We start from the raw sequence: 56,284 nt of genomic DNA on the forward strand, positions 1-56,284 counted from the left end.
CATCCCCCCGGCGGACACACCGTGGGGCCCCTCCCGGGTGCTGTACCTCCTCCACCCTTCCGACCCCATCATCTGGTGGAGCCCCGGCCTCATGGTGAAGCGGCCGGACTGGCTGCGCGAGCCCCGGGGCCCGGACGTGCTGGGCGCGATGGTGTGGATTCCCTTCGTCACGTTCTGGCAGGTGACGGCCGACCTGCCCCTGGGCATGAAGGTGCCTCCGGGCTACGGCCACGTCTACACCGGCGAGCACGTGGATGGCTGGGTCGCGCTGCTGCAACCCGAGGGCTGGAGCGCCGACAAGTCCGCGCGACTGCGCGAGCTGTTGAAGCCAGAGCCGTGAAGTGACGGAACTGGAAACACCTCGGCCCCGAAGGCGCGTGGGATTCGCGCTTCCGGGGCCGGGGTTCACGCATTCAGACGGTCCGCGACGGGCGGCTCAGTATCAATCCCAGTAGTCGATGAAGATGATGATCGTGGTGCCGTTGGGGCAGTGGTAGATGATGATCAGCGTGTGGTGGTAGCGGGAGAGCTGATCAGGCCGCCCGCCAATGAAGTTCGTCTGCCGGAACTGCGCGTCCACCGTGGTGCGCGCGAAGGGCAGCGGCTTCGGCACCTCCACGGAGGAGGTCTGCATCGTCGCGGGCAGGCGGGCCACGGCCTTGCCGGACGCGTCGATGACGTCCACCTCGCCGCGGTACTCGCCCACCTGGATGTCCTCGGCGGCCGCACGCGCGCGCAGCTTGTAGTAGCCGGCTGGGATGCCCGCCTGCGGCGCGTCCAGGAAGGTGAAGCCGAAGTCCGCGCCTTCGGGCAGCGCGGAGGCGGGGACCTGCTCGAAGCCGGCGATGCTGCTGCCTGCGAACGTCAGGCCGTCCTTCGATACGGTGACGGTCTCTTCCGGGTTGATGTCCACGCCGGCCTTCTTGGCCGCCTCATGCAACTGGGCCCGGGGGTCCGTGCACTCCAGCGTGGGAGCCTTCGGGGCGTCGATGCGCGGCAGGTACGCCGCCAGCCGCTCACCGGCGACCGCCGTGGTGGAGGTCAGGACCAGCGCCGCGACAAGGGAGAAAGCCTGGACGAACTTTCGAGTCATGGGGGCACCTTCTGGGAAATGACGAGGAGGGAAAGGCGTTCCCGTGAAGTCCACGGGAACACCACTCGTCGTCCCGCGACCGGTGCATCCCAGGTGCCAATCGCAGCTCAGGAGCCCGCCCCAGGCGACACCGCTTCCGGGGCCGGCAGGCTGTGACAGGAATGGCCACACACAGCGCCGGATTCGTAGCGCATCCCGCCACACCCGGAAGGCCATGAATCCGGTCCCGTGTCGGACATCACCTCGGGCTGGAGGGTGACGAGGTCCACCGCGGCCGAGAAGGTGCGGTCGGGGAAGCGGACGGGGCGGGGGACGGAAAGTCCAGGCCCGGCGTGCAGGTCCCCCCGTTGGGGCCCTCCATGGACAGTGACCGCATCCGGCATGCCGTTCGACGCCTGGGATTGCGCTGGGGTGAAGGCAAACCCGCTGTGTCCGCTGGGACTGTCGTGCTTTGCTGTCGGTGTTTTCCTTTCACAGGAGGCAGCGGTGGGAGCATTGGATGGGAAGATCGCGGTCATCACGGGCGGTGGCACGGGAATCGGTCTGGCGATCGCGGAGCGCTTCGCGAACGAAGGCGCGGAGGTGGTCATCGCCGGACGTCGCCAGCAACGTCTGGAGGACGCGGCGGCGCAGTTGGGGCATGGCGTCCGGGGCGTGGTCACGGACGTGGGTGACGACGCGCAGGTGAAGCGGCTCATTGATTCCGTGCCGCGCGTGGACCTGTTGGTGACGTGCGCCGGGGGCGCCGTGTTCGGAGCGGTGGAGACCGTGCCTTCGAAGGCGTGGAGGGAGCTCTTCAACGACCGGTTCTTCGGCCAGCTCTCCGCCTGCCATTACGCGGTGCCGAAGATGGACGCGGGCAGCGCCATCATCCTCTGCTCCGGCATCGCCGGACACGCCGCCCTGGTGAACTACTCCGGAGGCGCGGGCCTGTGCGGCGCGGTCAACGCCATGGGCCGCTCGCTCTCGGTCGAACTCGCGCCCAGGGGCATCCGCGTCAACGTCCTGTCGCCAGGGCTGACCCGGGATACGGCCATCGACTGGGGCGTTCCGCCCGAGCAGCTGGGCGCGTTCATGGACTCGCTCGTGAGCAACATCCCACTCAAGCGTCCGGGCACCGTCCGGGACATGGCGGATGCGGCCTACTTCCTCGCGACATGCTCCTACGCCACGGGGCAGGTCATCGACATCGACGGCGGTTGGACCGCGGTCTGAAGGCACGCCAGGGACCTTGGGCCGTCATGGATTCGTGACGCCATGACGCCCATGTCCGGAATCGGGGGAGCGCGGCGGAGCGAACGCCCTGCTGACTCCTGAGAGCGTCCTCCCTGGCATGGGGGTTGCCTATGAGGCGCGCCACCACGAGGGGGAAGTGACGATGCGGCGTTTCAGTTGGCTGATGCTGTTGTGGCTGGCCCTCCCTGGCGCTTCCGCCAGCGCCGGGGAACCGGCTCCCGAGCCTCCTCCGGCATCGGCCCAGGGCTGGTTCGAGAACCCCACCCGCACGCGCGGCCTGCTGGGTTCGACCGCGCTGCCGTTGCATGCGGGAGAGGGCTTCGTCGGACAGCAGGCGTTCTTCGCCACCGTCGCGGAGGTGGGCCTGAGCGAGCGCGTGTCCTTGAACATGGCCACGGCCATCCCCATCCAGTTGGCATTCAGCGACACCTCCTTCAGCCTCCTCGCTGGCATCAAGGTGAGCACGCCGCTGACCGAGAAGCTGCATCTGGCGTTCGGCGTGCAGGGCGGCTCCTACGACAGCGACTGGGCGGGCTCGTTGGGGCTCCACAGCGCCGTCGCTGCCTATGGCACCCTCACCTATGGGACGGCCGACGCGAACCTCTCCCTCACGGTCCAGCCCATCTACGTCTGGGTCCAGGGCGAGAATGGGAGCGTGATGGTGCTGCCCATGGTGGGGGGCTTCCTGCGCGTAGGGGAGCACTGGGGCTTCGCGGGGGAAGTCGCCATCTCACCGGCGCGCGCCATCGCCAGCGCGTTCGCCTTCGCGACGGTGGGTGCGCGGTTCATGGGGCCGCGGTGGTCCGTGGACCTGGGAGTCCTCGCCGGGCGCCAACTGGAGGGCCGGGGGGGTCCTGCCTTCGCCCCTGGCGCCTCCTTCATGTATCACTGGCGCTGAGCCGTGAAGACAGACACGCGGTCATTCCGACTCTTCGCCGTCGCGAAGCATGCGGGTGATCCGGTCGACCCACTTCGCGTCACGACGTGCCACCCCTCGCCGCAGCCTGTCCAGCCAGTCCGGCGAACCGATGGGATCCATCCAACCGCCGACATACGGCGAGATCAGCGCCTGGCTTTCAAAGCCAGCCGCACGCAGGCGCGTCACCTCCTGCCATGCGGCCGCGCAGTCCCGGGCCATCCCGGCGACGTCGACGTCGCCACCATTGCCCGGCACGGCCTGTTCCCACAGCGCCTGGTTCTGGAGACCGTGCTCGCCCAGCTCGCTTAGCATCGCGGCGAGCGAGTCCACGATGGCTTCCTGCAGCGCGAGCAATTCATTGCCCCGCGCCCCCTCCAGCGAGGCCTGCGCGAGCGCACAGGCCCGCATCGACGTGGCGATTTCACGCTCGGCGATCAGCGCATAGACCCGCTTGACGGCTTCAATGGCATCCATGCCGGGTGCTCAAGGCTTGGGCGTGGACGTCGTCGTCTTCGGCGCGGGCGTCGCCGGGGTGGTGCTCCGCACCGCCTTCGCCTTGGTGTACGTGGCCACGCGGTTGGTGACTTCGCCCATCAGGTCATTGGGGATGGGGACGGAGAGGTTGTACTGGGCGATGCGCCACCCGACGGGCTCCTTCACCAGAACGCCGCTGCCGCGCGCCGGGCCCAGGTTGGGCGTGTCCAGCGCTTCGTCGAACCACGCCGTCTGCCCGTCCTTCGACAGGAAGACATTGCGAGACACCGACTTGAAGCTCCAGGCCTTGCCCTTGGAGAAGAACGGCTTCGACCACACGCGGAACTGGTCCACCGTCCAGCGCTCCGTCCCGTCCGTGCCCATGAAGACCGCGTCCGGCGTGAAGAGCGCGAAGTAGCGCGCTTCGTTCGCCGCCGCCGCCGCGCGGTGCCAGTCGTCCAGCACCGTGGCCACCGCCACCTTCGGGTCGGCGGGGGCCTGCGTGACGGGCACGGCGGGGTTGGCGGCGAGCGTCAGCAACAACAAGGAGACGGAAGGCACCGGGTTCACCTCGACGGAAGGGGGGTTCGCGGTATGAAGCGGCACGACGTGCCCCGGGTCAAGGCACGCGGACAAGGTGGTGTGGCGTGGTGCTCGAAAGTTTTCAGGTCGGCACGGGCGATGTGCCCACGGTGTTCCTGCATGGCTTCCTCGGCAGCGGTCGCAACCTGCGCTCGCTCGCGGTCGCGTGGACGCAGGCCGACCCGCGCCGCCGCATCCTCCTGCCCGACCTCACCGGCCACGGCGCCTCACCGGCCCTGTCTCCGGACGCGGACCTGTCCACGCTCGCCCGCGACGTCGTGGACACGCTGGACGCCCAGGGCTTCACCGGCGCCATCGACTGGGTGGGCCACTCGCTGGGCGGCCGCGTGTCCCTGGCCGCGAGCCTCCACGCCTCCGGCCGCGTGGGCAGCGTCACCCTGCTGGACATCGCCCCCGGGCCCGTCCCCCTGGACCTGTCGGAGAGCGGCTACGTCCTGGACATCCTCCTGCAAGCGCCGCCCCGCGCGGACAACCGCCGGGCCCTGCGCGCGGACCTCATCGGACGCGGCCTGTCCGAAGGCCTGTCCGACTGGCTCCTCATGAACCTGGTGCCCGACGGCGACGGCGTGCGCTGGCGCTTCGACCGCGACGCCCTCTTGCGCCTGCACAAGCGCGTCATCGGCGAGGACCTCTGGCCCGCCGTGGAGCGCCCCGTCCACCCGCCCCTGCGCTGCATCCGGGGCGGTCGCAGCAAGTACGTGCCGGACGCCGCCGCCGAGCGCCTGGAGGCCGCCGGCTGCCCCGTGGCCCTGCTCCCGGACGCGGGGCACTTCGTCCACGTGGACAGTCCCCAGGCCCTGCTGGCCTGGCTGCTGGCCTGATGGATTCCCAGACCGTCCTGCTCGTCTTCATCGCCGTCGGGCTGGACGGTGTCGCGGGACTCGCGGGCGGGGTGCTGTCCGAGCGTTGGTTGCAGCGCCGGCTGCCCGCGCTGGTGGCCTTCGCCGCCGGCACCCTGCTGTGCGCCGTCTTCCTGGAGGTGCTGCCGGAGGCCGTGGCCACGCTCGGGGATTCCGCCTTCACGTGGGCCTTTGGCAGCTTCGTCGCACTGGCCCTCCTGGAGTGGGCGCTGGGCCATCACCACCACCAGGCCGAAGCCGCGGCGGGACACGTGCATGGCCATGCCCATGGGCACACGCATGCGCACGGCGCGCCCACCCTGCCGTCGGCGTTGCTGGCGTCGGATGCGCTGCACAACATCGGCGATGGCGCGGCCGTGGCGGCCGCCTTCCTCGTGTCCCCCAACGCGGGCTTCGCCACCGCGTTCGCCGTCATCATCCACGAGCTGCCGCAGGAGGTGGGCGACTACGCGCTCCTGCGCGCCGCGGGCTGGTCCCGGGCGAAGTCGCTCGTCGCGCTGGGCGCGGTGCAGCTCACCGCCGCGGTGGGCGCCGGAGCCGTGCTGGTGGGCACCCAGCACCTGCCCTCGCTCCAGGGCACCGTGCTGGCCATCGCCGGGGGCTCGTTCCTCTACATCGGCGCGGTGGACCTCCTGCCGGACCTGCGCCGGGGTCCGGACTCGCGCCAGCGCGTGGTGGGCTTCCTGTGCGGCCTGCTGCTCATCGGCGGCCTGCATTTCGTGGAGCGGTTCCTCGGCGCCCACCACTGAGCGAGGATGCGGTCCATGCAAGCAAAGTCCGTGATTGTCACCGGTGCCTCGTCGGGCATCGGCGAGGCGCTGGCGGTGGCCCTGGCGGCCCGGGGTGCGAACGTGACGCTGGCCGCGCGCGATGGCGCCGCGCTGGAGCGGGTGAAGGCCCGGTGCGAGGCCGCCGGCGGCAAGGCGCTCGCGGTGCCCACCGACGTGGGGGAGCCAGAGGCGTGTCAGCGGCTCGTGGAGCGGGCTGTGTCTGAGTTCGGCGGCGTGGACGTGCTCGTCAACAACGCGGGCATCACCATGCACGCTCGGTTCGAGGACGTGAAGGACCTGGGTCTCTTCGAGCGGCTGATGCGCATCAACTACCTGGGCGCGGTGCACTGCACGTTCCACGCGCTGCCGCACATCAAGGCGCGCAAGGGATTGCTCGTCGCCATCTCGTCGCTCACGGGCAAGACGGGCGTGCCCACGCGCACCGGCTACGCCGCCAGCAAGCACGCCATGCAGGGCTTCTTCGATTCGCTGCGCATCGAGCTGCTGGGCACCGGCACCGACGTGCTCGTGGTGTCGCCGGGCTTCGTGGCCACGGGCATCCGCGCGAACGCGCTGGGCGCCGAAGGCCGGCCCCTGGGAGAGAGCCCCCGCGACGAGGAGGGCGCCACCATGGACGTGGACACCTGCGTGGGCCTCATCCTGCGCGCCATGGAGCGGCGCGACCGCGAGGTGGTGATGACGCTCACCGCCCGCGTGGGCCTGGTGCTCAAGCTCGTCGCCCCGGGGCTGCTCGACACGCTGGCCGCGCGCGCCATCCGGGGCAAGAAGGCCTGAGCAGGACGGGCTACTTCTCCAGCTTCGACACCATGCCCCACAGGCCGTCGAAGGTGGCGTTGCCCACCTGGTGCAGGCCGAAGCCCCAGAGGAAGGCGGACATCCACGCACCGGAGCCGCCCCACGTGGGGGAGAAGACATCCAGCAACTGGAGCCCCAGCAGCACCGCGATGATGGACATCATCCCCAGCACCGCGAGCTCCACCTTCCACAGGTCGCTGGAGCGCGGCAGGGGGATCCAGTCCAGGTTCACCAGCGCGTCGGTGCCCGTCTTCGTGGTTCCCGGTGGAGGCAGGGGCGTGATGCTGCCACCCGCGGGCGCGCCGGGCAGCGGCGGCGGGGCCTCCGCGGGCTTCTGGGAGAAGGGGTCCAGCGTCACGTCCGGGAACGCCTCCAGCACCGACTGCCGGCTGCCGATGGACGCCGCCTTCTGCCGCAGTGTCGCGTGGCGCTCGAAGGACTCGCGGGCGGCGCGGTAGTCGGGCGTGGCCAGGTTCGCCTCGCCCTGATCCAGGTGCGCGCGCGCCGACTTGAGCCGCGCATCCACCTCCGACTCCCACTCCGACAGGGCGCCCATGTCGCCTCCCACCTCCGCATGGGCGGCCGTCAGCGCCTCCTCCAGGTTGTCCACCAGCGCGCGCAGGTACAGCGCCTGCGCGGACTGGTAGTACAGGAAGGCCTCGTCCACGCTGGCCGACTTGCGCGCCCGCGCCCGGGCAAGCTGCTCCGCCACGCGCGTGCGCAGCTCCGACCACTCCTCCGGCGTGAAGCCCCCGGGCAGCTCCCGGCCGGAGAGCGAGCCCTCCAGGTCCGACAGGAGGATTTCGAGGAACGCCTCGCGCGCGGTGTCCACCAGCCGGCGCGACGCGTCCAGGTCGGTGCCAGGAAGCTGCTGTCGCGCTCGCAACAGGTACAGGGGCAGCTCCCCCTGGAGCCGGCGGCTCACCGCGTCGTCTCCGCGCTGGGAGACCAATGTCTGGGATTGCTGCTCCAGCTCCTCCAGCCTTGATGCCAGCACCGCGCGGGCCACGCCCTCCAGGTCCAGCGTGCGCAAATACTGCGCCTGCTCCGTGAAGTCCGCGGACGTGGCCTGGTCGTTCTGGAGCAGAGTCTCCACCGCCTTGAGCTTCTTCTCCGCGTCCAGCAGGGCCATGCCCTTGAGCGCTTCCAACTGGCGCAGGAGGACGGACCAGAGCGAGAACAACTGGAGGCGCGCTTCGAAGAGCGACAGCACCGAGTCCTGCACCACCAGCCCGCTCAGGGGCCGCTGGATGTTCTCCAACAGCGCGTCCACCTGCCGCCGCAGCGACGCGGCCACCGCCGCCTCGCGCTCCAGCGGACGGGCGGGCACCAGTTCCTGCAACTTCTGGCGCGCCGCCTCCGCCCGACCGCGCAGCGTCACGCGCGGGCGCACGCGCTGCACGTAGAAGCGCACCGCCGCGGACGTCACCACGCCCAGGAAGATGAGGAACGCGCCCCACAGGGCCGGCGTCTTCACCCAGACGGTGAAGGTCTGCTCCACCGGCGCGCCCTGGGGCACGAGCAGCCGCACCGTGCCGGTGTACTCGCCGGACTCCGGCAGGCCGTCCACATCCAGGCTCAGCAGGCCCGTGCCGTTCGCGGGCACCTGGAACACGCCCCCCGGGTCCATGCCTCCCTCCGCGCTGGCGTCGTCGCCCGAGGCGGCCTGTCCCCGGAAGGACCAGTGCGCGTCCTGCGCCTGCACGGGCGCCGCGCCGTTGCCCGCCCCGCCCTCCTTGCGGTCCAATTGCACCACCGCCGCGGGCCCCACCGCGCCGCCCACGCCCGCCGTCTCCTTGAAGGTCAGCCGCACCGTGGCCTTCCCGGAGAAGGGGCCCAGCGTCCAGCCGCGCGCGGGAGAGACGGGGTAGAACTGCACCGTCGGGGCCACCGCCACGCGCTGGATGACCAGCGTGGCCACCTCCCGCACGCCGTCCCCCAACAACACCACGCGGCCCTTGTACTCACCGGGCGAGGGCAGCTCCGCGGTCAGCACCACCGTCACCGGCTGCCGCACGGAGATGGGGGCCTCCATCGCGCCGTCCGCCGCCGTCCCCACGCGCACCGTCACCGGCACCTGCGTGCCGTCCGTGGACAGCAGTGGATCCACCAGCACCGTCAACCGCGTGTCCGCCGGTGCTTCGCCTCCTGCTTCCGCGGACGCGGTCAGCAGGTCCACCCGCAGCACCGTCTCCACGTGGCCGGTGGACGTGCGCAGCCGCACCTCGTTGTTGGCGTTCACCCCCGCGACGCTGAAACGCGGCGCCGCGAGCGCGAGCGTCGGAAGCAGGCAGAGCACCGCCCACGTCAGGCCCGCTGCTGCGCGCGGGGAGACGGTCACGGTCGTGCGACTTCGAGCGGGAAGGCCCATGCGTGGACGATAGCAGTCCCCTCCCCCGGCCCCGCATCCCAACAGCGCGTGTCGTCAGTCCCAGCCCAGGCGGCGCAATACGCCGGGCGGCAGGCTGGCGCGGATGGCCTCCAGGGGGATGCCCTCGTCGTCCTCGGCGGCTTCGTGGCCGGGGCGCGGGTCTCCGCTGTGGTGCAGCGCGACCAGCTCCAGGTCCTGCGTGAAGCACGGCGAACCGGACGAGCCCGGGTGCGTGTTGGTGCAGTACGTGATGCGCGTCCGCGAATGGTTGAGCGCCTGGAACGTGTCCAGCGCCACCTGCATCGGCCGGCCCTTGGGGTGCTGCACGACGAGCGCCAGCGAGCCGGTGGTGAAGGGCGTGGGCGACGGGGGCAGCGGGACGAAGCCGCGCGGATGGTCACCCAGCCGGTCCTCGCCGGGGGCGTCCTGGATCTGCAGGAAGGCGTAGTCCAGCTCGTCGCGCGTGGCTTCCCGCGGGCGGGGGTGCATCAGGTCCGCCGGACTGTGCGGACTCTGCGCCAGGCACGCCGTCACCGCGTACACCCGGCCGGGGTGCACCGCGATGCGGTCCGGCAGCACCTTCAGGTCGAAGCGCACGCGCAGCGCCTCCAACAACCGGTGCTCGATGACGTGCGAATTGGTGAGCACCACGTCCGGCGCCACCAGGAAGCCCGTGCCCAGCGCGCGGCCTCCGTCCAGTTCCACCCGGCACACCCGCCGCGACAGGAGGGCCAGCCGGTCCCTCCAGGCCTCCGGCGTCATGGGCTGCTTCGCCGCCTGGACGATGCGCGCCAACGCACTGCCAGACACGCTGCGCTGCACGGAGGAGTGATACGACTGGAGGAAGCGGCGGATGCGCGGATGGCCCGGCGCCGCCGCCTGCGCGCCGCGCACGAGCACGTCCGTCCACCCTTCCGCTTCCGCGGTGTGCACGAGCGTCCGGGCCCGGGCAGCGCTCTCGCCCTCCACGGGGGGCGCGAACTCCCGACCGCACTTCACCGTGACCATCCGGTGGAGCTCCTCCACCGAGGCGAATGCGCCCAGGAGGGCGTGGGTGAGTTCCTCCCGCTCGGAGCCTTCAAGCTCCATCCGTGTCCTCTCGCGGCCGCTCAGCTCACGCCTGCCGTGTGACTTGCAGTGTACGCATGCGGGCCGCGATTGCACTGCGACCGGAGCGCTCGCCGGGCCGGGCCCCCGCGCCACTTCCGCCCGCCACCCTGCGTCGCCCGCGACCGGATGGACGGTGCGGCTCCCAGGTCGGGAGTGGGGAATGACCCTGAGCTGGACCCAGGTCCCATGCCCAGGGACTTCAGGGAGGGGTGCGGGCACCCCTGCTCCGGTTCAGCGCACCGCCCAGGTGGTGGGCGGCAACAACGAGGTGACGCCCGGCTGCCCCGGCACATCCAGCCGCGAGGCGCCCGCCTGCAACGTCCCGGCGAGCGTGGGCAACACACGGAAGGCAACCTGCACTGGCGCCGCGCCCTGCGTCCGCGGGGCGATGCGCAGCGACAGCAGCCCGTCCTGCACCTCCCAGGAGGCGATCCGTCCCAACGACACCAGCGCGTCCAGGCTGGCGGTGTCCACCTGCACGCCGGCCGGCAGCTCCTGCTGGAACACCAGCGGCATGAACGAGGGCGCGCCCACCACCACGCGCATCTCCGCGAGCTGGCCCACCCGGGCGTCCTTCGGCCCGTCCACCGTCAGCTCCAGGCCGCCCTTCGCCTCGTTCTTCCAGGGCACCGTCGCGGCCAGCGCCAGCGAGAAGCCCAGCCCCGGCACCGCGGGCTCCGCGCGCACCGTCCACGCGTGCGTCCCCGCCGAACCCGGGGCCGCGGCCTCCAGCGCCAGCACCTCGCGCAGCGCCTTCGCGTCGTAGGTGCCTTCGGTGACAACCTTCCCGTCGCGCTCCAGCGTCACGCGCACCTGGGCCGGCAGCGGCTCCCGGAAGAGCACCAGCGCCGCGCGCAGGCCCACGCGGTTCGCCTGCCCATCCCCCCAGCCCTGGCCGGGCGAGTAGCGCGCCAGCAGGAAGGCGCCCAGGTCCGCGAGCGGCGCCTTCGCATCGCCCTGCAGGGCGAGCACCGCCATCGCCGTGGCCTCCACGACGGAGGGCTCCTCGCCATCCGCGCGCACCGTGCCCGGCTCCACCGACAGGGACGCGGTGCCATCCGCGCCCTGCTTCACCGCTTCACGCACGCGGGTGCGCAGCGCGTCCGCCACGCTGCCCGTCACCGCGCCCTCCGCCAGCAGCACCGCCGCCGTGTAGCCATCCTTCACCTGCGGCAGGTAGCGCTCGAAGACGCCCGCGGAGCGCGCCGTGAAGGCCGAGGCGCGCTGCTTGCCCGCGTCCGTCCCCACCGCCGCGCGCACCGTGCGCGCGCAGTCCGCCGTCGCCACCAGCAGGCGCTGGAGCGGCCAGCCCTCACCGCCCTGACAGGTGCCATCCGGACGCTGCGCCTTCGCCACCTGGTCCACGAGCCGTTCACCCAACCGCGCGAGTACCGGGTTGTCCGGGTGGGCCAGCGCCCCTTCCGCGAGCCGCGTCGCCACGTCCACCGACGGCGCCCTCGCGGCCCGCAGCACCCGCTGCCCCGCCACCTGGGCCAGGGCCTTCAGCGCGGCCGCGTCCGGCGTCTCGCCCAGCGCCTGGAGCAGCGTGGGCGCCTGCCCCGCGAGCAGCAGCGCGTACGCATCCGCGGCCACATCCCCGGGCCTGCGCTCCACCGCCGCCAGCTCCGCGCGCACCACGCCCAGCGCGCCCGGGTACACCTGGAGCCGCACCCGTTCGCTGCCGGCCTGCGCGTCCGTCGGCACGCTCAGGGACAGCGTGCGCGGCGCCGCCAGCGAGCCGCCCCGCGTCTGGACCACGGGCTGCCCGGTGGCCCACACGTCGAAGTCGCGCACCACCGCGTCGGCGTCACCCAGCGAGGCCCGCACCGTCACCGGCCCCGCGCCCTGGGCGCGCACCGTCACCAGCTCCACCGCGCTGCCCCGCGCGGGCACCTTCACCGTGCGCGAGCCGGCCTCCACCTGCGCGCCCCGCACGTCCACCTTCAGCGCGGCCACCACCTCCTTGTCGGTGGTGTTCACCACCTGCACCGGCAGGCGCACCGTGTCGCCCGCGCGCAGGAAGGGCGGCAGCACCGGATCCACGTAGGTGGGCAGCGTGCCCGCGAAGGACGTCACCGCCCCGGCCTGGGCACCGGAGCGCGAGTGCGCGAGCGCCAGCACCCGCCACTGCGTCAGCCGGTCCGGCACGCGCACGGGCACCGTCGCCTGGCCGCTTGCATCCGTCACCACCAGGGGCTCGAAGAGGAACGTCTCCGGGAACCACGCGCGGGTGGGCGCGGCCGCCCCGTCCGCGCCCGGCTCCGGGGGTTCGGCCTTCTCCTCCTCGGCGAACGAGTCGTCGCCGTCCATCTCCGCCGTGACGGGGGCCATGGCCGACGGGGCCTGCGCCATTCCGCCCCCGCCCGGTCCCGCTCCGCGCGAGCCCAGGCCGCCCTCGTCGAAGGACGCCCCGCCGAAGGACTTCATGCTCTTCTTGCCGAGGTAAAGCGCCGACACCTCCATCGGTGGCGCCGCTTCTCCCGAGAGCGCGCTGGCGGACGCCCCGAAGAGTCCCCTCACGCTGTCGCCCACGATCCCCAGCACCACCACGGCCCCCACGCCCAACACGAAGCCCACGGCCCCGCCCTTCAGTCCGCGCGAAATCATGGCGACTCCTGGGCGACCCACGCGCCCCAGTTCACGACGTCTTCCGGCAACCGGGTTCCACTCACCACCACCGCGCGTGGATCCGTCAGCGACAGCAGGTCCTCGGGCAGGCGCGACAGCCGCAGCCTGCGCCCGAACGCGTCCGTCACCTTCTCGCCGCGCTGCTCACACGCTTCGAGCGATTCCTTCCACAACCGGGCAGCGCCCGCGGGATCCAACGTCTCCCCCTTGGGCGCCGTCTCCTCCCACTTGCGCGTGCGTGCGTGCAGCTCCGTCAGCACCGCGTAGAAGGGCTCTGTCAGCTCCGCGTCCGGTGAGAAGGGGCTGGTCGCGTTCGCCGTCACGCGCGCCTCCAGCTCCTCCGGCTTCGGCACCTCCGTCACGCGCAGCAGCGCCGCCGCCGCCGCGTTCGCGCCCCGGATGCGGCCCATCGCCAGCGCCTGTCCGTCCAGCACCCCGAAGGCCGGCGTCGCCACCGTGGGCGCGGGCCTCAGGCCCTCCAGCGCATCCGCGCCCGGCAGCGGCGCGAGCTGCGAGAGCGTCTCATCCACGCCGAAGAGGCCCACCGCCGCGGGCCCCTCCTTGCCATCCACCACCGTGTGCACCTGCAGGTGGGCCAGCTCCCCGGGCGCGTACGCGGGCTTGTCCGGCGACACCTCCACCGCCAGCTGCGCGCGCGGCGCCACGTACACGCGCGCCTGCGCTTCCACACCCTCCACGTGGGCCCAGCCCTCGAAGTCCGCGGGCAGCGTGAAGCGCGCCGAGCGTGAGGGCGCGTCCACCTCCGCCTTCAACCGCGCGCTCCCCGCCACCAGCTCCAGCGTCCGGGGCAGTTCGCCCACGAAGCCCGGGCCGCGCAGCAGCTCCACCTTCACGGCCTCGCCCGCCTTCGCCAGCACCGGCGTCGCGCGCAGGCGCAAGGGCGGCAGCCTCGCGGGACGCAGCACCAGCTTCGTGTCGCCCACGTCCTGGCCGTCCCACTTCGCCTTCACCTTCAGCTCGTAGCCCAGGAACGTGGTGGCCTGGGCCTGGAGGGTGCGCCCCCCATTCCACGGGGGCTGCACGCTGAAGCGCACCACGCCCATGGCGCCTCCGACGGGCGAGCCGTCCGCCACCGCCTCTCCGGACTGCGACGACGGCAGGCGGAGCCGGGAGAAGCGCTCCTTCAGGCAGGGCAGCACCGCCGCGGAGAACGCGGTGTCGCGGGCGGGCAGCGGCAGCCACGACAGCACCACGTCGCGCTTGCCAGGCACCTGTCGCCACGTCAGCACGGCGGGCAGCGTGGAGGACCCGGACAGGTCCAAAGGCAGACACGCCCGGGCATCCAGCGCGGGGCGGCTCAAGGCCGCCTCTATTTCGTGCGTGTTCCCGGTGGCCGTCTGGACATGGGGTTGCAGCGAGGGCAGGCCCGGGTCCATGACGCGGAACTGGAGCGCGAGCATCCGCTCCGCGCCGGGGGGCAGCCCCCGCGCCTTCAGAACGGACGCCATGCACGCCCCCGTCCCCTCGTCCGCGCCGGCCACGTCCAGCACCTGTCCCGACGGGCCCACCCGCGCCGCGAGCGCCACCATGGCGGCCCCATTGGAGGCGACGAAGCGGGCGCAGGGGTGGAAGGCGGGCAGGAGGCGCTCCAGCGCGAGCTGATCCGCGAGCGCCGGCTGCTGACCTCCCCGGTCATTCAGCAGGTCCTGGGATGACGCCAGCGACACCGGCGGCGGACGCGGGATGGGCCGGACCGGCAGGGGCGGCACCACCACGTTCACCGCGGGGCCGGGGTCCATCTGGAAGGCGGCCACGCCGTCCTCGTCCGCCACCGCGCTCACGCCGGGGTCCTTGGGGTCCCACGCGCGCGTCACCGTCACCTCCGCGCCCGGCAGCACCCGGCCGGAGGCGGTGGTGGCGCGCAGGTAGACGCGGTTGCTGAAGCCCGCGACCAGCCCGTCCTCCAGCTCCGTCACCGCCGACACGGCCAGCGCGTCCTCGGACAACAGGAGCGACACCGCGCCCCTCACCGGCTCGCCCGTGGCGTCCCGCGCCTCCACGCGCGCGCTCAGCGTGGACTGTCCGCGCAGGTCCGCGGGCACGCGCGGCAGCGTCACCCGGAAGCGACCCGCGGCATCCGTGCGCGCCTTCTTCGGCAGCTCCCCCCTGAGCCACTCCGTCGGCGGCGGCCACGCACCGGCATGGCTCCACTCCAGCGCCACGTCCGTGTCCGCCACCGGCGCCCCGGATGCGTATGCCACCTCGCCCGTCACCTCCGGCGTTTCGTTGGCCCGCCAGAAAGGCTTCGGGCTCCGGGCCTCCAGCCGCATGCGAGGCAGCGTGAAGGGCTCCACCGTGAAGTGGGCTTCGCCGGAAGCGCCGCCGCTCGTCCACGCCACCGTCCAGTCGCCCGTGGGAGCGCCCCGGTCCAGCGGCAGGTCCCCGGCCACCACGCCCCAGGGGCCCGCGGGCGCGCGCTCCTCCAGCACCACCTCCCCGGTGGGGTCCTTCACGCTCCACGTCCCCGGCCGGCCGTCGAGCGGCGACAAGTCCTTCGCCCTGAGCGCCACCGCGCGGAAGCGCACCCGGTGCCCGGGCTCATAGAGGGGCCGGTCGGTCAGCACCCGCACCCGCGCCGGCGCGTACAGCGGCAGGGGCGCGTCCACCGTGTCGGTGCCCAGCGGCGTGGTGATGCGCGCGCGCAGCTGGTAGTCCCCGTCCGGCACCTGCGGCAGCGTCACCGGCGCGTTCAGCGGACCGTTGCCCTCGCGCTTCCAGCTGGACTTCGCATCCACCGGCAGGGGCGTCTCCTTGCCGGCCGCGTCCACCAGGAACAGCTCGGTGGAGCCCCGGCCCACGCGCGCCTTGAGCGCGTTGCCGCGTTCGTCCACCGCGTGCGCGTCCGCCCAGACCGACACGCGGCTGGAAGCGCCTCGCGCCAGCCCGTGCGCGGACACCCCCGCCGTCTGGCGGAACTTCCCATCCGGACACCGGGGGACCTCCACCCCCTGGAAGACCCAGGCGGACAGACACCGCCCGGAAGCCACGTAGGCCAGGCTTCCCCCCAGGACCAACAACCCCAGGCCCCCGGCCACCCACCGCTGGCGATGGTTTCGCACTGTCATGCATTCTCCCCGTCCAGCCACTGTACGCTGGAAAGCCCACGGAGGGTCCCGCCCCCCCAGCTTCTGCCGCGCACGGGGGTGGGTGGGTTAGGGTGCCGCGCCATGGTCGCGCCGAAGAACCGCCCTCCGCAGGATGCCCTGCCTCCCCGTCTGGAAACGCTGCTCGAGTCCCTGATGGATCGGGACTTCGCGGAGCGGCTGCGCAAGGTCTACCAGGCGGCCGCGATCGCCATCGACCGGCTGGGCCACCTGAACGTCGTGAAGTACGAGCCCACCACCGCCGAACCCGACGACGGCGCGGACCTGTCCCTCTGGGAGACGATGGCCCCCGCCATCGGCGACACGCTGGTGGACGTCAACCGGCTGGTCGTCGCCATCCGCGACGCCTTCCCCCCGCCGGCCCGCCCCGCGTCCAACGACGGCGGCTGGGCCCCTCCCCCCTCCAGCTCCGACGAGCGCCGCGCGCAGGAAGCGGAGGCCGTGCTGCACGCCAGCGCTGAACGGCTGGCGAAGCGCGTGCAGGAGCTGGGCGTGCAGATGCGGCGGCCAGAGGTGGTGAGCGACCGCTGGACGTTGATGTCGGAGCTGGCCGCGTCACGCGCCGACTTCCGCAACCGCGTGGGCGACCTCGTCTACCTCACCGCCGCGGCCTTCGCCGACGTGCGCCGCGAGGACGTGGTGCCCGGCTACGCCCATCAGGTGGGCGCGCGCGTGGCCCTGCGGGGCGCGGCGGCGGACCTGCGCCGTTCGCTGCAAGGGAGGCTGGAGCGCGCGGCGAAGGCGACGGATGCCCAGCGGCCCGCGCTGACGCGGCAGGCGGAGGAGAGCCTCGCGGCCTTCGTGTCGCTGTCGCCGTCGCTCGCGCTGCGCACGCCCACCAAGCGCGAAATCGTCGCGGCGCGCGGCCGGCTGCGCGAAGCGGGCGCGAAGCCGGAGCTGGGGCCGGACGTGCTGCCGGGGCTGGTGGAGCCCTTCCTCGCGCTCCTGGAGGAGGCGATGGAGGAGATGACGCGCACCTGGCTCACCGTGCATGACCGCGCGGTGTGGGCGGCGAGCGGCGTCCGGCTGGAGCAGGTGGACATGCACCTGGAGCTGGGCTCACCGGGCGCGGCGCGCGTCCTGGAGGAGGCGGTGACGGCCGCGGGCGCGCTCTCCGGCCGCTCGGTGCCCTTCGACGTCTTCCTGCGCAAGGGACGTCAGGAAGCCGCCGGAGGACTCAACGAGGCCGGCGCCAGGGACCTGCTCGCCCGCTTCCGCGAGCGGCTGGCCAGCCTGCCGTTCAGCTGATCAAGGCTTCGTCGCGGAAGGCAGCGCCGGAGGCGCCGCGGACGCGGGCAGCGCCGGGGCGTCCTTCTTCGGCGGCAGGATGCGCAGCTCCTCGAAGCGCTCCGCCAGCGTCTGCGGCGTGAGCTCCTCCTGCCACTGCTTGGGGTTCGTGTTCCACCCGAAGTCGGCCGGCACCTTGCCGCCGCCCTGGCTGGAGTAGCCAATCATCTCCGGGAACTGCGGGGACCAGCGACCCGCGGGATCCGGCTCCTTGGTGACGTGCTGCCGGTTGGGAAGCAGGAAGGGCTTGGGCTTGGAAGCATCACTCATGCATCGAAGCCTCTCCGAAAGCCGGCCGCATGGGTAGAGGCAAGCGAGCCCCCTGACGCCTTCGCGCATGGTCCTTGGGAGGCAGCACGCTCGGGCCCAGCGCGAACACCGCCGCGAAGTAGCGCGCCTGCGCCTCACTCTCGTAGCGGTAGCGCCGCAGCTCCCCCTCGGGCGGGGTGACGTCTACCCGCCAGCCCTTCCGGTCGCACATGACCTTCACTGTCGTCCCTGCACCCATCCCACGCCTCCCCCGGCCCGTTGCCATCCGAGGGAGTGCGCTATGGAAGTCCCGTGCCAGCCCTCGCCAGCACGGACAGCAGCTTGCAATGTCGACAGGTGGGCAGTCGGTTGGCCCCCGGTAACGTTTGCAGTCGGGCGCTGTCATCCGGCTGCTGTCCCCGAGAGGAGGGGCGGGGCAGCGAACCGGGTCCTCGCGGGAAGGTTTCAGTCTCCTTGTGTCTCGCGGATCCTGCGTTAACTCAATGGCATGACCCACTTCGAGACCCAGAGCGGAGAGCGATTCGCGGACTTCGATCTTCCCGAGGGCTGCATGGTGTGCGGCGGCGCGGTCTCCATCCGTGCCACGCCCGCAGGCGCCCACGGCTACTGCCCCCACTGCCACGTGCTGTCACGACCGCAGATGCGCGTGAAGCCCAACGGCGTCGAGCTCTCCTTCGAGACCACGGCGCTCGCGTAATCCCGAGCGTCCTTCCTCACGGTGACAGCCCGCCCGGAGGGCGTTCGCCCCGGGCGGCAACGGACGGAATCAGCGCGGAGGCACGGAGGGAATCGCGGTAAGCCGCGATTCCCTTCTTTTTTGTCCTCCGAGGTTCCCGATGAAGCGTTTCCTGCTGTCCGCCGCCACGGCCCTGGGCCTGGGTCTGACGTTGGCGGGCTCCCCTGCCCAGGCCCAGTCCCCCGGTCCCTTCTCCCCGTTCACTTCGTTGGAGCTGCGGGTGAACTTCCAGCCCGCGTCCAACCCGCCGCTGGAGAACTACGGCTACCTGCCGGACAACGGGCTCATCTACGGCGCGCGCCAGTTCGGCTTCACCTACGGGTGGAACGTGGACAACACGGCCAACATGGTGGACGCGGGCCATGACGTGGACATCGTCGCGCAGCGCCACGCGCGCCTGCAGCAGGGCGGCGAGCGCGTCTGGGAGATTTCGGTCCCCAACGGCGTCTACGAGGTGAGCATGCTGGCCGGCGAGCCGTTCAACTACGTGGGCGCCTACCGCATCCAGGCGGAGGACACCGTGGTGCTCAGCGGCCTGCCCACCGGCTACGGCTACACCACGGGCCTCGCGCGCGTCGCGGTGTCGGACGGGCGCCTGACGGTGAAGAGCGCGGCGGGCGCGGCGAACAACAAACTCAACGCCGTGTTCATCCGCCAGCTCTAGTCCAGGGCGCGGGGCATGGCCCGGGTGCGGCCTTCAGTGCACCTGGGCCATGAGCAGCGGCGCGGTGAAGAACGACAGCGGGATGCCCACGCCCACCATCAGCACCGCCAGCTCCGGATCCAATTCGTATTCGGCGGCGAGCAGGGCCGCGGTCACCATGGGGGCCATGGCGATCTGCAGCACCGTGGCCTGCCTCACCACCAGCGCCAGGCCCGGCATGAACGCCAGCATGACCAGCACCGCCACCGGTGCGAGCACCAACTTGTAGGACAGCCCCAGCGCGAGCGCCGGCAAACGCTTGCGCAGGCCGTCCAGCCGCAACTGGAAGCCCACGAGGAACAGCGCCAGCGGCGTGAGCAGGTCGCCCAGCCGTTGCAGCACGGAGTCCATCCAGTCCGGGAAGGCGAAGGGCCGCAGGAGCAGCGCCACCACCAGGGCCTGGAACGGGGGGAACACCAGCACCTTGCGCACGAGCGTGCGCACGGACAGCGAAGCCTGGGCGTGGGCCTTCGCGGCCGTCAGCGTGGCGAGCGTCGCCACCACCAGGAACGAGCCCAGTTGATCCACCACCACCGCCACCGCCACGCCGTCGGGCCCCAGCAGCGCCGCGGCCATGGGCAGGCCCACGAAGGCGGTGTTGCCCAGGCCCGCGGTGAGCACGAGCGCCGCCACCGATTCGCGCGACAGTCCCAACCGGGGTCCCAGCAGGCGCATGACGAAGCTGGCGCCCAGGAAGAGCAGCCAGGGGGCCACCGCCGCCACCGCCAGTCCGGGGACGAACTCCAGCCGGTGCATGGCGCGCAGCACCAGCGCGGGCAACGACACGTTGAGGAGGAAGACGTTGAAGACCGACGCCGTGGCTTCGGGGAACCGGCCGCTGCGACGGGCGAGCACCCCCAGCACCAGGCACACCCCCAGGAGTCCGATGACCTGACCCATGCCCTGCTTCGTCCCGCCTTCCCGTGTCGGTGGCGGCGCAACCTGGAGGAGCCCACCGGAGAAGTCCAGCCCGGAGCACACACCCCGGGAATGCGCGTTTCCACGCGAATGGAATGCATGAAGCCCCAACCGCCGCGCAGGAGGTGGAAGGTCGTGGAAAGGCGCCGAGTGGGGGCGCATTCTCCCGCGCGCGGTCCGTCAGCCCTGGCGCCGCGTCCCCGTCCGGGCCCCCTGCATGAATCCCATTGCCACGGTGTTGAGAGCGCTCGGTGGCGGTGGCCTGCCCCGGACCTATTGGGTGCTGTGGGTGGGCACCTTCGTGAACCGGCTGGGCTCCTTCGTCGCGCCCTTCCTGGCGCTGTACCTGACGCGCGAGCGCGGCTTCAGCGTGGAGCAGGCGGGCCTCATCGTGTCGCTGAACGGGGCGGGCGCGGTGCTGGCCGGGCCGCTGGGGGGAATGCTCGCGGACCGGGTGGGCCGGCGCATCACGCTCGCGGGAGGCCTGTGGCTGGGTTCGGGGGCGATGCTGCTCATCGGCTTCTCGGAGACGCCGGGGCGCATCGCGGTCGCGGCCTTCCTGCTGGGCCTGTTGGGGGAGCTGTACCGCCCGGCGGTGTCGGCGGCCATCGCGGACCTGGTGCCGGCGCGCGACCGGGCGCGGGCGTACGGGATGCTCTACTGGGTCATCAACCTGGGCTACGCCATCGCGCTGCCCCTGGCGGGCCTGCTGGCGGGGATGGGCTACCGGCTGCTGTTCATCGCGGACGCGGTGACCACGTTCGTCTACGGCTGTTGCGTCTGGGTGCTGGTGCCGGAGACGCGGCCAGCAGCGGCGAAGGGCGCCATGGCGCGCTCCACGCTGGGCGACCTGCTGACGCCCTTCCGCGACGGCGTGTACCTGGCGTTCTGCCTGCCCATCTTCGCGCTGGCCCTCATCTTCTTCCAGAGCCACATGAGCCTGCCGGTGACGCTGGCCGCGCGGGGCCTGACACCCGCGGACTACGGGCTGGTGATGTCGGTGAACGGCGTGCTCATCGTCGCGCTGCAACCGTTCGTCAACCGCCTCGTCGGCCGGGTGCGGCGCTCCACGGCGCTGGCGCTCGCGGGCCTGCTGACGGGGGTGGGCTTCGGGCTGCACGCGCTGCCCACCGGCGTGCCGTGGGCGATGCTCGCCGTGGCGGTGTGGACGCTGGGGGAGATGGCGCAGTCACCCGTGGCGCCTTCGGTGGTGGCGGACCTGGCGCCGACCGAGCTGCGCGGCAGCTACCAGGGCGCGTACCACATGATGTGGGGGCTGGCCTCCAGCATCGCGCCCGCGCTGGGCGGCGCGGTGCTGGGCCACATCAACGCCTCCGCGCTGTGGGCGGGCTGCTGCGTCCTGGGCCTCGCGGCGGGCGCGTGGCACCTGGCCATCGCGGGTGCGCGGCGCAGGCGCGTGGAGGCGCTGCGGTTGGAGCGCCCGGAGATGAGCGCCAGCCTGGACTGAGCGCCGGGCCGTCGCGGAGCGCGACGGCTCGGGTGGCCCGTGAAGCCGTGCACGGACCACCGCGTACGACCGAGCGGCTGGGCGAGCAGCGCCTCCAGCCGCGTGAGGCCGCGAGACTACTGCCCGAGCAGCGCCTCCGGCCGCGTGAGGCCGCGAGCGCGGGCGACGGGCTGGAGGACATCCTGGGGGGGCGCGTCGGCGGTGAGCAGCAGCGCGCGCACGGCGGTCTCCACCACGTCCTCGGCACCGGGGCGCACCATGCCGCGCCGGGCGTCCTCCACGCGCTTGCCGCGGTACACGTCGAAGCGCTCCTTCACGCGCCTGGCCAGGTCGGCGACGGCCTTGTCGCCCGCGTCCACGCGCAGCTCCAGCTCGTTGCGCAGCTGCACGGGGTCGGCGAGCACGCCGTACCGGTCATAGCCCTTGTGGGCCACGTCCTCGTGCAGCACCGCGTAGTCCTGCGTGTTGGGCGCGGGCACCTGCTGGGGCGTGAGCAGATCGCGCATCACCGCCGTCACGGTGGCCGTCACGGTGAGCCGGTGCAGTTGCACGTCGTAGACGAAGTCCGAATACATGGGCTCCTCCACCGTGATGGGCTCGCGGAAGACGGAGTCGCGGTTGCGCTGCACCTCCGTGCGCTGCGTCTCCGCCTTGTCCAGGGCCACCTGCACCGCCACCTCCAGCACGCGCGCCGCCTTGGCCTTCTGCACCATCAGGCCCTCGTCCTGGGTGCACTGCCCCGAGCAGCGCTCCGGGTTGCACTCCCCGGGGATGCTGCCCGGCTTCGCAGCCGCGCGGGCCTCCTCGCCGCACTCCACCAGCGCCTCGCGGCACTCGCGCTTCTCCCGCTCGCGGCACCGTTCGGCGGCATCGCGCAGCGTGCCCAGCTCCATCTGGGCGCGCAGGTACTCGCGCAGCACCGCGGCCTGCTTGCGCTCCACCGTCTCCAGCGTGCGCTCCGTCTCCAGCAGCTTCGATTCGAACTGGCCGCGCTTCGGGTTGGGCACGGAGCGGTTGCCGGCGAGGTAGCGCTTCGTGCGCTGCGACTCCTCCACCGCCTTCAGGGGCAGCACGCGCTCCAGCGCCAGCTCCAGCTTCACGCCCACCCGCCCGGGGGGCGCCTCCGTCACGACCTTCAGGGGCAGCTGCGTGGGCAGGAACGTGGCCAGCCGTCCCGCGCCCAGCCGCTGGGCGACATCCGGCGCCTGGGCCTTGTCGTCCACGGGCGAGGCCACCACCAGGAAGGCCACCTCGTCGCGCAGCTTCAGCCGCACCGCCTCCGCCCGCTCCCGGGCCGCCGTGGCGCCCACGCGCTCCTGATCCGCGCGCACGTAGGCCAGGAGCGCGTTGCCCAGCTTGCCCGCCTTCTCCAGGGTGTCCGCGCTGGCGAAGAAGCGCTTCGCCCACGCCACCTGCACCGCGTCCACGCCCTTGCGCGCGGACGTGTGGTCCGGGGCCACGGCGAGCACCGCGTCCAGCTCCGCGCGGGCGTCCTGGAGCTTCTCCTCCTTCAACAGCCCCAGGGCCACCTGCACGCGCGCCTCCAGCGTCTGGGCGAGCAGGGCGCGGGCCCCGTCATGGTCCGGATCCAGCTCCAGCACGCGCATCAGCAGCTTCGTGGCGGACGGCAGGTCCCCGGAGGCATGGGCGGCGCCGGCCTCCTGGTACACCTCCGCGCCCCACTCCTTGCGCACCGCGCGCAGCTTCACGGTGACCTCGGAGGCCTCCGGGTCCGCCGCCAGGGCGCGCAGGTAGGCGGCTTCCGCCTCCGCCCAGCGGCGCTCCTTGGAGGAGGCATCGCCCTCGCGCACCGCGCGGGAGAAGGCGGAACAACCACTGAGCAGCACGAGCGTGGCCAGGGCCAGGGCGCTCAGCCAGCGGGAGGGGACGTGGGGGGGTCGCAAGGGGGGGCTCACGCGCCGCATCTTCGCGGGAAAGTCCTCCGAGGGTGAAGATTCCGACAGTCCGTGCCCGGTTGCCTGTCCGGCGTGAAGGCAGACATCCCGCCAGGACGGGCCCGGGAGGGACGCCGTGCATAGGCTGTTCTGCCTTTTGTTGAGCGTTGAGAACCTACACGGTCTTCTGCTGGCTGCGATGAGCCAGGGTGCAGGCGTTCAGTGCCTGTGCTTCCGGCCCTCGGGAATGACGCGACGCACCAGTCGGTAGAGGGAATCAGCACCCACGAGGGGGGCTAGAGAGAAACAATGCCTTGTCCACAGCCGCGACCCACCGAGTTCCATCTCCCGCTGCGGGCCGACTCGTTCTCCATCGAGGAGTACCGCAACGTCCACTGCCGCATGTACAGCGGATGCATTGACGTGGCGGTCCGGGAGGACTGGGAGAGCTTCACCTGCGCGAAGTGCCCGCTGTTCCAGGCGGACAAAGCGCCGGGGGCCAGCTCGTATGCCTTTACCCAGCCCGCCGACTTCGGGCGGCCGTAGTCCTGCTTCCTGTTTGTGATTGAGGCGACCGGGCGTCCGACCGGGCCCGTGCTTCCCCGCCAGGGGAGGGAGCGGACCGGGAGGGCGCCCGTCGTCGGACGAAGCCTCGGCTCCTGAAACGCTGCTTCCTTGAACGGCAGGGCTCACCTTCCGGAGCGAGGGGGGCGGGGATGCAGGAGCAACGCGTCACGACGTGGTTGGAGTTGCAGGACCTGTTGTTCGGGGGTTCGTGGAACGAGCCGCTCGGCCGCTTTCGAACAAGCTTTGTCTTCCGCGGCATTCCGGATGCCCGGCTGGATTTGTCCGCGACGTTGAATCGCCAGGGCGCGTTCGTGCGGCATGAGCGGGACCTGCTCCGGGCCTTCCGCAAGTACGCGCGGGGCGTGCCGGGCACGGCGCAGCTCACGTCGGTGTGGGACTGGCTGGCGCTGGCGCAGCACCACGGGATGCCGACGCGGCTGCTGGACTGGACGTTCAGTCCGTACGTGGCGCTGCACTTCATGACGGAGCGTCAGGACTTCCTGAGCGAGGACGGCGCCATCTGGTGCGTGGACTACCACCAGACGAACCAGCAATTGCCCCGGCCGTTGAAGGAGCAGCTGCGGCTGGAAGGCGCGGATGTGTTCACGGCGGAGATGCTGGCGACGGTGGCGGTGGACCTGCCGACGTTCGACGGGCTGGCGGAGCATCCGTTCGTGTTGTTCTTCGAGCCGCCGTCGCTGGATGCGCGCATCGTGAACCAGTTCGCGCTGTTCTCGGTGATGAACGGGCCGGACCTGAGCCTGAACGACTTCCTGGGGCACCAGCACCAGGGGGTGCGGCGGCTCATCGTGCCGGCGTCGCTCAAGTGGGAGGTCCGGGACAAGCTCGACCAGGCGAACATCACCGAGCGAGTGCTCTTCCCCGGCCTGGACGGCCTGAGCCGCTGGCTGCGCCGCTACTACGCCCCCCGGCCCCGGTGAGCGTCAGGAGGCGGGAGCGGGCACGGGTGCTTCGTTCACGGGCGCGGGAGGCGGAGGCGGCGACCCAGCAGGACGCTCCACGGGCGCTGAAGGAGGAACCTGGAGCGAGGATGGCACCTCGGAAGCACGTTCGTCGGGAGGGCCCGGAGACTCCGCGACCACGTCCCCCTGGGGTGTAACGGCGTAGAAGAACCAGCCATCCAGGATGCGCCTGCGAGGCCCCGTGCAGCGTTCAAAGTCGGGATCCACGAGCACGTAGTACAGCCCCGACGTCGGCCCCGTGAAGAGCGAGACGTTCACCCCCTCCTCGGGATGAGCACAGCCGAAGAACACACGCGCGGGCGTGGTCTTCACGAACTCCCGGACGGCGCCCACCGCAGCCTGCACCGCGCCCGCGGGCATGGGATTGACCACGGGCCGGGCCGTCTGTTCGTCCGGCCACTCGACAACGCCGGTCCACGCCTTCGCGGGGGGCCTGCATCCGGACATCACCAGCATGAGCCCCAGCCATCCATGAACCCTTCGCATTCACCGTCCCCTACTCACGCAACAATCGAAGCGCTCCGCCATCACACCGGGGCGCGACACTGAGCCCCCCAGAAGGAGCCGGTGCACAGCGTCCCAGGAGGATCCACCCACGCCGAGCCTCACTCCACTGTTCGATCTCACCGGTGGGAAAGTAGCGCAGGAAGATGCGGGTTCCATCCTGCCGCTCAGCGACCACGGCGGAAGCCATCTCGATGAACGTGCTCCGAAACCGCGCAGGCGCAGGATTGCCTGGGATCAATCGGACCTCCGCCAGGGCCACGGTCGGGTTGACCGCATCGGTGGGCCACAAGTCCAGGTCCTGGGATGACGGGGCCGCCCCGCAGGGATGGTTGTGGATGAAGCCCACAACCCAGACCTGGGTGGAAGGGTAGTCCGCATCCTGCACCTCGAAGAAAGGTGCGCACCGGTTGTGCCCCGCCTTCACGGGTTCTGTCACCCGCCAGGACAGCGACTCCCGTGTCCCCGCGACATAGACCGTCGAGCAGTACTCGGTGGAGAGCCCCGGAATCGGCCGTTGGGTGGCGGGATTGCACGTCTTCGCCCCTGGGCGCCGGAGTAGCGCATCCGCGACATCGCGCAGCAGCGAGATAGGAATGGACTTCTCCCCCGTCGGCATCTCGACCACGGGGACCTCGGACCAGGGGCCACTGGCGCGCTCCGGCTCAGGCGCGAAGCCGGCGGCCGGAGCGGTCGCACACCCCACGAGCAGCGACACCAAGAGGCACGGGAACGCGAATCGCACGGCGCATCCTCCCATGCCTCGGGGGAATGCATCCACCTCTTCACGCCCCCCCCAACGCTCACGCGGGCACGGGCTCTCCGCCCAGCGGCCCCGGCCCACCGCGCTCCCGGTCCCGCCGCTCCCTGGCTTCCCGCGCCCACCGCTCCTCATCCTGGCGCGCGTTCTTGTGCGCCAGCGCTCCGCCCATCACGACCGCGGACAGCACCACCAGCATCAACAAGATGCCCACCACCGTCGCACCGATGATCAGCATGTGACCCGACCTCACCTGAAGGGGCCGCGCCACCAGGGCACCAGCCACGTCCACTCCCAACACTGCGTCGTGTCCACCGCTCACGCAGGAGCCATGCCCGGCGGGACCTCGCCCCCTTGTCTGGATTCACCGTACCCCTGCGACCCCGGTGTCCCCCGGTGGAAATGGACAGACACCGGACCCACCTTCCACCCAGACAGCCCTGACGCCCGACCAGGAGGTGCGCGAATGCAAGACACCAGCATCGGACGACGGAAAGACATCCCTCCCTCCTGCTGGAAACGCCAGCCCTCGCTGACCCCGCACACCCCCTGGCCCCAGGCGGCTCCCGAGGAGGTCCGCCAGTGCCTGCCCCTGGATGCCCCCCTGCCCGCGTCCGACGGTGAAAGTCCCGCGTACGTCGACTTCGACGACGCCATCGCGTCCTGGTAGGGAGCCAGGGCATGAGCGTGCCCCGCCCCAACCCGCTGCTCTCGGACCGTGACGTGGACTTCCAGCTCTACGAGGTGCTGGACACCACGGCCCTCTGCGCGCTGCCCGCCTTCCAGGAGCACTCGCGCGACACCTTCAGCCTGCTCCTGGACAGCACCCGCCGCTTCGCCCGCGAAGTGCTCGCCCCCACCTACCGGGCCATGGACATCGCCCCGCCCGTCTTCGAACAGGGACGGGTGCGCGTGCATCCCGCCATGCGCTCGCTCTACGCGAACATGGTCGACCTGGGCCTGCTCACCGCCACCCGCCCGCCCGCTGTCGGAGGCCAGCAGCTCCCCCTCACCGTGCACGCCGTGTCGAGCGCCTACCTCATGGCCGCCAACCTGAGCGCCTATGGCTACCTGGGCCTCACGCTCGGCGCCGCGCACCTCTTGGAGGTCTTCGGCACGCCCTTCCTGCGCGAACAGTTCATGGCCCCCCTGTACCGGGGTGAATGGACCGGCACCATGGCCCTCACCGAACCGCAGGCCGGCAGCAGCCTCGCGGACGTGAAGACGCGCGCCACGCCCGCGCCGGATGGCAGCTACCGACTCCAGGGCTCGAAGATCTTCATCAGCGGCGGCGACCAGGACTTCACCGACAACATCGTGCACCTGACCCTCGCGCGCATCGACGGCGCGGAAGGCGGCACGCGCGGCGTCTCCCTCTTCGCCGTGCCCGCGCGCAGGCCCGAGGCCGGCGGCTTCGTCCCCAACGACGTCCAGGTCGCTGGCGTCATCCACAAGATTGGCTGGCGCGGCATTCCCAGCCTCGTCCTCAACCTGGGCGAATCCAATGACTGCCATGGCTGGCTCGTGGGTCAGCCCGGCCGGGGCCTCGCCTGCATGTTCCAGATGATGAACGAGGCGCGCATCATGGTGGGCCTCAACGGCGTCGCCACCGCGTCCGTCGCCTACCAGGAGTCGCTCGCCTACGCGCGCGAGCGTCCCCAGGGCCGGCCCAGCGGCATCCGCGACACCGCGCGCGCCCAGGCCCCCATCATCGAACACGCGGACGTGCGGCGCATGCTGCTGCGCCAAAAGGCCATCGTGGAGGGCGGCCTCGCGCTGCTGCTCGTCACCTCCACCCAGGCGGACCTCGCGAACCACGCACCGGACGAAGCGGCCCGCCAGCGCGCGCACCTGCTCCTGGACCTGCTCACGCCCATCGCCAAGACGTTCCCGGCGGAGAAGGGCTTTGAATCCAACGCGCTCGCGCTGCAGATCCACGGCGGCTACGGCTACTCCAGCGAATACCTCCCCGAAGCGTGGCTGCGCGACCAGAAGCTCAACAGCATCCACGAGGGCACCACCGGCATCCAGGGCCTGGACCTGCTGGGCCGCAAGGCGGTGGCGGGCGGCGGCGCCGCGCTCCAGGCGCTCGATGAAGAGGTGCGCGCCACCACCGCGCGCGCCAGGGCCGCCGGCGTGGAGCCCGCCTGGAGCGACGCGCTGGAGGACTCGCTCCAGCAGGCCAGTGCCCTCACGCTGGAGCTCGGCGCGCGGGGCATGGCGGGCGAAGTGGACGCGATGCTGCGCCACAGCGCGGACTTCCTGGAGCTGTTCAGCGTGGTGGCCGTGGCATGGCGCTGGCTCGCGCAGGCCGCCGCCGCGAAGGAAGCCCTCGCACGTGGCGCCGCGAATGACGCCCCCTTCTACGAGGGCAAGCTCGCCGCCGCGCAGTACTGGTTCGCCGTGGAGGTGCCGCGCGTGCCGCTGCTGGCCCACCTGTGCCGGACGGGCGAGGACTCGTACGCCCGCATGCACTCCGACTGGTTCTGAGCGCGCATCTTCCGAGCACCTTCCGAGCACCTTCCGAGCCCAGGGGAGCCCGGCATCCGTCACAATGACGGGCATGTCGGTCTCCTTCCACCTGTGCCAGCCCGGTGGGGGCGCCTCGTGTGGCGCCTGCTGCGGCCTCTACAACTTCCGCGACCACTCGCGCGCGGCGCTCACCCAGCGGCTGGCCACGCAGACGGCGCGGCTCTCCCACGCGCCCCGGACGCCGGAGGCCTATGGCGAGGCCGCGCGAGAGCTGACCGCGAACCGCGACGCCCACGCGCTCTTTCCCATCGTGCGGGTGTGTCCGCTGCTGGGCTTCCTGGACGCGGAAGCAAAGCAGGTGGGCTGCCTGGGCCACCCGAAGGTGACGGGCGGCACGGACCTGCGCGACTGCGGCGTCTACCGCGCGTCCATCTGCGAGACGTTCACCTGTCCGTCCTTCGGCTGGCTCACCGACGCGCAGGCGCGGCTGGTCCAGGCGGCGTGTGCGGACTGGTACCTCTACGGCCTCGTCATCACCGACGTGGAGTTCGTGCGCGGCTGCCTGAAGCTGCTCGAATGGGAGTTGGGCGGCCCCGCCCGTCCCGAAGTGTTGCGCGAGCGCCCCGAATCCCTCCTCGCGGTGCGCCGGCTCTTCGCGCTGAAGGAGTCAGCGCCCGGCCGTGACGCGCAGGCCACCGTGTTCGGCCGCTTCACCCACGACACCGAGGGCGAGCCCGTCCCGCGCACGCTCGACTACGCGGCCCTGGGCACGCGCGCCGCGCCCGAGGACGACGTGGTGCTGTGCCTGGGCTACACGCCCACCGAGTCCTCCGCGCTCCTCGCCGCGAGGGCCCTGGTGCGCGAGCACGTGCGCGCCGTGGCCGCCACGTTCCCCACGTAGCCCCGGGCAGGCAGCCAACCTCCGCCCCCACCCCGAACGCTTGCACCGCCAGGGAGGCGTCCGCAGGTTCGCCTGCGGGAGGGTTGGCGGATGGGTCAACGCTGGATGTGGATGGGGATGATGGGGCTGTGCACGCTGGCTTCCGGATGTCGGGAGTCCGACAGCCCGGACACGGTGGACGTCCCGGCGACGACGATGCAGGCCCGGGACACCGCGAACGGGGGGCTGTGGGTGCCCGCCACGCCGGCCCTGGCGCAGGGCACGACAGGGGACGCCCGGCCGACGCCGCTTCCCGGGGCGAACGCGGAGGTGCCCCCGAACACGGCGCCTCCTCCGGGAAACCTGCCCGTGCGAGACACCCAGATGAACGAGCCCGCCCGCACGACGGCGCGCGCTCCGACGGAGGCCCGGACTTCCGGAAGCACGGCCCAGGCCCCTGGGACCGGAGGCAGCGGCACCGCCCAGGCTCCGGCGAACACACCCACGAACAACGCCACGGCCCAGCAAGCTCCAGCAAATGCGCCCGCGAACAACGCCACGGCCCAGCAGGCTCCGGCGAACGCTCCCGCCTACGGTGGCAGCGGCCCCGCGCAGGCCCCGGTCCGTGGCGGCATGGCCCAGCAGGCTCCGGGGACGCCCGCGCGGGACCCGGCCGTGGCGCCCCCACAGGGCGCGGCGGTGCCCAACGCGAACGCGACCCCGGGCTCGCAGGCCGCCCAGGCCAACGCGAACGGACAGCCCGCGACGCAGGCGCCTCCGGAAGGCCGGGTGATGATTGGCGCCCAGGCGGTCCAGGCCAACGACGACGAATCCTGGTACGAGGGCGCGGCCAAGGCGGCGCAGGCGGCGGTGACGGACAACACCGCGGACCGTCCGCTGGAGCAGGTCACCATCGCCACCAGCACCGTGAACGGCCGGGTGACGCGCGCCAACCGCGACACCCTGCACGTGCGCGACGGCGAGGGCACCGTCTACGAACTCCAGCTCGACCCGCGAAGCCGGGGCCTGCGCCAGGGCCAGCGCGTGCCCCTCACGGAGCTGCGCGAAGGCACCCCGGTGCGCGCCAGCTTCGCCCTCATCGGCGGCCGCACCGTCGCCCGCGACGTGCAGGTACGTCGCTAACAGCCACGAAGAGACGGCCCCGAAACGACGACACCCGGGAAGCCTTGTCGGCTCCCCGGGTGCCTGTCTTCAAACAGCGGATGCGACGACTAGTAGACGGCCTTGAGCGTCACGCCCGAGTACGCCGAGTAGCCGCGGAGCTTCACGTAGTACTTGCCCGCGGTCGTCTTGGTGATCGTGCAGGTCTCCACATTGCCGCTGTTGTACGGACGGCAGTCGTACGTGGTGGTCGTCGGCGAGGAGCCGAAGCGCACGTACAGGTCCGAGTCACCCGTGCCACCCGTGGTGGTGATGGTGACCGTCCGGTTCGCCGGCACGTCCAGGGTCGTCCACTCCGTGGTGAACGAGGAGGCCGCGCCGGAGATGCCCGTCACCGGCACGTTGCTCTGCAGCACGTTGCCCGTCGGTCCGCCACCGCCCGTGTAGCTGCCCTTCAGCGTCAGGCCCGAGTACGCCGAGTAGGCGTTGAGCATCACGTGGTAGGTGCCCGCCTGGATGTTGGTGATGGTGCACGTCTCAGCGTTGCCGCTGGCGTACGGACGGCAGTCGTACGTGGCGGAGTCCGGCGCGGAGCCGAACTTGACGTACATGTCCACGTCACCCGTGCCACCGGAGGTGGTGAACGTCAGCGCCGTGGCACCCGCCGGAACGGCCAGCGTGTAGTACCGGTTGTTGCCAGCGCTGTCGGAGATGCCCGTCACCGCGACGTTGTTGGTCAGCGGAACGGTGACCGGAGGCACCACCACGCCGCCCACGCCCACCGCTTCCCAGGCGGCCTTCACCGCGTCCTGGGTGGCCTGGTCGTAGCCCAGCTCCGAGGCGGCCTGGATGGTCCAGGTCTTCGCCTGCAGGAACGTGGTGCCCGCCGTGTAGATGTCCGTGTTGGCCTTGTACCAGATGCGCGCGGCCTTCTCGACGCCGATGGCCGGCACGTTGATGGTGGAACGGCCGCGCGGGTGCACGCCGCCCTTGGACAGCAGCGCGAACGCCAGGTTGGGCACGCCGGAGCTGTAGTGCACGTCCGTGCCGGACGTCACGTTGGCCGCCCAGTCCTTGGACGCGCCGTCCTTCGCCGGGTCATCCATGTAACGGAGCGCGTCGTTCGCCGTGCCGGGCGTCCAGACGTCCTCGCCGACCATCCAGATGTCCGCCGTGGTGCTCCAGCCGTTCACGCGGCTCTCGCAGACAGCGCCGAACGTGTCGGACATCGCCTCGTTGAGGCCGCCGGACTGGCCGGAGTACGTGAGGTTGGACTCCTTCGACGTGACGGCGTGGGTCAGCTCGTGGACCGTGACGTCCGCGTCCTTGCCCAGCTCGATGGAGTTCACGCCATCGCCGTCGCCGTACACCATCTGGGTGCCGTCCCAGTACGCGTTCACGTAGTTGTTGCCGTAGTGAACCGTGCTGATCAGCGCCGTGCCCGCGTTGTCCAGCGAGTCGCGGTTGAAGAGGATCTTGTAGCAGTCGTAGGTGTAGCCCAGCATGTCGTAGTTGGTGTCGACGTGCGAGTCACCGATGGCCGCCTGGCCCTCGCTGCGCTTGAGCGTGCCCGGCGTGCTGGTGCCGTTGTTCGCGCTGTACACGCGGCGGTTGATGGCCGTGTGGACCTGCGGCGCGACCAGGACGATGGAGCCGTCCGCGCCGCCCACGTAGACGCGGTCACGGATGGGGGCCGCTTCACCACGGCCGGTCACCGTCACTTCGTAGGCCAGGCGCAGCGCGCCTTCCTCGGTGCGCACGTACACCAGCCGGGGGGAGCCTTCCACCGCCAGCTCCGTGCCGACCGTCGCGCTCAGCGCCGCCTGCTGGGCGGAGGCCGCCGCGATGCGCGGCAGGGCGGAGACGGAGACGCCGTCGCGCGCCGAGCCGTTGGCCGCGTACACCGTGCCGTCCGGGCGCACGTGCACGGCCAGCTCGCCGCCGACCACTTCCAGGCCGTTCTTCATCTGCGTGAAGCGCAGGTGCTGGTTGCCCTGCTCGTCCGTGTTGGTCCGGCGCAGGACCAGGTCCTCGGCGTTCAGCCGGAACGCGGGCGCAACCCCCGCGACCGCCTGCTGTCCCGCGGCCAGCGTGTTCAGCGTTCCCGCCGCACGGCCCAGCTCGCCACGGATGCTGTCCGGGATGCCGTCGGCGTGCACGCCGACCACCTGGGCACCACCGAGCGCGTTCAGCGTGCTCTGGATGTCCTCGCCCGACTTCTCCTGCTCCGGCGCCTTCGCCTCGTCACCAGTGGAGCCCTGCGTACCGCACGCCGTCAGAGCCACGCCGAGCCAAGCCGCGCCAATCGTCTTCAACAGTCGATGAGCCAACGCGATACCTCCATGAAGAAACAGCGGGGTGATACGTGACACACTTGTTTTCATCAGGGCAACTACTTTTTGGGGAAAGTACGTTTAGTTACTTTCTCCCACCCTCCCGTTCAAACATGATAGCCGCGAATTCCCCGACAGGCTCATTTACTCAAAAAATGAGAACCTTCATGGCGGTCGAGAGAAGTCGCCCGGGATGCCCCGCAGGATGTCTCAGGTGTTTCATGAGACGGGGCGCAGCATGCACCCGGGGGCTGACATGAAGCAAAACGTCGGCTCCGGGCGGATTGAAACAGTGTCTCGGAAATGTCCGCTTCCGGTGGCGCTGGTGGCCCTGATGACGCTCACGGTGGCGTGCGCGTCGCGGGCGCCCACGACGATGCCAGAGGTGCCGGCCCCGCCCCGGTTGTCGGTGGCACAGGTGACGCGGCTGCTGCCGGCGAAGGTGAAGGGCCCGGAGCGCGAGGGGTGGGCGCGCGACGTGCTGGCCGCGCTGGACGCGGAAGCGGTGCACCCGTCGCCGCCGGTGGTGTGTCAGGTGCTGGCCGTCATCGAACAGGAGTCCGGCTTCCAGGCGGACCCCGCGGTGCCGGGGCTGTCGAAGCTGGTGCGCCAGAAGCTGGACGCCACGGCGGGGAGGCTGGGCCCGCTGGGGCGGCGCGTCCTGGACGAGGTGCTCGCGTCGAAGGCGAAGGGGGCGAAGCGCAGCTTCGGGGCCCGGCTGGACGCCGCGCGCACGGAGCGGGACCTGGACCGGCTCTTCCGCGACATGCTGGCGTACTACGAGGAGCAATACCCCGCGGCGTACGCGGCGGCGGACCTGGCCAGCTCGCTGTTCGGCCCGTCCTCGTTCGCGGGGCAGAACCCCATCACCACCGCGGGCTCCATGCAGGTCAGCGTGCAGTACGCGGTGAACAAGACCGGGCCAGACGCGGACCCGGACGCCGTGCGCGAATCGCTGTACACGCGCGCGGGGGGCGTTCGGTACGGCACCGCCCGGCTGATGGGTTTCGAGGCCGCGTACGCCGAACCCCTCTACCGCTTCGCCGACTACAACAGCGGTGTCTACAGCTCACGCAACGCTGCGTTGCAGGCCCAGGTCGGCAGGCTCACCGGAATCACACTCGCGACGGATGGGGACCTGCGACTGTATGACAAGAAGGGAGAACCCCGGGATGATGACAGCCAGAGCCTCAAGGCCCTGCTCGTCTTCCGTGAGCGCCACGCACCGGACCTGAGCGAGCGCCGGGTCCGCAAGGACGTGGAACAGGAGAAGACGGCGGAGTTCGAAACCACCGACACGTATCTGGCGGTGAAACGCGTGTACGCGAAACAGACGGGCCAGTCCCCCGTCTACGCCCAGCTTCCGCAGGTGACGCTCAAGAGCGTGAAGCTGAGCGGAGAGAAGACCACCGCGTGGTTCGCGAAGTCCGTGGACGTGCGCTACCAGCAGTGCCTCACCCGCCACCGCCAGTTGGAGCGGTAGCGGGCGGACCCGCCAGGGTCTCCGCGGGCTACGGCGTGGTGAACGCGGCGCTGAACGTGGCCGCGCTGGAGCTGGGCAACCGCTCCATGCTGACGGAGGGCGCACGCCAGGGCTCGAAGCCCGGTGAACCATCCGCCGTCACACGCAGGAAGTACGTGGAGGCGGGCTCCAGCGCGTTGGGCGGCAGGCGCAGGTACGTCCTGTTGCCGGGCACGTAGAAGCGCTTGGTGGACGGCGCATCAAAGGTGTCGGTGAGCTTGGTGAGCGTCACGCTGTAGGCCTGGGGCGTTCCCAGGACCGGCTGCTGCCAGCTCACCACCGGCTGGGTGGTGCCCACCGACCGGGACACATAGGCATCCAGGCCGTCGATGCGCAGCGCCTGCGGCGGTGAGATCTTCGGCACGATGGGACCCGCGATGAAGTGCTCCAACCGGTCGACGACGGTGATGGAGCCATTGAGGTAGTGCCCCCGGGACCCCACGATGACCGGGGCCGCCGAGCGGAACGAATAGGTCGCGTACCCCAGCACGCCCCAGGAGGCGGGATAGGGATTGCCGAAGGCCATCCGGCGCGTGATGACGCCGTTCTCACCGCGCGGCAGGGCCAGGTTGAGCAACTCTCCCTGGTAGCCCACCCAGCCATCCTCGAGGCCGTGCGGCACGGGCAGCACCTGGAACCAGGCCCAGCTGAGCTCCGAGTTCGGGTTCGCGTCCGCGCGCCAGCGGGTGAACTCGGGCAGGCGCCACTCCATGGAGAACTCGCTCCGGGGCGTGGGCTGCAGGCTGGCCGTCAACGACAGGGGCGTGGTGCCATCCGGCGTGAACGCGAAGGACGGCAGGTGCTGGCTGCTCGTCACCGTGGCGTAGGCCATGGGCCCGCCGCTCGGCAGCGTTCCGGACGGCACGGCATTGAGCTGGTTGACGTACACCCGGTCGCCCTTCGTCGGGTCCAGGACGGGCAACGGGTAGCCGGTGAAGCCCGCCAGGGAGGCGTCCGGGTCTTGATGGGACGTGGTGCCGGTCGAGGGCCACGCCGCGAAGTCGAGCGACGCGGCCAGGTCCACGTCGCCGCTGATCACCTGGAGGACGGTTCCCGACGCGCTGACGGACTCGTAGTCCTGCCAGGGGTCCATCTGGGACACGTCCGCCGTCACGGGCGTGTAGGTGACCGGCGAATAGACGGCGTCCGGACGCCCCACACGGTTGACGCCCAGGTCGAAGCGCCGCTCCCGGGTCAGGTAGTAGAGGTGGTTGGAGCGGACGAAGAACTCCCCATCCGGGATGTTGTCGAAGCGCATGCCGCCCGGCACGGGCGTGCCCGAGCGCCGGTCGAAGCCCACCCCGCTCGGGTCGGGCACGAGGAGCTCCAGGTCGCGGGTGGACAGGTCCTGGGGAACCACCGTCACGCCCGTGCTCGCATGGAAGCGGGAGTCGGCCGTCACCAGCACGGAGGTGTCGGGTACGCCCGCGTCCGCCTCCACTGGTCCCCCGTCGGGTTCGCCACAGCCCGGCAGCAGGTCCCCGTCGGCGACCGTCGCGGTGCCTTCGCGGGGGTCGCTCCACACGATGTCCGGACCCTTCACCTCATCCGGAGGAGGCCCTGCTTCCACACAGCCCAGCCAGGCCGCGCAGGAGGGAACGAGCAACAACGACAGACGGCGCAATGACATGACGGTCCCGGGAGGCATGCGATGGATTGACGGCCGGGTCTCAGCCCAGACCCGGCTCCCCCTATACGCAGTGGGGGCATTTCCCTGGCTCAGTGAATTTCCGGGGAATTTCCAACACAGTTCCCGCCCACGCCACCCCATGGAGGAACCGCCCCCACCGGACCGCGTGGGGGCGGGAACAACCCGGGGGTCAAGACGGCGTGGTGAAGACCGCGCTGAACGTCCCCGCCGTGCGGATGGGCAGCACATCCGCGGAGACGTACGGCGCCAGCCAGGGGACGAAGAAGGGCGAACCGTTGGCGAGCAGCTCCACCTCGCCGCTGACCACCTGGAGCTGGCTGCCCGGCTCGCTGGGAGACGTGTTCGCCTGCCAGGGCTGGAGGCCGGTGAGGTCCAGCCGCGCGGGGGTTTCCGTGATGGCGGAGGCGACGGCGTCCTGCCGGCCGTGGCGGTTGATGCTCAGGTCGAAGCGACGTGCGTGGCTGCGGTAGTAGGCCGTGCCCGAGCGCACGTAGAACTCCGCGCCCTGCCCCACGTCACTGAAGCACAAGCCCTTGCTCACGACGCGCCCCGAGCGTCGGTCGTAGTCATTCCCCCGGAAGATGAGCAGCTCCAGGTCGCGGCCGGACAGGTCCTGCGGGACGGCGGTCACCCTGGCTCCCGTGTGGAAGCGGGTGTCGGCCGTCACCAGCACGGACGTGGACGCAGGGCACCCGGGATCCTCCACGGGCGGGCGGAGCTGCTCGAAGGACTCCGGCTCCGCGCAGCCCAGGCCCAGGGCGCAGGTGGGGACCCGCAACAACGACAGACGACGCAACGATATGACGCCTCCAGGCAACGGATGAGGGTGGAAAAGTCAGGTCCGGGCCCGGACCCAACACCTCTCATACGCAGCCAGCGCGTCTGCCTACCGGGTCGTCTGGGAGATGGTTTCCCCACGCAAGGACTTGCGAACCAGACGACCCGAAGGCCTCTCCGCTATTTGACGGGCGCGACCGGCGGAGTGAAGCGCTTGTCGGAGATCTTCATCTCGGTGACGGGGCCGTACTTGCGGGCCACGTCGCGCAGGGCCGCCGCCTTGCCGATGAGGACGAACGTCAGGTCCTGGGAAGCGGGCAGCACGCGCTGGAGCACGGTGCGCACGCCATCGCGGGTGGTGGAGGCGATGGCGCCCGCGAAGCCGTCCACGTCCTGGGCGTCCAGGCCGAAGAAGGTGAGCTCCGACAGCTTCGAGGCCAACTGCGCGCCCGTCTCCAGCTTCGGAGGGAACTGGCCCAGCACATAGGCCTGGGCGGAGGCGAGCATGGCGTCGTCCATGCCTTCCTTGCGGTAGCGCTCCAGCACGTCCAACGCGAGGTCGATGGCGCGGCCGGTGCTCTCCGTCTGGGTATAGGAGAAGAGGACGACGGGGCCCGCCTGTCGGCCGGGGGCGAGGGAGGAGCGGGCGCCGTAGGTGAGGCCGGTCTTCACGCGCAGCTCGGAGTTGAGCAGCGAGGTGAAGCGGCCCCCGAGCACGGTGTTGCCCAGCTCCACCGCGACGCGGTCCGGGTCGGTGCGGGAGATGCCGGTGTTGCCAATCCAGAAGTACGTCTGGGTGGCGTCAGGCTTGTCCACCAGCAGCACGCGCCGGCCCTTCGAAGGAGCGGTGGCGGGCACGGCGGCGAGCGGCTGGGAGGCGGGAGCCCACCCGCCCAGGGCGGCCTCCAGCTTCGCGGCGAGCGCCTTCGCGTCGAAGTCGCCGACGACGGAGAGGATGAGCCGGTCTCCGCCCAGGTTCGCCTTCGCCCAGCCGAGCACGTCGTCACGACCGAGCGTGGGCAAGGAGGCCTCGCTGCCGGTGACGGGCTGGCCATAGGGGTGCGAGGCGAAGAGGAACGCGTCGAAATACGTGCCGCCGAGCACGCGCGGGTCGCCGTCCTTGGCGGCGGCGAGCTCCGACACGCGGCGGGCGCGGGTCTTCTCCAGCTCCTGCGCGTCGAAGCGCGGGCGCACGAGCATGTCCGACAGCAGCTCCACCATCAGCGAGGTGTCGCGAGACAGGAAGCTGCCGGTGATGATCATCGCCTCGCGGCCGGAGGTGATCTCCAGTTGGCCGCCCACGCCGTCCACGGCGTCGGCGAACTGCTGGGCGTTACGGGAGCCGGCGCCCTTCTGGAGAAGCTGGGCGGTGAGCGCGGCCAGGCCCTCCTTGCTGGCGGGGTCGGTGACAGCGCCGCCCCGGAGCCACGCGGAGAATGACACGAGCGGCAGGTCACGCTTCTCCACGAGCAGCAGCCGCGTCCCGTTCTTCAGCGTCACGGTGGTCGCCGCGGGCAGCGTCACGCCCTTGCCCAGGGGCGCGGTCTTCGGAGCCGAGGCAGCGGGCGCGGCGGGTGCGGCTGTCTTCGGAGTCGAGGCAGCGGGCGCGGATGCGGCGGCCTTCGGAGTCACGGCAGCCGCCGCAGGCGTGGCGGTCTTCAACGACGCGGCGGCGGGCGCGGGAGTCTGCGCGAAGGCAGGACCGGAGACGAACAGCAGCGCGGCGAGCGCGGAGCGAAGACGGACGGGAGCACTCATCGGGACGCCTCCCCGTGGACTGGAACGGAACAACGAAACAGCGCGGCGAGCGGGGCCAGGACGGACGGGAGCGTTCATCGCGAGGCCTCCTTGCGGGCAGGAGTGGCGGCGGCGGTGGAGGGAACAACCCAGCCCACCGTCCGGTGGTCGGAATTGAAGAGACGTGCGGCCAGCGTGCGCACGCCGTCGCGGGTGACCTTCTCGTAGCGCGTGGGCGCATCGAGCAGTGCGCGCCAGTCCCCCCGGAACGTAGCGGCGGCGCCCAGTTCGCGAGCGCGGCCGTCGTTGGTCTCCAGCTTCCGCCAGAAGGTGGCCAGGGCGATGTTGCGCGCCTTGCGCAGCTCCGCGTCGGTGACGCCGTCCTTCGCCACGCGGGCCAGCTCTTCCGTGAGGAGCGCCTCGGCGCGCGGCAGGTCGCCGCCCGGCGGCAGGTCCACCATGAACCACGCCAACGACGGATCAAATCCTCCGGAGAAGGACCCGCGGACGCGGATGGCCACGCGCTCCTCCTCCACCAGCTTGCGGTGCAGGCGCGACGAATCCCCATCCGTGAGGATGAGCCCCAGCAGCTCCAGCGTCTCCGCCTGCGGGTCGTTCGCGGCGAGGCTGTGATAGGCGATCTGGAGCAACGGGGACTGGGCCAGCTTCTTCACCGTGACGCGCCGCTCGCCCTGCTGTTCGGGCTCCTTCGTGCGGACGGGCTCGGGGGCGGGCTGCGAGGGGATGACGCCCAGCGTGGACTCCACCAGTTCGAAGATGCGCGAGGGCTCCACGTCCCCGGTGATGACGAGCGTCGCGTTGTTGGGCGCGTAGTACGTCTTGAAGTAGCGCTGGAGGTCCTCCATGCGCCAGGACTCGATGTCGGACGGCCAGCCGATGACGGGAATCTGGTACGGGTGCGCGACGAAGGCGGTGGCCTGCACCTGCTCCATCAGCGCGCCGGAGTTGTCATTGTCCACGCCCGAGCGGCGCTCGGAGTAGACGACGCCGCGCTCGGACTCGATGACCTTGGGATCGAAGGCGAGCGACTGGAGCCGGTCGGCCTCCAGGTCGAAGATGAGGGGCAGCGCGGAGGAAGGGAACCAGTCCAGGTAGACGGTGACGTCCTCGGACGTGAAGGCGTTGTTGGCGCCGCCGTTGGCCTCCATCACGCGGTCGAACTCACCCGGGCCGTACTTCTTCGCGCCGTTGAACATCATGTGTTCGAAGAAGTGGGACAGGCCGGTGATGCCGGGGCGTTCGTTGCGACTGCCCACGCGGAACCAGTTGTTGAGGACCACGGAGGGGATGTCGTGGTCGGGCCACACGATGACGGTGAGCCCGTTCTTCAGCGTGCGCGACTGGACGCTGGCGCCCAGCTTCGCGACGGACGCGGGCGTCTTCGAGGACGGGGACGGCTTGGGAGCCTGGGCCAGGACCGGGGATGTGCCCAGCAGGGCCAGGCAGGCGAACCACGACAACGGCTGTCGGAACATCCTCACTCCTGGGGAGAGGCAAAAGCGGCGCCCGGGAACGGGCGGGGTCGCACCCTATTCCAGAAACGCCGCGCCTTCCTGCGTCCACCGTTCGCCTTTGCGTCAGCCGCGATTCGGTTCCCCGCCAAAGCGAAGGAGCCGCAGGAGCTGTTCGGGCGACAGGGCAGCGGCGCCATCCGCTTCGGACAGGAGGCTGTCGGCCAGGTCCCGCTTGTCCGCATGGAGGGCGAGGATGGCCTCCTCGATGGTGCCCTCGGAGACGAAGCGGGACACGGTGACGGGGCGCGTCTGGCCAATGCGGTGGGCCCGGTCGGAGGCCTGGTCCTCCACGGCGGGGTTCCACCACGGATCCAGATGGAGCACATGGTCGGCGGCGGTGAGGTTGAGCCCGGTGCCGCCCGCCTTGAGCGAGATGAGGAACAGCGCGCCCTCCCCCCGCTGGAAGGCATCCACGCGAGCCTGACGCTCCGCGGGCGGTGTCTGTCCATCCAGGTACTGGAACGTGATGCCCCGGGCCTCCAGCGCCTCGCGCACGAGCGCCAGATGCCGGACGAACTGGCTGAAGACCAGCGCGCGGCTGCCCTGCGAAAGCAGCTCCTCCACCCGCTCCATGAAGCGCTCCAGCTTGGAGGAGGACGGGCCCGCGTCCGGATCCACCAGCCGGGGATGACACGCCGCCAGCCGCAGTCGCGTGAGCGCGGCCAGCAGTTCGAAGCGCCGCTCCTGTCCGGGAGCCTCCTCCCCCATGCGCGCCAGCGCCGCGAGTCGCACGTCGTCGTACCGCCGCCGCTCGTCGTCCGACAACGTGACGGGCACCACGGTGTCGATACGCGGGGGCAACTCCCGCGCCACCTCCGCCTTGGTGCGGCGCAGGAGGAAGGGACGCACCACCCGGACGAGTGACGCGCGGGCCAGCGCGTCCCAGTCGCGCTCGATGGGGACGGCGAACCGCGAGTGGAAGGACTCGCGCCCGCCCAGCAGCCCGGGGAAGAGCAGGTGGAAGAGGCTCCACAGCTCAGACAGGCGGTTCTCCACCGGCGTGCCGGTGAGGGCCACCCGGGCCTCGGCCTTCACGGCGCGCAGCGCGCGGGCCCGGGCGGTGTCCGGGTTCTTCGCCGCCTGCGCCTCGTCCACGACCAGCGTGGCGAAGGACACATCGCGCAGTCGCTCGGCGTCCTTCACGAGCAGCCCGTAGCTGATGATCAGCACGTCCTTCGGTCCCAGCCGGGACGGCAGGACTTCCCGGTCACCGTCCCGCCAGACATGCAGGCGCAGCGAGGGCGCGAAGCGGGCCGCCTCACGCGTCCAGTTGCCGCAGACGGACGTGGGAGCCACCACCATCGCGGGGCCGTCTTCCGCGCGGTACAGCAGCAGGGCCAGCGCCTGGAGCGTCTTGCCCAGGCCCATGTCGTCCGCCAGGCACGCGCCCGCGCCCCAGGCGCACAGCCGCGCGAGCCACACGAAGCCCTCGTGCTGGTAGTCCCGCAGCTTCGCCTTCAGGCCCCGGGGCACGCGCACCGACAGCGCCCGGGCCTCCCGGATGCGCCGCTCCAGCTTGCGCCAGTCCGGAGGCAGCTTGACCCGCGCGCCGGCCTCCGCGAGTGCCTCCAGCGCGGGCACCGCCGCGGCGCTCACCTCCAGTCCCTGGCGCGCGGGGTGGGTCGCGTCCGCGAGCGGGGTGAGCTGTTCGCGCAGCGCCTCCGTGAGCCGCAGCCAGCGGCCCTTGCCCAGGGGGACGTAGCGCTGGCGGCGGCGCACGGCTTCCAGCAGGACGGCCAACTCCACCCGCGCCCCCTCCAGCACCACCCCACCCTTCACGCCGAGCCAGTCGTGCTCGCGTGAGACCTCCACCCGCAGGCTCGCGGCGCCGGGCGGGTGCACCACCGTCCACGGCTGCTCCTCCCACTCCACGCGCACCCCGGGCCCCGTGAGCGGCTCCAGGGCCTCCAGCAGGTGGAGCGAGTCCTCCACGCTGTCGCGTTTGAAGCGGTAGGCCCCCACGGGCAATGACAGACGTTCGAGCAGGCCATCCGCTTCGGCCCGCTCCGCGTCCCGATCACGGAGGGCCCTGACCCGTTCCCCGCCACGCTGTCCGCGCACCACGGGAGCGCCGCCGTCCACCGGTTGGGGTGGCCCCTCCGGAAGGGGCCGCGCGAACAGCGAGCCATCCAGGGAGGACTCCCCCACCGCGCGCAACCGCACGAGCAGGCCGGGCTGGGGCTCCACCGGGCGGGCCTCCAGGGCCGGGGGCAACGACACGGGAAAGACCGCCTCCAGCGCGGAGAGCTGCCCCAGGAGCGCATCGCGCTGGCGCTCGGACACGCGGGTGCCGTGGACGCTCAGGCTGTCGAGCAGCCCCAGCGCCTCGGGAGGAACGGCCACCAGGGTGACGCTCGGAAGTTCGGGCTCCACGAGCAGCCAGGGAAATGGGGCGCCGGGGCCGGACGGGGGTGGCCACAGGGCCTGCGTGTCCACGGCGCGCCCGTCCACCGCCGGCCGCAAGCGCAGCGCCTGCCCCTCCTGCTCCAGGGCGAACCCCAGCGGGGCCTCCCGCACCTGGACAGGGGCGTCGGGCGCGCCGGCGAGGCGCAGGCGGGAACTGCGTGTGAGGGCACGCAGGGTCTGGAGGAGCAACGGATAGGCATCCGCCATGACGTTGCTTCCGTAATAGGATGACGCCAGGGAGCGTCCCGCCTCGATGAAAGCGAAGGCCTGCTGCTCCTCCGGATCTCGGAGCACGGTGGCCACCTTTTCCCGTTCATACGTCGTGACGGCGGTGCCCTTGGACCAGCGTCCTACGCCCACCGGATGGTGCAGCAGGGCCTTCAGGGTCCAGCGCCCCGAAGCCTCGGGTGCCAGGCGGAAGGTGACCGATTGCTCCGTATCGGGGGCGGCCTCGCGGAGCTGGCGAGCCAGGAAGGTCGTCTCCAGGGCCGCGAGGATCTCACGTCCAGGGGCTTCGAAGAGCAGCTCCGCCAGCTTCGCGGCGCGCGCGGACTGCTTCGGGCGGCGCAACAGTTCCAGCGTCGCGTCCACGGCGGACAGGGCATGGACGCAGTGGGCCTCGGTCGTCTTGGGTGAGCATGGGCAGGCCAGTCCGGGACGGTCCTCCAGCAGCGCTCGTGGATCGAGCAGGACGGGACGCCGGTCCTCTGAGCCGGCCCGGACGAAGGGGTTCCCCCACGCCTCCAGCTCCGGCTCCGAGACCTTGATGAGCACGGGTCGCTCCTGAAGCGTGACGGTGGGCATCCGCTCCAGCAAGCGCGGCAGGGCCTGTGCCCGCACGCGAGCGCGGGCCCGGAGGAGCGCGTCCTGGAGCGGCGCCATGTGCGCATCCAGGGGTGGGGGCGGGGGTGGAGCGGAGGCCTCGCGGGCCAGACCCTGACGGCACCGCTCGGCTTCGTCACGCACCCAGGTCCAGGCGGCGTCCGCGAGCTGCGTCCGCGTCCGCGTCTCCATGAACCGGAGCTTGGGAGAACCCTCCCACACGTCCACCACCGTGAGTTTGCGCAGGTCGTGGAGCACGTCGTGTTCGAAGGAGTGGGGCAGCAGAGGCTGCAACACGGCCACCGGCACGGTCCGGGCGCGAGTGGCCTGGTGCTCCACGAGCCAGGCCTCGATGGCCGTGGGTGAGGAAGGCCGCTCGGAGGTGCTGGACTTGGGCGGGGAGGGCTTGCCGCCTCGAGTGGGCGGACGCCATCGCGGATGGGAGTCGGTGCCCCCCAGCCACCGCAGACCTACGGCGACCGTGTGGGGACAGAGCCCCTCTCTCCAGTACTCGTCGCAATCACAGTGAAACAGCAGGCCTTCCGAGTCGGGGTCCACTCGAAGGGACGCATTGAACCGTCGCGCCCTGGCTTCGAACACCGTCCCTTCGATGTGCTCCGTGGACGGCGGCGCCAGCGTCACGCCGTACCGGGAGAGGAGCGCTTCCCCCCGGGCGAACAGCTCCGGTCCCGCGACTTCCCGCAGCAGTTCGAGGGTGAGCCGCTGCTGGAAGGGAAACCGGGATCGAGGGGCGTGGGAGCGGGACATGGACGAGGAGAAACCTACCCATGGAGTGGGGTCCTGGCCAGCCACATTGCCGGGTCCTCCCTGGGTTCTCCGCCCGCCCCCTCTGCGCTGCCGTGCCTCCTGTCAGGGGGGCGGGGAGGCATGCGTGCCCCGCCACGGCAGTCTCGCCAGGAGCCGTCAGGCCCCGAGCACCTGACGCAGCACGTTCAGGAAGTAGTTCTGACTCCCGACGTGCGTGGAATACGTGTTGGCGGACTGGTGGAGGCGCTGGGCGACGGCCTCGAACTCCGCCTGGCTGACATCGCGCAGGGACATGTACAGGCGGGCCGCGGCGCGCAGGTGGGAGAACAGCGGGTTCTTGTGCTGACCATCCGGCCGCCGCGCGAGGTGGCGGTAGAGCTGGGCGAACTCCTGGTCGTTCTCCGCGTGGCGCGTGTCGCGGCAGAAGCCGGCGGCGGTTGCTTCGATGAGGAAGAAGAACGGCTCGTATTCGAAGAACGGCGGCTTGTTGAAGTTGGGGGGCTGCCGGTCGCCGGTCCACAGCTTCGCGACGGGCTGCAGGTGCACGTGGGCGGTGAGGTCACCGAAGCGCACGGGCACCTCGTCGCCCACGGGCTTCACCCGGCCCTGCTCGTCCCGCTCCACCGGGATGAACAGGAGCCTGGGGTCGTCCACCTTCACGCCCGCCTTCTCCAACTCCGCCACCACGTTCGCGTCCATTGCGTTGATGTTCCTCCGGTCCCTCCATCTACCGCGTCGCGCTCGGTTGTGCACCCGGCACGTCGGCCGGGCGAGCAGGCGCCGCGGACTCCACGGGGCGGTCCAGGTGCCCTCCCCCTCTGGCGGGCCCCTGGGGACGATAGGATTCGCGGGCCCATGACCCGGAACGAGATCCGCGAAGCCATCCAGTCCCTCTTCGCCGTGTTCGACGCGGAGGTCGATACCCCCACGCGCGAGCGCGACCTGCGACGGGCGCTCGACAGGCTCGCGATGGCCTCCCACTTCGTGGACGTGGAGTTCGACCCGAGCGCACCCTCACCGGACGACGTTCCCTCCACGCCCTACAAAGAACTCAGCCAGCGGCTCGGTCAGCTCTTCCCCGGACTGGGCTACTACAGCGTGTCGCTCGACAGCACGGACCTGGGAGAGGAGAAGCCCGGGATTGGGGATGCCATCGATGACCTGACGGACATCGCGCGCGACCTTCAGGAGGTGCTGCTGCGGTGGGAGACCAGCGAGGTGGATGCCCTTTGGCATTTCCAATTCAACTTCGGGGCCCACTGGGGCCAGCACCTCCGCGCGCTCCAGTTGCACCTGCACGAACGGGCCTACTGAGGCACGAACCCGGTCAGCATCCATGAAAGGCTCCGTCAGGAGCCCATCATGACCACGACCTCGCGCACGCTCTATCGACCTGTCGGCTTCCGGGAGCTGGAGCTCATCCTGGACGCGGACGCGCGGGCCTTTCCGCCCCGCCTCCCCGAGCAGCCCATCTTCTACCCGGTGCTCAACTCGGAGTACGCCGAGCAGATCGCCCGTAACTGGAACACACCGGACGAGGCCTCCGGTTACGCCGGCTTCGTCACCGCGTTCGACGTGGACGCGGAGTACCTGAAGCGGTTCGACGTGAAGGTCGTAGGAGCGTTGCGGCACCAGGAGCTGTGGGTGCCCGCCGAGGAGTTGTCGGAGTTCAACGCCCACATCCAGGGACGGATCCGCGTGACGCACGCCTTCTATGGTTCGCGCTACCAGGGCCCCCGTGTGCTGACTCCGGAGCCGGGCGAGGATCCGCGTCATCAACTCCAGGCGCTCAGTCACCTGCTCGCGGTCTCGCCCGTGGACTTAGACAAGGTGATTGACGCTCATTGGCAGTGCGTCTTCATCAACCACGGTTTCTGGTCGGTGGCGCCAGCCCGGGAGCAGGGGCTTTCCGAGTCCGCTCGCGAGCAGGTCTTGCAATCAATTGCAGCGGCCTGGGAGAAGGTACGTCCCGACCTTCCCCTCCCTCCGGGATACCGAATGGGAGAAGTGTGACTTTCGATTGGAATCGTCAGGTCGCGGCGCCAATGCGTGACACGAAGAGGCCGAACTTCTGGGTGTGACGTTCGCGCCGGCACCAATCCTCGATGACGGTCAGAGCCACCTCATTCGCTCGTGCGTGGAAGACGGCGATCGCCTGTTCCAAACCGCTGAAGTCATTCCAGAAGAGAAAAGACGCGAGTCGATCACGGCATGAGTCGGTGGGCGACAGAACATGCAGCACCTCGTCGTCACGGCGGACGGTGCTCCAGCTCTTGATCAAGTCGTCACCCACCGCCAGCGGCCCATTCGGAAACTCCAAAAGGAAGTGCGAGCGTGGGTGACGGTAGAAATCCCCCTTCCTGGTGAAGCCAAGCGCAGCCAGCGCCGCTTCGCCTCCCGTTCCCTTGAGGGTGATCACGAAGTCGAGGTCTCCTGATTGGTACGCCTCTGGCGCGTAGTAGGTCGCCGCGCTTCCGCCAGTGAGCACTGCGTGGAAGCCCTGGCGATCCAGTGCTGTGCACACGGTGAAGGCAATGTCCGTGAGCGACGACGTGGGCCCGATCACGGGAGCCCCGGCTTGCCAGCGCGGCGGGGGCGACGGCGGCGCGCGGCGAGCTTGGCCTGAAGGTCCCTGTCGTGCGCTCCGAGCGTCCAAAGCAGCGCGCTGAGTTCGGCGTGCGCGAAGTACCGCGGGTTCAGGGAGACCATACGAGTTCGCCCCATCAACCGACTGACGAGGATCGCTTCCCGTTCGAGCGACGCCAGAATGGATTGGACGGTGAAGGGGCGTACGCCGAGCAGAGCCGCCAATTCGCTGGGATAGGTTCCCTCGAGCAGACGGATGGCCACGAGCACCGACGTCCTGGTCGAGGTACCAAAGAGCCGAGAACCATCTTCGAGCACGAAGCAAACCTACCAATCTTCTTGGCGATATCGCCAATATCCTTGGTGATATCGCCAATTCCACACGCGCACTGGAAGCAAAAGAAAAGGGCCCTGAACCGAAGTCCAGGGCCCTCAAGTTCTTCACTCTGTGCCCAAGGGCGGAATCGAACCACCGACACGGGGATTTTCAGTCCCCTGCTCTACCGACTGAGCTACTTGGGCGTACTTCGCTGCGCACCGCGAACGGCAGCGCCGATCTACGGTTCCTGGCCTCCGCCGTCAACCTCTTTCCTCGCGCGCCCGTTTCCCACCCCTCCCCTCAGGCCGCCAGGCGCAGGGCTTCGCCGTCCCAGGCCGTGCACCCCGCCGTCAGCCGCTGACGCAGCTTCTGGCGCAGCCCCTGTTCGATCTGCCGGATGCGCACCGCCGTCACCCCGAAGCGCTGGGCCAGGAACTCCGCGCTCACCCCGTCCTCCACCAACATCCGCTCCTTCACCAGCGCCCGCTCCCTCGCGTCCAGCTCCGGCCAGGCCTCCGCCACGCTCTGGTGCAGCTTCTGCGCCCAGGCCCCCCGGTCCGCCACGTCCTCCGCCGAGTCCAGGTCCGACTCCAGCATGTCCAGCTGCGTCACATCCCCGTCCCACCCCAGCGGCGCATTCAACGACACGTCCTTGCTCAAGGCCTCCGTCCCCCGCGCCACCTCCTCCTCCCGCTTGCCCAGCGACTCCGCCAGCCGCTTCATCACCTCCGGATGGCCCTCGCCCCAGCGGGCCTCCAGCCGCGCCCGCTCGCGCCGCAACTGGAAGACAATCCACGGCGCCCGCCCGCCCGCCACACTCCAGGTGCGCGACACGTAGGCCCGGATGCGCGCGCGGATCCACTGCTGCGCGTACGCCCCGAACGGCACTCCCCGCTCCTCGAACCGGCGCGCCGCCTCCACCAGCCCCACGTTGCCTTCCGACATCAGCTCTTCCAGCGACAGGCCCGTCCACCGGTACTTCCAGGCCAGACGCCGGACCAGCTCCAGGTGCCCCCGCACCCGCAGTTCCACTTCCGCCGCATCCACCCCGCCCGCCACACCCTCCACCGTGGACTCGCGCTCCTCGTAGATGGCTTCCATGAACGCACCTCCCCAAGCAGTCCTCCGCACACCCATCGCGCGGTGACGGGCATAGAGATAAGCGGGCGCGACTCATAAAAAAATGAGCTAGTTTGGATGAATCCCTTCGGTTATTCCTAAGTGATGAACTGGCTCAACTACCACCATCTCCTGTATTTCTGGACGGTTGCGCGAGCCGGCAGCATCGCCAAGGCCAGCGAGGAGCTGCACCTCGCCCAGCCCACCATCAGCACCCAGATCAAGCTTCTCGAGGAATCCCTGGGCCACCAGCTCTTCGAGCGCAAGGGCCGCAAGCTGGTCCTCTCCGACGTGGGCCGCACCGTGATGCGCTACGCGGACGAGATCTTCCGCCTGGGCAACGAGCTGAAGAACGTCGTCTCCGGCCTGCCCACGGGGCAGCAGCTGCGCCTCAACGTGGGCGTGCTGGACGTCATCCCCAAGCTGGTGGCCGAACAGCTCCTCAAGCCCGCGCTGGATGCAGGGCCCTCGCTGCGCATCATCTGCCGCGAGAGCCCCCTGCCCCAGTTGCTCGCGCAGCTGGCGCTGCATGAACTGGACGTGGTGCTCGCGGACGCTCCCGGCTCCGAGCCCGTCAGCGTCCGGTCCTTCAACCACCTGCTGGGCAAGTGCGGCGTGACGTTCTTCGCGGCGGCTCCGCTCGCGCACCTGCGCAAGGACTTCCCGCGCTCACTCGACGGCGCGCCCATGCTGCTGCCTTCGGAGGACTCGTCGGTGCGCCGCTCGCTGGATTTGTGGTTCGAGCGCCAGGGCGTCCGTCCCCTCATCGCCGGGGACTTCGACGACAGCGCCCTGCTCCAGGCCTTCGGACAGAAGGGCCACGGCATCTTCGCCATGCCCTCCATCATCGATGCGGAGGTGCAGCGGCAGTTCAACGTCACCGCCATCGGGCACACCGACGAAATCGAGCAGTGCTTCTACGCCATCACCGTCGAGCGCCGCCTGCGCCACCCCGCCGTCGTCGCCATCGCCGAGGCCGCGCGCTCGCACATCTTCGGCGGGTGACACGCGCGCATCAGTCCTCCGCCCGGAACACCTCCGCGCCCGCCACCACCGTGGCCAGCACGCGCGCCTCCACCAGCGCCTGGGCGGTTCCCTCCAGCGGATCCTCGGACAGCGCGACGAAGTCCGCGTCCATGCCCGGCTTCAGCCTTCCGCGACGGACCTCTTCGAACGACGCCCACGCGGGCCCCACGGTGAAGCCCTCCAGGGACTCGGTCCCGCTCAGGCGCTCTTCGGGATACCAGCCCCCCTCGGGCCAGCCCTTCGCGTCCTGTCGCGTGCGCGCCGCGTAGAGCCCCGCGAGCACGTCCGGGTTCTCGATGGGGAAGTCACTGCCCAATGCCAGACGCGCGCCCGCGTCCTTCAGCGAGCGCCACGCATAGGCGCCCTTCAGCCGTTCGGCGCCCAGCCGCGTTTCTGCCCAGCGCATGTCGCTGGTGGCGTGCGTGGGCTGCACGCTGGCCACCAACCCCGCTGCGCCCAGGCGCTGGATGTCCTCCGGCCGCAATATCTGCGCGTGCTCCACGCGGTGGCGCAGGGCCTGCGTTCCCGTCCGCTCCGCGCCTCGCAACAGCACGTCCACCACCAGCGTGTTCGCCCGGTCTCCGATGGCGTGGATGCACACCTGGAAGCCCCGGGCCATGAAGGCCTGCGCGCGGGCTTCGAGCTCTTCGGGCGACAGCAGCAACAGGCCGCGCTGGCCGGGCTCGTCGCTGTAGTCCTCGTGCAGCGCCGCGCCGCGACTGCCCAGTGCGCCGTCCGCCAGGAACTTCACCGCGCGCATCGTCAGGTGACGGCCGTGCCAGGGCCCCTGCTCCAGGTAGCCGTGGCGCTCCTCGCCCTGGCCCGCGGCCATCGCGTAGACGCGCAGGGGCAGCGTTCCCTCCAGGTCCCACGCCTGCAAGCAGCGGAAGGCGTCCAGGTCCATGCCGGCGTCGTGCACGCCCGTGAGGCCGACCCGGGCACAGCGCTCCAGCGCCGCACGCAGACGCGTCTCCAACTGCTCACGCGTGGGTGCGGGCATGGCCGCGGTCACCGCGTCCATCGCGTTGTCCACCAGCACGCCCGTGGGCTCGCCCCGGTCGTCCCGGAGGATGCGGCCCCCTTCCGGATCCAGCGTGGTCCGCGTGATGCCCGAACGACGCAGCGCTTCGCCGTTCACCCAGGCCGCGTGATGATCCACCCGCGTGAGGCACACCGGGGTCCAGGGGAAGCGCTCGTCCAGCTCCGCACGGCCGGGGAACGCGGCGCCGGGCCACTCGTTCTGGTCCCAGCCCTTGCCGAGCAACCACTCCCCCTGGAAGCTGGAGGCGGGGGCCTGCGTCAGCCGTTGGACGACGTCCTCCACCGAGCGCGACCGCTCCAGCCGCACCGTCGTCAGGCTCCGCCCCAGGCCGTGCAGGTGCGCGTGCGCATCCACCAGTCCGGGCACCACCGTGGCCGTGCCCAGGTCCACCTCGCACGCCTCCGGTCCCGCCGCGGCGCGGACCTCATCGAGCGTCCCCACCGCGAGCACGCGTCCGTCGCGCACCGCCAGGGCCTGCGCGCGCGGACGCTCCGGTTCCAGCGTCCACACCCGCGCGGCCTTGTAGATCGTGGTCTTCGACATCATGCCGGGCAGACTACCCGGCTTCGGAGGCACCACCGTCGATGCCCGGCGCGTTGATGGGGCCGGCGGGGCCAGCGGGGTCGCTGGGCACGTTCTGGGTGGGCTCGCGGACCGTGTCCGGACCCTGGAGGGGTTCCTGGTTCTCCGTCCCCGGGGGCTGGGTGGTCTTGCAGGCCACCGCTCCCGCGGTCAGGCCCAGAGCAGCGATGAGCAGCACGGCACGGCGCATGAAACCTCCTGAGGATGTGCGAGAGGCCGACCCTAGGGAGGTGCGTCCTCTCCCAGCAACGCGCATCCCCTGCAACGTCCACCATTGGATGCCCAGGGTGGCCCCCGAGCCTCCCCTGGCCGGACGCTCCCCGAGCCCTCGACCTTGGATCCCTGTCACCTCTCGCGGGGATGAGCAGTGTTGCCAAGGCCGGTGTGCATGCAGGACGTGCGCACTGGAAGGAAGCGACCACCATGCGGGAGAACTTCGACAGAGGGTCGGGAGCCATCCGTTTCGCGGAGGCCCGACGCCGTCACGGGCTCTGGGCCTGGGTCGTGCTCTTCCTCTTCACCGGCCTTTTCGCTTCGGCAGGCCCCGCGACCGCTTCTTCCTCCGTCATCGCCCGGTGTGAGTTGGAGGGCGTGGTGGATGCGGGTTCCGGCGCCTATCTCGCGGACTGCGTGAAGCGCGCGGAAGGCCAGGGGGCCCAGGCGCTGCTCGTGCGGCTGGACACTCCGGGCGGTTCCCTGGAGGCCACCCGCACCATCGTGCGGGCCTTCCTGGGCTCGCGCGTGCCCGTGCTCGTGTGGGTGGGTCCTTCGGGTGCGCATGCCGGCAGCGCGGGCGTCTTCATCGCGCTCGCCTCGAACGTGAGCGCCATGGCTCCCGGGACGAACATCGGCGCCGCGCATCCCGTGGGCGCCATGGGCGAGGACGTGGAACAGGACGGCGGCGAACAGCTCGCCCGGAAGATTGAGAACGACACCGTGGCCTTCGCGGAAGGCATCGCCCGGCAGCGGGGACGCAATGCCGAATGGGCCGCCGCCGCCGTGCGCGACAGCGCCAGCGTCCCCGCCGACCGCGCCGTGGAACTGCGCGTGGTGGAGCTCGTCGCGCCCACCGAGGACGCGTTCCTCTCCGCCGTCGAGGGTCGCCGCGTGGAGGTCGCGGGCGGCGAGACCGTGACGCTCGCCACGCGCTATGCCCAGGTCGTGTCGATGGAGCCGGGGCTGTCGCAGCGGGTGGTGCATGCGCTCGCGCAGCCGTCCATCGTCTACCTGCTGTTCCTCGTCGCGGCGCTGGGATTGGTGGTGGAGCTGTCCCATCCGGGCGCGGTGGCGCCGGGGCTCGTGGGCGTCGTGGCGCTGGTGCTCGCGCTGGTCGCTTCGGCCACGCTGCCGGTGCGCTCCGGGGCGCTGGTGCTGATGCTCGTGGGCGTGGGGCTCATCATCGCGGAGCTCTTCGTCACCAGTGGGCTGCTGGGCGCTTCGGGCGTGGGCCTGTTGATATTGGGCGGCGTGTTCCTGGTGGACCGCTTCGAACCGGGCTGGTTCGTGGAGCCCTCCTTCCGACTGTCGTGGGGCGTGATGCTGCCCACCGCCTTCGTGCTCGCGGGGGCCGCGGCCTTCGTCGCGTACCGCAGCGCCCAGACGCGCCGGCTGCCACAACTGGGCGGTGACGCGGGGCTCGTCGGGGAGGCGGGCACCGCGTTGGGGCCCGTCACGCCTTCGGGCGGCGAGGTGTTCGTCCACGGCGAGCGCTGGCGTGCCGTCTCCTTCACGCCCATCCACGAGGGCGCCCGCGTGGTGGTGCGCGCCGTGGAAGGACTCACCCTTACCGTCGCGGAGGCGATGCCATGAACGAACTGTTCGGCGCCCTGGGATACCTCATCCCCCTGGCCCTGTTGTTCCTCCTCTTCGCCTCCGGCGTGCGCATCGTCACCGAGTACCAGAACGGCGTCGTGTTCCGGCTGGGCCGCTTCGTGGGCCTCAAGCGCGCGGGCTTCAGGTGGCTCATCCCGTTCATCGAACGCATGGTCATCATCGACCTGCGCACCGTGGCGCGCGACGTGCCTCCGCAGGACGTCATCACCAAGGACAACGTCAGCGTGAAGGTCAACGCCGTCGTCTACTTCCGCGTCATCCAGGCGGACAAGGCCGTGCTCCAGGTGGAGGACTACCTGTACGCCACCAGCCAGATTGCGCAGACGACCCTGCGCGCCATCCTGGGCCAGGTGGAGCTGGACGAGCTGCTGTCCCAGCGCGAGCGCATCAACCACGAACTTCAACAGGTCTTGGATGCGCGCACCGACCCGTGGGGCGTCAAGGTGTCCAACGTGGAGGTGAAGCACATCGACCTGCCGGCGGAGATGCAGCGGGCCATCGCTCGACAGGCGGAGGCGGAACGTGAGCGCCGCGCGAAGATCATCGCCGCGGAGGGCGAACACCAGGCTGCGGAGAAGCTCGCCCAGGCCGCGGATGTGCTCAGCCGCAACCCCGCCACCCTCCAGCTTCGCTACCTCCAGACGCTGGTGGAGATCACCGGCGGCGGCAACCACACCATCCTGCCCATCCCGTTGGACCTGATCCGCACGTTCGGCGCGGCGGTCGCGCAACCGCCGCGTCCGGAGCCTTCACGGCGTGAGAGCGACGAGGAGGACGAGGACATGTCGCCCGGTGCCGGACTGTCCTGAAGCGCCCTGGACCCCTTCACGACTTCAGGGCGCCGGCTTCTTCGCGAGCGAGCGGACCACGAACTTCGAGTCGACGTATTCGATGGTGCCCAATGCCTTTCCGTAGACGCTGGCCGGCTCCTCGACGTTGGCGGTGAGCCGGATGGACCGGCCCTTGCGCGGCAGGTGGAAGTTCACGATGGAGCCTCCCCAATCCTTGAGGGTCTTCTCCTGCAGGCCCTTCTTGCCCTTGGGCGCGATGAGCCCCGCGTCGGCATAGAGCTGGATGGCTTGCTTGTTTGACATCCGGAAGGCCGCTTCGTCGGCCTTGAAGCCGTCCTTGCCACAGCGGAAGGCTTCGATATGCGTCACGGACGCGCCCTCACCCACGAGCACCAGGTGGTAGCCCTCCGCGTTCTTGAAGAGGGCGGCTTCGAAGGTCCCCATGGGCTCCGAGTCCCCCGTGGACACGAAGCCATTGGGCACGTCGCGAACCGTCCAGGTCTTGCCGATGAATTCGTCCGCGACGGACTCCACGTACTCCCCGGACTCCACTTGTCGCGCGAGCTCCTCCTCGGAGAGCTCCACCCTCGGCTTGTCAGCGCTCGCCTTGAGGTGTGCCTCCAGGTGCTGGAGCGCGGTCTCGATATTCGTGGTGGCACAGCTCGCGCGGGCCTCCGGCTTCGCGGGAGGAGCCGAGGCCAGGGCCAGGACGACAACGGTGTTCAAGAGCAACACGACGATTCCTTTCGTCAGGGTGGCAGGCAGGCAAGCCCGGAACTGGCGGCACTCTAGCGGCTGCCCGCTCCGGCTTCGTGAATGAGTGCGGGTGGCACCACTCCGTCTTGAGGAAGCCGTGCAGTGCCCCCAGATGCGCGGAGTCTGGGTTGTCCACTACACTCCCGGCACCGCCTCAAGCCTGCCCGCCGGAGTCTTCATGCTCTTCGCACCGAAGGTGTTTCCCAAGCTGTCCTCGCTGAGCCACTCCGGACGTTCGATGTACCTCTGGGTCTACTACACGATCCCGCTCGCCATCACGCTGCTGCTGGTGCCCGGGCTGTTCCTCAAGGTGATGGGCATCTCACCCGGGTCGGCGGACGGGGACCTGTTCTTCATGCGGCTTGCGGGCGCGCTGCTGGTGTCCATGTCGTTCATGTCCCATCAGGCGGCCATCCTGGACATGCGCCAGTTCTTCGTCTGGGCGGTGATGGGGCGCACCTTCATCGTGCTGGTGCTCATCATCTGCACGGTGATGGGCCTGTGTAATCCCATCGTCACGTTCTTCGGCTGCATCGACTTCAGCGGCGCCATGTGGACGCTCATGGCGCTGCGCCGCGACGAGGCCGAGGCGCGCGGCCAGCAAGCCATCGCCCAGCCCACGCCCTGACTCCAGGCGACCTCCCGCCACCGCGCCCCTACACCTCGGACCCGCCATGACGACCGCGACACCGCAGCCGGCCGCCCCTCCACTTCCGGCCTGGAGTCGGGCCTTTCGCAACATCTCCCGTCAGCACGGCTTCCAACCCCTGCGGGTGGAGGGCCGGATTCCCGAGGCGCTCCGTGGGACGCTGCTCCGGATGGGCGCGTGGACGTTCGACGTGCACGGGGTGCCGGTCCAGCACTGGTTCGACGGTGACGGCGGAGTGATGGGCGTGCGCTTCGGGCCGGACGGCGTCCAGGGCACGGCCCGGCTCGTGGACTCGCGCACCATGGTCACGGAGCGGCGCGCGGGCCGGCAGCTCTACGGCAGCTACGCCATGCCCACGCCGCTGCGCAACAAGCTGCTCAACCCCCAGAAGAACAACGCGAACACGGCGCTGCTGCCGTGGAACGGCCGGCTGTACGCGCTGCACGAGCCGAACCTCCCCGTGGAGCTGTCCCCGGAGGACCTGTCCACCCTGGGCGAGACGAACCTCGACTGCGCCATGATGAAGTCCTTCTCCGCGCACCCCCACCGCGTCCACTCGCGAGCGACGGTGTACAACTTCGGCCAGCACCACGGCCGGGTGAACACGCTGGAGCTGTACGCCCTGCCGGATGGCGGCAAGGCGCGGCACATGGGCTCCGTGCCGCTGCCGGGTCCAACCATGGTCCATGACTACATGGTCACGGATCGCTACTTCGTCTTCTTCCTGCCGGCGATGCGCATCGACGTCTTGAAGATGCTGCTGCGCATCGGCGCGTTCGCGAACAACGTCCACTTCCGGCCGGGCGCGGCGGCGGAGGTGCTGGTGGTGCCCATCGACGACGTGGCGCACCCCATCCGCATCCCCGCCGACTCCTTCTTCAACTGGCACTTCTCCAACGCGTACGAGGACGGCGACACGCTGGTGGTGGACTACGTGCGCTACCCCGACTTCGCCTCCAACCAGTGGCTGGGGGACCTGGTGCGCGGCGCCCCGTCCACCGACGCCGACGGCATGCTCCACCGCGCGGTCATCGACCTGAAGGCCCGCACGTTCCGCAGCGAGCAACTGATGGACCTGAGCTGCGAGTTCCCCCGCGTCGCCCCCAGCGCGGAGTGCCGGCCGTACCAGACGGTCTACATGGGCGCGCACGCCACCCGCGAGGCCCGGCGCGGCCTCTACGACGCGGTGGTGCGGCTGGACCTCGCCACCGGCCGTGTGACGCGGGCCGCGCTGGATTCAGGCCAGTACCCCTCCGAGCCCGTCTTCGTGCCCCGCCCCGGCTCGCGGGCCGAGGACGACGGATGGCTGCTCACCCAGGTCTTCGACACGAAGACGGACACCACCCACGTGGCCGTGCTGGACGCCGAGCGGCTGGACGCGGGGCCCGTGGCGCGCTGCCACTTCGAGCACGCCCTGCCGCCCACGTTCCACGGCGAGTTCATCCACGCCTGAGCGGCCC

General features: G+C 70.7%; 51 protein-coding genes and 1 tRNA gene. 24 read left to right on the plus strand and 28 right to left on the minus strand.

All coding sequences use genetic code 11. The features are described 5' to 3' along the window. On the plus strand, positions 1–340 hold a 340-nt coding region (locus OV208_RS33860), incomplete at its 5' end, for an alpha/beta-hydrolase family protein (protein ID WP_267578066.1). 102 nt (positions 341–442) lie between these two features. On the opposite strand, the gene OV208_RS33865 is transcribed toward OV208_RS33860, so the two are convergent. After that, entirely contained in the window at positions 443–1,093 is a 651-nt protein-coding gene (locus OV208_RS33865) for a hypothetical protein (protein ID WP_267578067.1), read from the minus strand. Between the two features lie 486 nt (positions 1,094–1,579). Between OV208_RS33865 and OV208_RS33870 the strand changes: the two genes are divergently transcribed. Further along, positions 1,580–2,308: an SDR family NAD(P)-dependent oxidoreductase gene (locus OV208_RS33870; protein ID WP_267578068.1), complete on the plus strand. Its 729-nt coding sequence runs from the start codon at positions 1,580–1,582 to the stop codon at positions 2,306–2,308. A gap of 163 nt (positions 2,309–2,471) precedes the next feature. Next, on the plus strand, positions 2,472–3,227 hold the full coding sequence (locus OV208_RS33875; protein WP_267578069.1) for a hypothetical protein: 756 nt from the start codon (positions 2,472–2,474) through the stop codon (positions 3,225–3,227). A 21-nt stretch (positions 3,228–3,248) separates the two neighbouring features. Here OV208_RS33875 and OV208_RS33880 read toward each other — a convergent pair whose 3' ends face one another. Together OV208_RS33880 and OV208_RS33885 are read right to left on the minus strand one after the other, a co-directional pair. Beyond that, positions 3,249–3,722: a hypothetical protein gene (locus tag OV208_RS33880; RefSeq protein ID WP_267578070.1), complete on the minus strand. Its 474-nt coding sequence runs from the start codon at positions 3,720–3,722 to the stop codon at positions 3,249–3,251. A gap of 9 nt (positions 3,723–3,731) precedes the next feature. Then, positions 3,732–4,283, minus strand: coding sequence for a nuclear transport factor 2 family protein (locus OV208_RS33885; RefSeq protein ID WP_267578071.1), 552 nt, complete (start codon positions 4,281–4,283; stop codon positions 3,732–3,734). Positions 4,284–4,369: 86 nt separating this feature from the next. Between OV208_RS33885 and OV208_RS33890 the strand changes: the two genes are divergently transcribed. From OV208_RS33890 to OV208_RS33900, 3 genes are read left to right on the plus strand one after another with little or no spacing between them, the layout of a single operon-like run. Beyond that, positions 4,370–5,146 carry an alpha/beta fold hydrolase gene (locus OV208_RS33890; protein WP_267578072.1) on the plus strand — a complete coding sequence of 259 codons (777 nt, stop codon included), beginning with the start codon at positions 4,370–4,372 and terminating at the stop codon, positions 5,144–5,146. Further along, positions 5,146–5,934: a ZIP family metal transporter gene (locus tag OV208_RS33895; protein ID WP_267578073.1), complete on the plus strand. Its 789-nt coding sequence runs from the start codon at positions 5,146–5,148 to the stop codon at positions 5,932–5,934. Before OV208_RS33890 ends, OV208_RS33895 begins: the two co-directional genes overlap by 1 nt. Before the next feature lie 6 nt (positions 5,935–5,940). Continuing rightward, positions 5,941–6,750, plus strand: coding sequence for an SDR family oxidoreductase (locus tag OV208_RS33900; protein ID WP_267578074.1), 810 nt, complete (start codon positions 5,941–5,943; stop codon positions 6,748–6,750). Between the two features lie 10 nt (positions 6,751–6,760). Here the strand turns inward: OV208_RS33900 and OV208_RS33905 are convergent, their stop codons facing one another. The 4 genes from OV208_RS33905 to OV208_RS33920 all read right to left on the minus strand — a co-directional run bounded on the left by OV208_RS33905 (position 6,761) and on the right by OV208_RS33920 (position 15,966). After that, entirely contained in the window at positions 6,761–9,112 is a 2,352-nt protein-coding gene (locus tag OV208_RS33905; protein ID WP_267578075.1) for a hypothetical protein, read from the minus strand. Between the two features lie 84 nt (positions 9,113–9,196). After that, positions 9,197–10,231 (minus strand): trypsin-like peptidase domain-containing protein, encoded by a 1,035-nt coding sequence (locus tag OV208_RS33910; protein ID WP_267578076.1) that lies wholly within the window; start codon positions 10,229–10,231, stop codon positions 9,197–9,199. Positions 10,232–10,483: 252 nt separating this feature from the next. Further along, positions 10,484–12,859 carry an alpha-2-macroglobulin family protein gene (locus OV208_RS33915; RefSeq protein WP_267578077.1) on the minus strand — a complete coding sequence of 792 codons (2,376 nt, stop codon included), beginning with the start codon at positions 12,857–12,859 and terminating at the stop codon, positions 10,484–10,486. Further along, entirely contained in the window at positions 12,856–15,966 is a 3,111-nt protein-coding gene (locus tag OV208_RS33920) for an MG2 domain-containing protein (RefSeq protein WP_267578078.1), read from the minus strand. The genes OV208_RS33915 and OV208_RS33920 overlap by 4 nt, the downstream gene beginning before the upstream one ends. Before the next feature lie 102 nt (positions 15,967–16,068). Between OV208_RS33920 and OV208_RS33925 the strand changes: the two genes are divergently transcribed. After that, positions 16,069–17,253 carry a hypothetical protein gene (locus OV208_RS33925; protein WP_267578079.1) on the plus strand — a complete coding sequence of 395 codons (1,185 nt, stop codon included), beginning with the start codon at positions 16,069–16,071 and terminating at the stop codon, positions 17,251–17,253. On the opposite strand, the gene OV208_RS33930 is transcribed toward OV208_RS33925, so the two are convergent. Together OV208_RS33930 and OV208_RS33935 are read right to left on the minus strand one after the other, a co-directional pair. Then, complete coding sequence (locus OV208_RS33930; RefSeq protein WP_267578080.1) at positions 17,254–17,562, minus strand: hypothetical protein; 309 nt, start codon at positions 17,560–17,562, stop codon at positions 17,254–17,256. Further along, positions 17,555–17,800: a hypothetical protein gene (locus tag OV208_RS33935; RefSeq protein ID WP_267578081.1), complete on the minus strand. Its 246-nt coding sequence runs from the start codon at positions 17,798–17,800 to the stop codon at positions 17,555–17,557. Before OV208_RS33935 ends, OV208_RS33930 begins: the two co-directional genes overlap by 8 nt. A 249-nt stretch (positions 17,801–18,049) precedes the next feature. On the opposite strand from OV208_RS33935, the gene OV208_RS33940 reads away from it, so the two are divergent. Both OV208_RS33940 and OV208_RS33945 read left to right on the plus strand, forming a co-directional pair. Then, positions 18,050–18,259: a hypothetical protein gene (locus OV208_RS33940; protein WP_120544825.1), complete on the plus strand. Its 210-nt coding sequence runs from the start codon at positions 18,050–18,052 to the stop codon at positions 18,257–18,259. A 139-nt stretch (positions 18,260–18,398) separates the two neighbouring features. Further along, positions 18,399–18,962 carry a hypothetical protein gene (locus tag OV208_RS33945; RefSeq protein WP_267578082.1) on the plus strand — a complete coding sequence of 188 codons (564 nt, stop codon included), beginning with the start codon at positions 18,399–18,401 and terminating at the stop codon, positions 18,960–18,962. Between the two features lie 33 nt (positions 18,963–18,995). Here OV208_RS33945 and OV208_RS33950 read toward each other — a convergent pair whose 3' ends face one another. After that, a complete protein-coding gene (locus tag OV208_RS33950; RefSeq protein ID WP_267578083.1) occupies positions 18,996–19,901 on the minus strand; it encodes an AEC family transporter in 906 nt (301 codons plus the stop codon). 235 nt (positions 19,902–20,136) lie between these two features. On the opposite strand from OV208_RS33950, the gene OV208_RS33955 reads away from it, so the two are divergent. Beyond that, the gene (locus tag OV208_RS33955; protein ID WP_267578084.1) at positions 20,137–21,387 is read left to right on the plus strand and encodes an MDR family MFS transporter; all 1,251 of its coding nucleotides are present in this window, start codon (positions 20,137–20,139) and stop codon (positions 21,385–21,387) included. Between the two features lie 116 nt (positions 21,388–21,503). Here the strand turns inward: OV208_RS33955 and traC are convergent, their stop codons facing one another. Further along, positions 21,504–23,291 carry an outer membrane exchange accessory lipoprotein TraC gene (gene traC, locus OV208_RS33960; RefSeq protein WP_420715075.1) on the minus strand — a complete coding sequence of 596 codons (1,788 nt, stop codon included), beginning with the start codon at positions 23,289–23,291 and terminating at the stop codon, positions 21,504–21,506. A 300-nt stretch (positions 23,292–23,591) separates the two neighbouring features. Between traC and OV208_RS33965 the strand changes: the two genes are divergently transcribed. Then, complete coding sequence (locus tag OV208_RS33965; protein ID WP_267578086.1) at positions 23,592–23,828, plus strand: hypothetical protein; 237 nt, start codon at positions 23,592–23,594, stop codon at positions 23,826–23,828. Positions 23,829–23,998: 170 nt separating this feature from the next. Continuing rightward, entirely contained in the window at positions 23,999–24,790 is a 792-nt protein-coding gene (locus tag OV208_RS33970; RefSeq protein WP_267578087.1) for an FRG domain-containing protein, read from the plus strand. Positions 24,791–24,793: 3 nt separating this feature from the next. Here the strand turns inward: OV208_RS33970 and OV208_RS33975 are convergent, their stop codons facing one another. The 3 genes from OV208_RS33975 to OV208_RS33985 are packed head-to-tail and all read right to left on the minus strand — an operon-like array spanning position 24,794 to position 26,334. Beyond that, positions 24,794–25,318: a hypothetical protein gene (locus OV208_RS33975; RefSeq protein WP_267578088.1), complete on the minus strand. Its 525-nt coding sequence runs from the start codon at positions 25,316–25,318 to the stop codon at positions 24,794–24,796. Between the two features lie 10 nt (positions 25,319–25,328). Further along, positions 25,329–26,081 (minus strand): hypothetical protein, encoded by a 753-nt coding sequence (locus OV208_RS33980; RefSeq protein ID WP_267578089.1) that lies wholly within the window; start codon positions 26,079–26,081, stop codon positions 25,329–25,331. Between the two features lie 58 nt (positions 26,082–26,139). Further along, positions 26,140–26,334, minus strand: a complete 195-nt coding sequence (locus OV208_RS33985) for a hypothetical protein (protein ID WP_267578090.1) — start codon at positions 26,332–26,334, stop codon at positions 26,140–26,142. A gap of 228 nt (positions 26,335–26,562) precedes the next feature. On the opposite strand from OV208_RS33985, the gene OV208_RS33990 reads away from it, so the two are divergent. The 4 genes from OV208_RS33990 to OV208_RS34005 all read left to right on the plus strand — a co-directional run bounded on the left by OV208_RS33990 (position 26,563) and on the right by OV208_RS34005 (position 30,591). Beyond that, positions 26,563–26,766, plus strand: a complete 204-nt coding sequence (locus OV208_RS33990; protein ID WP_267578091.1) for a hypothetical protein — start codon at positions 26,563–26,565, stop codon at positions 26,764–26,766. Positions 26,767–26,777: 11 nt separating this feature from the next. Then, the gene (locus OV208_RS33995; protein ID WP_267578092.1) at positions 26,778–28,586 is read left to right on the plus strand and encodes an acyl-CoA dehydrogenase; all 1,809 of its coding nucleotides are present in this window, start codon (positions 26,778–26,780) and stop codon (positions 28,584–28,586) included. 73 nt (positions 28,587–28,659) lie between these two features. Beyond that, a complete protein-coding gene (locus OV208_RS34000) occupies positions 28,660–29,469 on the plus strand; it encodes a hypothetical protein (protein WP_267578093.1) in 810 nt (269 codons plus the stop codon). A 90-nt stretch (positions 29,470–29,559) separates the two neighbouring features. Beyond that, positions 29,560–30,591, plus strand: a complete 1,032-nt coding sequence (locus tag OV208_RS34005; RefSeq protein ID WP_267578094.1) for a hypothetical protein — start codon at positions 29,560–29,562, stop codon at positions 30,589–30,591. A gap of 89 nt (positions 30,592–30,680) precedes the next feature. Here the strand turns inward: OV208_RS34005 and OV208_RS34010 are convergent, their stop codons facing one another. Then, positions 30,681–32,900, minus strand: coding sequence for a M4 family metallopeptidase (locus OV208_RS34010; RefSeq protein ID WP_267578095.1), 2,220 nt, complete (start codon positions 32,898–32,900; stop codon positions 30,681–30,683). A gap of 337 nt (positions 32,901–33,237) precedes the next feature. On the opposite strand from OV208_RS34010, the gene OV208_RS34015 reads away from it, so the two are divergent. After that, positions 33,238–34,386 carry a DUF1615 family protein gene (locus OV208_RS34015; protein WP_267578522.1) on the plus strand — a complete coding sequence of 383 codons (1,149 nt, stop codon included), beginning with the start codon at positions 33,238–33,240 and terminating at the stop codon, positions 34,384–34,386. A gap of 28 nt (positions 34,387–34,414) precedes the next feature. Here the strand turns inward: OV208_RS34015 and OV208_RS34020 are convergent, their stop codons facing one another. The 6 genes from OV208_RS34020 to OV208_RS34045 all read right to left on the minus strand — a co-directional run bounded on the left by OV208_RS34020 (position 34,415) and on the right by OV208_RS34045 (position 44,820). Then, positions 34,415–36,055: a hypothetical protein gene (locus tag OV208_RS34020; RefSeq protein WP_267578096.1), complete on the minus strand. Its 1,641-nt coding sequence runs from the start codon at positions 36,053–36,055 to the stop codon at positions 34,415–34,417. A gap of 190 nt (positions 36,056–36,245) precedes the next feature. After that, a complete protein-coding gene (locus OV208_RS34025) occupies positions 36,246–36,872 on the minus strand; it encodes a hypothetical protein (protein ID WP_267578097.1) in 627 nt (208 codons plus the stop codon). Positions 36,873–37,033: 161 nt separating this feature from the next. Further along, entirely contained in the window at positions 37,034–38,611 is a 1,578-nt protein-coding gene (locus OV208_RS34030; RefSeq protein WP_267578098.1) for a M16 family metallopeptidase, read from the minus strand. 74 nt (positions 38,612–38,685) lie between these two features. Beyond that, positions 38,686–40,086, minus strand: a complete 1,401-nt coding sequence (locus OV208_RS34035; RefSeq protein ID WP_267578099.1) for a M16 family metallopeptidase — start codon at positions 40,084–40,086, stop codon at positions 38,686–38,688. Between the two features lie 102 nt (positions 40,087–40,188). Continuing rightward, entirely contained in the window at positions 40,189–44,121 is a 3,933-nt protein-coding gene (locus tag OV208_RS34040) for a DEAD/DEAH box helicase (protein ID WP_267578100.1), read from the minus strand. Between the two features lie 156 nt (positions 44,122–44,277). After that, positions 44,278–44,820, minus strand: a complete 543-nt coding sequence (locus OV208_RS34045; RefSeq protein WP_267578101.1) for a hypothetical protein — start codon at positions 44,818–44,820, stop codon at positions 44,278–44,280. 156 nt (positions 44,821–44,976) lie between these two features. On the opposite strand from OV208_RS34045, the gene OV208_RS34050 reads away from it, so the two are divergent. Next, positions 44,977–45,435, plus strand: coding sequence for a DUF5063 domain-containing protein (locus tag OV208_RS34050; RefSeq protein ID WP_267578102.1), 459 nt, complete (start codon positions 44,977–44,979; stop codon positions 45,433–45,435). Positions 45,436–45,483: 48 nt separating this feature from the next. Continuing rightward, entirely contained in the window at positions 45,484–46,134 is a 651-nt protein-coding gene (locus OV208_RS34055; protein ID WP_267578103.1) for a hypothetical protein, read from the plus strand. A 16-nt stretch (positions 46,135–46,150) separates the two neighbouring features. Here OV208_RS34055 and OV208_RS34060 read toward each other — a convergent pair whose 3' ends face one another. The 4 genes from OV208_RS34060 to OV208_RS34075 all read right to left on the minus strand — a co-directional run bounded on the left by OV208_RS34060 (position 46,151) and on the right by OV208_RS34075 (position 48,127). Beyond that, complete coding sequence (locus tag OV208_RS34060) at positions 46,151–46,540, minus strand: hypothetical protein (protein ID WP_267578104.1); 390 nt, start codon at positions 46,538–46,540, stop codon at positions 46,151–46,153. A 143-nt stretch (positions 46,541–46,683) separates the two neighbouring features. Further along, complete coding sequence (locus OV208_RS34065; protein WP_267578105.1) at positions 46,684–47,025, minus strand: hypothetical protein; 342 nt, start codon at positions 47,023–47,025, stop codon at positions 46,684–46,686. A gap of 131 nt (positions 47,026–47,156) precedes the next feature. Next, positions 47,157–47,229 (minus strand) — tRNA-Phe (locus OV208_RS34070). A 97-nt stretch (positions 47,230–47,326) separates the two neighbouring features. Further along, positions 47,327–48,127 carry a sigma-70 family RNA polymerase sigma factor gene (locus OV208_RS34075; protein ID WP_267578106.1) on the minus strand — a complete coding sequence of 267 codons (801 nt, stop codon included), beginning with the start codon at positions 48,125–48,127 and terminating at the stop codon, positions 47,327–47,329. A gap of 123 nt (positions 48,128–48,250) precedes the next feature. Here OV208_RS34075 and nhaR point away from each other — a divergent pair, with 123 nt between their 5' ends. Then, complete coding sequence (gene nhaR / locus OV208_RS34080) at positions 48,251–49,150, plus strand: transcriptional activator NhaR (RefSeq protein ID WP_120545196.1); 900 nt, start codon at positions 48,251–48,253, stop codon at positions 49,148–49,150. 10 nt (positions 49,151–49,160) lie between these two features. Here the strand turns inward: nhaR and OV208_RS34085 are convergent, their stop codons facing one another. Continuing rightward, on the minus strand, positions 49,161–50,759 hold the full coding sequence (locus OV208_RS34085) for an amidohydrolase (RefSeq protein WP_267578107.1): 1,599 nt from the start codon (positions 50,757–50,759) through the stop codon (positions 49,161–49,163). A gap of 10 nt (positions 50,760–50,769) precedes the next feature. Then, entirely contained in the window at positions 50,770–50,985 is a 216-nt protein-coding gene (locus OV208_RS34090) for a hypothetical protein (RefSeq protein ID WP_267578108.1), read from the minus strand. Positions 50,986–51,218: 233 nt separating this feature from the next. On the opposite strand from OV208_RS34090, the gene OV208_RS34095 reads away from it, so the two are divergent. Continuing rightward, positions 51,219–52,604: an NfeD family protein gene (locus OV208_RS34095; protein WP_267578109.1), complete on the plus strand. Its 1,386-nt coding sequence runs from the start codon at positions 51,219–51,221 to the stop codon at positions 52,602–52,604. Beyond that, positions 52,601–53,437 carry a slipin family protein gene (locus OV208_RS34100; RefSeq protein ID WP_267578110.1) on the plus strand — a complete coding sequence of 279 codons (837 nt, stop codon included), beginning with the start codon at positions 52,601–52,603 and terminating at the stop codon, positions 53,435–53,437. The genes OV208_RS34095 and OV208_RS34100 overlap by 4 nt, the downstream gene beginning before the upstream one ends. A gap of 24 nt (positions 53,438–53,461) precedes the next feature. Here the strand turns inward: OV208_RS34100 and OV208_RS34105 are convergent, their stop codons facing one another. Beyond that, a complete protein-coding gene (locus OV208_RS34105) occupies positions 53,462–54,154 on the minus strand; it encodes a hypothetical protein (protein WP_267578111.1) in 693 nt (230 codons plus the stop codon). 199 nt (positions 54,155–54,353) lie between these two features. On the opposite strand from OV208_RS34105, the gene OV208_RS34110 reads away from it, so the two are divergent. Further along, the gene (locus tag OV208_RS34110) at positions 54,354–54,803 is read left to right on the plus strand and encodes a hypothetical protein (RefSeq protein ID WP_267578112.1); all 450 of its coding nucleotides are present in this window, start codon (positions 54,354–54,356) and stop codon (positions 54,801–54,803) included. A 46-nt stretch (positions 54,804–54,849) separates the two neighbouring features. Then, positions 54,850–56,277, plus strand: coding sequence for a carotenoid oxygenase family protein (locus tag OV208_RS34115; protein WP_267578113.1), 1,428 nt, complete (start codon positions 54,850–54,852; stop codon positions 56,275–56,277). Positions 56,278–56,284: the final 7 nt, after the last annotated feature.

Origin of the sequence: Corallococcus sp. bb12-1 (assembly GCF_026626765.1) — a bacterium.
Taxonomy (GTDB): Bacteria; Myxococcota; Myxococcia; order Myxococcales; family Myxococcaceae; genus Corallococcus; species Corallococcus terminator.

Excerpts from the sequence above, each read along its gene's own strand:
- OV208_RS34095 (WP_267578109.1), top strand. The coding sequence starts at position 51,219 with ATGCGGGAGAACTTCGACAGAGGGTCGGGAGCCATCCGTTTCGCGGAG.
- OV208_RS34075 (WP_267578106.1), bottom strand. The coding sequence starts at position 48,127 with ATGGAAGCCATCTACGAGGAGCGCGAGTCCACGGTGGAGGGTGTGGCG.
- OV208_RS33965 (WP_267578086.1), top strand. The coding sequence starts at position 23,592 with ATGCCTTGTCCACAGCCGCGACCCACCGAGTTCCATCTCCCGCTGCGG.
- OV208_RS33925 (WP_267578079.1), top strand. The coding sequence starts at position 16,069 with ATGGTCGCGCCGAAGAACCGCCCTCCGCAGGATGCCCTGCCTCCCCGT.
- OV208_RS33930 (WP_267578080.1), bottom strand. The coding sequence starts at position 17,562 with ATGAGTGATGCTTCCAAGCCCAAGCCCTTCCTGCTTCCCAACCGGCAG.
- OV208_RS34015 (WP_267578522.1), top strand. The coding sequence starts at position 33,238 with ATGACGCTCACGGTGGCGTGCGCGTCGCGGGCGCCCACGACGATGCCA.
- nhaR (WP_120545196.1), top strand. The coding sequence starts at position 48,251 with ATGAACTGGCTCAACTACCACCATCTCCTGTATTTCTGGACGGTTGCG.
- OV208_RS33865 (WP_267578067.1), bottom strand. The coding sequence starts at position 1,093 with ATGACTCGAAAGTTCGTCCAGGCTTTCTCCCTTGTCGCGGCGCTGGTC.
- OV208_RS33915 (WP_267578077.1), bottom strand. The coding sequence starts at position 12,859 with ATGATTTCGCGCGGACTGAAGGGCGGGGCCGTGGGCTTCGTGTTGGGC.
- OV208_RS33990 (WP_267578091.1), top strand. The coding sequence starts at position 26,563 with ATGCAAGACACCAGCATCGGACGACGGAAAGACATCCCTCCCTCCTGC.
- OV208_RS33970 (WP_267578087.1), top strand. The coding sequence starts at position 23,999 with ATGCAGGAGCAACGCGTCACGACGTGGTTGGAGTTGCAGGACCTGTTG.
- OV208_RS34035 (WP_267578099.1), bottom strand. The coding sequence starts at position 40,086 with ATGTTCCGACAGCCGTTGTCGTGGTTCGCCTGCCTGGCCCTGCTGGGC.
- OV208_RS34100 (WP_267578110.1), top strand. The coding sequence starts at position 52,601 with ATGAACGAACTGTTCGGCGCCCTGGGATACCTCATCCCCCTGGCCCTG.
- OV208_RS33895 (WP_267578073.1), top strand. The coding sequence starts at position 5,146 with ATGGATTCCCAGACCGTCCTGCTCGTCTTCATCGCCGTCGGGCTGGAC.
- OV208_RS33975 (WP_267578088.1), bottom strand. The coding sequence starts at position 25,318 with ATGCGAAGGGTTCATGGATGGCTGGGGCTCATGCTGGTGATGTCCGGA.
- OV208_RS33910 (WP_267578076.1), bottom strand. The coding sequence starts at position 10,231 with ATGGAGCTTGAAGGCTCCGAGCGGGAGGAACTCACCCACGCCCTCCTG.
- OV208_RS34090 (WP_267578108.1), bottom strand. The coding sequence starts at position 50,985 with ATGCGCCGTGCCGTGCTGCTCATCGCTGCTCTGGGCCTGACCGCGGGA.
- OV208_RS33920 (WP_267578078.1), bottom strand. The coding sequence starts at position 15,966 with ATGACAGTGCGAAACCATCGCCAGCGGTGGGTGGCCGGGGGCCTGGGG.
- OV208_RS33945 (WP_267578082.1), top strand. The coding sequence starts at position 18,399 with ATGAAGCGTTTCCTGCTGTCCGCCGCCACGGCCCTGGGCCTGGGTCTG.
- OV208_RS34000 (WP_267578093.1), top strand. The coding sequence starts at position 28,660 with ATGTCGGTCTCCTTCCACCTGTGCCAGCCCGGTGGGGGCGCCTCGTGT.
- OV208_RS34085 (WP_267578107.1), bottom strand. The coding sequence starts at position 50,759 with ATGATGTCGAAGACCACGATCTACAAGGCCGCGCGGGTGTGGACGCTG.
- OV208_RS33940 (WP_120544825.1), top strand. The coding sequence starts at position 18,050 with ATGACCCACTTCGAGACCCAGAGCGGAGAGCGATTCGCGGACTTCGAT.
- OV208_RS34040 (WP_267578100.1), bottom strand. The coding sequence starts at position 44,121 with ATGTCCCGCTCCCACGCCCCTCGATCCCGGTTTCCCTTCCAGCAGCGG.
- OV208_RS34045 (WP_267578101.1), bottom strand. The coding sequence starts at position 44,820 with ATGGACGCGAACGTGGTGGCGGAGTTGGAGAAGGCGGGCGTGAAGGTG.
- OV208_RS33900 (WP_267578074.1), top strand. The coding sequence starts at position 5,941 with ATGCGGTCCATGCAAGCAAAGTCCGTGATTGTCACCGGTGCCTCGTCG.
- OV208_RS34115 (WP_267578113.1), top strand. The coding sequence starts at position 54,850 with ATGACGACCGCGACACCGCAGCCGGCCGCCCCTCCACTTCCGGCCTGG.
- OV208_RS34005 (WP_267578094.1), top strand. The coding sequence starts at position 29,560 with ATGGGTCAACGCTGGATGTGGATGGGGATGATGGGGCTGTGCACGCTG.
- OV208_RS34030 (WP_267578098.1), bottom strand. The coding sequence starts at position 38,611 with ATGAGTGCTCCCGTCCGTCTTCGCTCCGCGCTCGCCGCGCTGCTGTTC.
- OV208_RS33985 (WP_267578090.1), bottom strand. The coding sequence starts at position 26,334 with ATGCTGATCATCGGTGCGACGGTGGTGGGCATCTTGTTGATGCTGGTG.
- OV208_RS33935 (WP_267578081.1), bottom strand. The coding sequence starts at position 17,800 with ATGGGTGCAGGGACGACAGTGAAGGTCATGTGCGACCGGAAGGGCTGG.
- OV208_RS34020 (WP_267578096.1), bottom strand. The coding sequence starts at position 36,055 with ATGTCATTGCGCCGTCTGTCGTTGTTGCTCGTTCCCTCCTGCGCGGCC.
- OV208_RS33950 (WP_267578083.1), bottom strand. The coding sequence starts at position 19,901 with ATGGGTCAGGTCATCGGACTCCTGGGGGTGTGCCTGGTGCTGGGGGTG.
- OV208_RS34055 (WP_267578103.1), top strand. The coding sequence starts at position 45,484 with ATGACCACGACCTCGCGCACGCTCTATCGACCTGTCGGCTTCCGGGAG.
- OV208_RS33875 (WP_267578069.1), top strand. The coding sequence starts at position 2,472 with ATGCGGCGTTTCAGTTGGCTGATGCTGTTGTGGCTGGCCCTCCCTGGC.
- OV208_RS34050 (WP_267578102.1), top strand. The coding sequence starts at position 44,977 with ATGACCCGGAACGAGATCCGCGAAGCCATCCAGTCCCTCTTCGCCGTG.
- OV208_RS33880 (WP_267578070.1), bottom strand. The coding sequence starts at position 3,722 with ATGGATGCCATTGAAGCCGTCAAGCGGGTCTATGCGCTGATCGCCGAG.
- OV208_RS34110 (WP_267578112.1), top strand. The coding sequence starts at position 54,354 with ATGCTCTTCGCACCGAAGGTGTTTCCCAAGCTGTCCTCGCTGAGCCAC.
- OV208_RS33995 (WP_267578092.1), top strand. The coding sequence starts at position 26,778 with ATGAGCGTGCCCCGCCCCAACCCGCTGCTCTCGGACCGTGACGTGGAC.
- OV208_RS33955 (WP_267578084.1), top strand. The coding sequence starts at position 20,137 with ATGAATCCCATTGCCACGGTGTTGAGAGCGCTCGGTGGCGGTGGCCTG.